The sequence below is a fragment of the Kitasatospora sp. NPDC041988 genome (assembly GCF_055588525.1).
This window is the reverse complement of record NZ_JBVJCO010000001.1, coordinates 622,504-680,174: the sequence shown is the minus strand read 5'-3', so window position 1 is coordinate 680,174 and position 57,671 is coordinate 622,504. Positions and strand designations below refer to the sequence as shown.

41 protein-coding genes and 3 pseudogenes (1 of these 44 running past the window's edge) are annotated in these 57,671 nt (G+C 73.5%); 14 read left to right on the top strand and 30 right to left on the bottom strand.

Features of this window, described 5'->3' with window-relative positions:
* Positions 1 to 1,162, bottom strand: the 5' portion of a protein-coding gene (locus ACZ6NC_RS02830; protein WP_465728243.1) for an FAD-dependent monooxygenase. Its footprint begins 335 nt before the window's first position; only the first 1,162 of its 1,497 coding nucleotides appear in the window; it begins with the start codon at positions 1,160 to 1,162; its stop codon lies beyond the left edge, outside the window.
* Positions 1,163 to 1,219: 57 nt separating this feature from the next.
* On the opposite strand from ACZ6NC_RS02830, the gene ACZ6NC_RS02825 reads away from it, so the two are divergent.
* Positions 1,220 to 1,900, top strand: coding sequence for a TetR/AcrR family transcriptional regulator C-terminal domain-containing protein (locus tag ACZ6NC_RS02825; RefSeq protein WP_465728241.1), 681 nt, complete (start codon positions 1,220 to 1,222; stop codon positions 1,898 to 1,900).
* A 211-nt stretch (positions 1,901 to 2,111) separates the two neighbouring features.
* Here the strand turns inward: ACZ6NC_RS02825 and ACZ6NC_RS02820 are convergent, their stop codons facing one another.
* Together ACZ6NC_RS02820 and ACZ6NC_RS02815 are read right to left on the bottom strand one after the other, a co-directional pair.
* Positions 2,112 to 3,152 carry an NAD(P)-dependent alcohol dehydrogenase gene (locus ACZ6NC_RS02820; RefSeq protein WP_465728239.1) on the bottom strand — a complete coding sequence of 347 codons (1,041 nt, stop codon included), beginning with the start codon at positions 3,150 to 3,152 and terminating at the stop codon, positions 2,112 to 2,114.
* Between the two features lie 257 nt (positions 3,153 to 3,409).
* Positions 3,410 to 3,802 carry a hypothetical protein gene (locus tag ACZ6NC_RS02815; protein ID WP_465728237.1) on the bottom strand — a complete coding sequence of 131 codons (393 nt, stop codon included), beginning with the start codon at positions 3,800 to 3,802 and terminating at the stop codon, positions 3,410 to 3,412.
* Positions 3,803 to 3,946: 144 nt separating this feature from the next.
* On the opposite strand from ACZ6NC_RS02815, the gene ACZ6NC_RS02810 reads away from it, so the two are divergent.
* On the top strand, positions 3,947 to 5,200 hold the full coding sequence (locus tag ACZ6NC_RS02810) for an MFS transporter (RefSeq protein ID WP_465728235.1): 1,254 nt from the start codon (positions 3,947 to 3,949) through the stop codon (positions 5,198 to 5,200).
* Positions 5,200 to 5,769: a MepB family protein gene (locus ACZ6NC_RS02805; protein WP_465728233.1), complete on the top strand. Its 570-nt coding sequence runs from the start codon at positions 5,200 to 5,202 to the stop codon at positions 5,767 to 5,769. The genes ACZ6NC_RS02810 and ACZ6NC_RS02805 overlap by 1 nt, the downstream gene beginning before the upstream one ends.
* A gap of 123 nt (positions 5,770 to 5,892) precedes the next feature.
* On the opposite strand, the gene ACZ6NC_RS02800 is transcribed toward ACZ6NC_RS02805, so the two are convergent.
* Positions 5,893 to 6,528 carry a TetR family transcriptional regulator gene (locus tag ACZ6NC_RS02800; RefSeq protein ID WP_465728231.1) on the bottom strand — a complete coding sequence of 212 codons (636 nt, stop codon included), beginning with the start codon at positions 6,526 to 6,528 and terminating at the stop codon, positions 5,893 to 5,895.
* 117 nt (positions 6,529 to 6,645) lie between these two features.
* On the opposite strand from ACZ6NC_RS02800, the gene ACZ6NC_RS02795 reads away from it, so the two are divergent.
* On the top strand, positions 6,646 to 8,130 hold the full coding sequence (locus ACZ6NC_RS02795; protein WP_465728229.1) for an FAD-dependent monooxygenase: 1,485 nt from the start codon (positions 6,646 to 6,648) through the stop codon (positions 8,128 to 8,130).
* Positions 8,131 to 8,211: 81 nt separating this feature from the next.
* On the opposite strand, the pseudogene ACZ6NC_RS02790 reads toward ACZ6NC_RS02795, so the two are convergent.
* Positions 8,212 to 8,346: pseudogene (locus tag ACZ6NC_RS02790) on the bottom strand (transposase); the annotation flags it as partial.
* A gap of 538 nt (positions 8,347 to 8,884) precedes the next feature.
* Here ACZ6NC_RS02790 and ACZ6NC_RS02785 point away from each other — a divergent pair.
* Complete coding sequence (locus ACZ6NC_RS02785) at positions 8,885 to 9,409, top strand: hypothetical protein (protein ID WP_465728227.1); 525 nt, start codon at positions 8,885 to 8,887, stop codon at positions 9,407 to 9,409.
* 316 nt (positions 9,410 to 9,725) lie between these two features.
* Here the strand turns inward: ACZ6NC_RS02785 and ACZ6NC_RS02780 are convergent, their stop codons facing one another.
* From ACZ6NC_RS02780 to ACZ6NC_RS02770, 3 genes are all read right to left on the bottom strand, one after another.
* A complete protein-coding gene (locus tag ACZ6NC_RS02780) occupies positions 9,726 to 9,959 on the bottom strand; it encodes a tautomerase family protein (RefSeq protein ID WP_465728225.1) in 234 nt (77 codons plus the stop codon).
* Positions 9,960 to 10,072: 113 nt separating this feature from the next.
* Entirely contained in the window at positions 10,073 to 13,933 is a 3,861-nt protein-coding gene (locus ACZ6NC_RS02775; protein WP_465728223.1) for an amino acid adenylation domain-containing protein, read from the bottom strand.
* 25 nt (positions 13,934 to 13,958) lie between these two features.
* On the bottom strand, positions 13,959 to 14,864 hold the full coding sequence (locus tag ACZ6NC_RS02770) for an EamA family transporter (RefSeq protein WP_465728221.1): 906 nt from the start codon (positions 14,862 to 14,864) through the stop codon (positions 13,959 to 13,961).
* 371 nt (positions 14,865 to 15,235) lie between these two features.
* Here ACZ6NC_RS02770 and ACZ6NC_RS02765 point away from each other — a divergent pair, with 371 nt between their 5' ends.
* Together ACZ6NC_RS02765 and ACZ6NC_RS02760 are read left to right on the top strand one after the other, a co-directional pair.
* Positions 15,236 to 15,685 (top strand): DoxX family protein, encoded by a 450-nt coding sequence (locus ACZ6NC_RS02765; protein WP_465728219.1) that lies wholly within the window; start codon positions 15,236 to 15,238, stop codon positions 15,683 to 15,685.
* A gap of 189 nt (positions 15,686 to 15,874) precedes the next feature.
* Positions 15,875 to 16,051, top strand: a complete 177-nt coding sequence (locus ACZ6NC_RS02760; protein WP_465728217.1) for a hypothetical protein — start codon at positions 15,875 to 15,877, stop codon at positions 16,049 to 16,051.
* A gap of 72 nt (positions 16,052 to 16,123) precedes the next feature.
* On the opposite strand, the gene ACZ6NC_RS02755 is transcribed toward ACZ6NC_RS02760, so the two are convergent.
* From ACZ6NC_RS02755 to ACZ6NC_RS02735, 5 genes are all read right to left on the bottom strand, one after another.
* Positions 16,124 to 16,822 (bottom strand): MFS transporter, encoded by a 699-nt coding sequence (locus ACZ6NC_RS02755; RefSeq protein WP_465728215.1) that lies wholly within the window; start codon positions 16,820 to 16,822, stop codon positions 16,124 to 16,126.
* Complete coding sequence (locus tag ACZ6NC_RS02750; RefSeq protein ID WP_465728213.1) at positions 16,822 to 17,499, bottom strand: MFS transporter; 678 nt, start codon at positions 17,497 to 17,499, stop codon at positions 16,822 to 16,824. Before ACZ6NC_RS02750 ends, ACZ6NC_RS02755 begins: the two co-directional genes overlap by 1 nt.
* A 427-nt stretch (positions 17,500 to 17,926) precedes the next feature.
* Positions 17,927 to 18,292: a hypothetical protein gene (locus ACZ6NC_RS02745; RefSeq protein WP_465728211.1), complete on the bottom strand. Its 366-nt coding sequence runs from the start codon at positions 18,290 to 18,292 to the stop codon at positions 17,927 to 17,929.
* 135 nt (positions 18,293 to 18,427) lie between these two features.
* A complete protein-coding gene (locus tag ACZ6NC_RS02740) occupies positions 18,428 to 18,625 on the bottom strand; it encodes a hypothetical protein (RefSeq protein ID WP_465728209.1) in 198 nt (65 codons plus the stop codon).
* Positions 18,626 to 18,709: 84 nt separating this feature from the next.
* Positions 18,710 to 20,032 carry a metallopeptidase domain-containing protein gene (locus ACZ6NC_RS02735; RefSeq protein ID WP_465728207.1) on the bottom strand — a complete coding sequence of 441 codons (1,323 nt, stop codon included), beginning with the start codon at positions 20,030 to 20,032 and terminating at the stop codon, positions 18,710 to 18,712.
* Positions 20,033 to 20,425: 393 nt separating this feature from the next.
* Between ACZ6NC_RS02735 and ACZ6NC_RS02730 the strand changes: the two genes are divergently transcribed.
* The 5 genes from ACZ6NC_RS02730 (at position 20,426) to ACZ6NC_RS02710 (ending at position 26,247) form a co-directional block, all read left to right on the top strand.
* A complete protein-coding gene (locus tag ACZ6NC_RS02730; protein WP_465728205.1) occupies positions 20,426 to 20,845 on the top strand; it encodes a YciI family protein in 420 nt (139 codons plus the stop codon).
* The gene (locus ACZ6NC_RS02725; RefSeq protein ID WP_465728203.1) at positions 20,818 to 22,149 is read left to right on the top strand and encodes an RNA polymerase sigma factor; all 1,332 of its coding nucleotides are present in this window, start codon (positions 20,818 to 20,820) and stop codon (positions 22,147 to 22,149) included. Before ACZ6NC_RS02730 ends, ACZ6NC_RS02725 begins: the two co-directional genes overlap by 28 nt.
* Positions 22,150 to 22,718: 569 nt before the next feature.
* A complete protein-coding gene (locus ACZ6NC_RS02720; protein WP_465728201.1) occupies positions 22,719 to 23,102 on the top strand; it encodes a transglycosylase family protein in 384 nt (127 codons plus the stop codon).
* A gap of 281 nt (positions 23,103 to 23,383) precedes the next feature.
* Complete coding sequence (locus ACZ6NC_RS02715) at positions 23,384 to 23,860, top strand: hypothetical protein (RefSeq protein ID WP_465728199.1); 477 nt, start codon at positions 23,384 to 23,386, stop codon at positions 23,858 to 23,860.
* Positions 23,861 to 23,961: 101 nt separating this feature from the next.
* On the top strand, positions 23,962 to 26,247 hold the full coding sequence (locus tag ACZ6NC_RS02710) for a tetratricopeptide repeat protein (protein ID WP_465728197.1): 2,286 nt from the start codon (positions 23,962 to 23,964) through the stop codon (positions 26,245 to 26,247).
* Positions 26,248 to 26,379: 132 nt separating this feature from the next.
* Here ACZ6NC_RS02710 and ACZ6NC_RS02705 read toward each other — a convergent pair.
* The 7 genes and pseudogenes from ACZ6NC_RS02705 to ACZ6NC_RS02675 all read right to left on the bottom strand — a co-directional run bounded on the left by ACZ6NC_RS02705 (position 26,380) and on the right by ACZ6NC_RS02675 (position 42,575).
* Positions 26,380 to 26,801: pseudogene (locus ACZ6NC_RS02705) on the bottom strand (hypothetical protein).
* Positions 26,802 to 26,906: 105 nt separating this feature from the next.
* Positions 26,907 to 28,001, bottom strand: a complete 1,095-nt coding sequence (locus ACZ6NC_RS02700) for a class I SAM-dependent methyltransferase (protein WP_465728195.1) — start codon at positions 27,999 to 28,001, stop codon at positions 26,907 to 26,909.
* On the bottom strand, positions 27,998 to 29,251 hold the full coding sequence (locus tag ACZ6NC_RS02695; RefSeq protein ID WP_465728193.1) for a glycosyltransferase: 1,254 nt from the start codon (positions 29,249 to 29,251) through the stop codon (positions 27,998 to 28,000). The genes ACZ6NC_RS02700 and ACZ6NC_RS02695 overlap by 4 nt, the downstream gene beginning before the upstream one ends.
* On the bottom strand, positions 29,248 to 30,120 hold the full coding sequence (locus ACZ6NC_RS02690) for an alpha/beta fold hydrolase (protein ID WP_465728191.1): 873 nt from the start codon (positions 30,118 to 30,120) through the stop codon (positions 29,248 to 29,250). Before ACZ6NC_RS02690 ends, ACZ6NC_RS02695 begins: the two co-directional genes overlap by 4 nt.
* 2 nt (positions 30,121 to 30,122) lie before the next feature.
* Positions 30,123 to 30,377 carry an acyl carrier protein gene (locus ACZ6NC_RS02685; RefSeq protein ID WP_465728319.1) on the bottom strand — a complete coding sequence of 85 codons (255 nt, stop codon included), beginning with the start codon at positions 30,375 to 30,377 and terminating at the stop codon, positions 30,123 to 30,125.
* 68 nt (positions 30,378 to 30,445) lie between these two features.
* Entirely contained in the window at positions 30,446 to 35,272 is a 4,827-nt protein-coding gene (locus ACZ6NC_RS02680; RefSeq protein WP_465728189.1) for a beta-ketoacyl synthase N-terminal-like domain-containing protein, read from the bottom strand.
* 4 nt (positions 35,273 to 35,276) lie between these two features.
* The gene (locus tag ACZ6NC_RS02675) at positions 35,277 to 42,575 is read right to left on the bottom strand and encodes an SDR family NAD(P)-dependent oxidoreductase (protein WP_465728187.1); all 7,299 of its coding nucleotides are present in this window, start codon (positions 42,573 to 42,575) and stop codon (positions 35,277 to 35,279) included.
* Positions 42,576 to 42,950: 375 nt separating this feature from the next.
* Between ACZ6NC_RS02675 and ACZ6NC_RS02670 the strand changes: the two genes are divergently transcribed.
* A complete protein-coding gene (locus ACZ6NC_RS02670; protein WP_465728185.1) occupies positions 42,951 to 43,679 on the top strand; it encodes a hypothetical protein in 729 nt (242 codons plus the stop codon).
* Positions 43,680 to 43,959: 280 nt separating this feature from the next.
* Positions 43,960 to 44,355 (top strand): hydroxyphenylacetyl-CoA thioesterase PaaI, encoded by a 396-nt coding sequence (gene paaI / locus ACZ6NC_RS02665; protein ID WP_465728183.1) that lies wholly within the window; start codon positions 43,960 to 43,962, stop codon positions 44,353 to 44,355.
* Between the two features lie 42 nt (positions 44,356 to 44,397).
* Here paaI and ACZ6NC_RS02660 read toward each other — a convergent pair whose 3' ends face one another.
* The 10 genes and pseudogenes from ACZ6NC_RS02660 to ACZ6NC_RS02615 all read right to left on the bottom strand — a co-directional run bounded on the left by ACZ6NC_RS02660 (position 44,398) and on the right by ACZ6NC_RS02615 (position 57,013).
* Complete coding sequence (locus ACZ6NC_RS02660; RefSeq protein WP_465728182.1) at positions 44,398 to 45,651, bottom strand: phenylacetate--CoA ligase family protein; 1,254 nt, start codon at positions 45,649 to 45,651, stop codon at positions 44,398 to 44,400.
* A 32-nt stretch (positions 45,652 to 45,683) separates the two neighbouring features.
* Entirely contained in the window at positions 45,684 to 46,547 is an 864-nt protein-coding gene (locus tag ACZ6NC_RS02655) for an SDR family NAD(P)-dependent oxidoreductase (protein WP_465728180.1), read from the bottom strand.
* Complete coding sequence (locus tag ACZ6NC_RS02650; protein ID WP_465728179.1) at positions 46,544 to 47,836, bottom strand: MFS transporter; 1,293 nt, start codon at positions 47,834 to 47,836, stop codon at positions 46,544 to 46,546. Before ACZ6NC_RS02650 ends, ACZ6NC_RS02655 begins: the two co-directional genes overlap by 4 nt.
* The gene (locus tag ACZ6NC_RS02645; protein WP_465728177.1) at positions 47,833 to 49,074 is read right to left on the bottom strand and encodes an AMP-binding protein; all 1,242 of its coding nucleotides are present in this window, start codon (positions 49,072 to 49,074) and stop codon (positions 47,833 to 47,835) included. The genes ACZ6NC_RS02650 and ACZ6NC_RS02645 overlap by 4 nt, the downstream gene beginning before the upstream one ends.
* On the bottom strand, positions 49,071 to 50,102 hold the full coding sequence (locus ACZ6NC_RS02640; protein WP_465728175.1) for an ATP-grasp domain-containing protein: 1,032 nt from the start codon (positions 50,100 to 50,102) through the stop codon (positions 49,071 to 49,073). Before ACZ6NC_RS02640 ends, ACZ6NC_RS02645 begins: the two co-directional genes overlap by 4 nt.
* Positions 50,099 to 51,628: a KamA family radical SAM protein gene (locus tag ACZ6NC_RS02635; RefSeq protein ID WP_465728173.1), complete on the bottom strand. Its 1,530-nt coding sequence runs from the start codon at positions 51,626 to 51,628 to the stop codon at positions 50,099 to 50,101. The genes ACZ6NC_RS02640 and ACZ6NC_RS02635 overlap by 4 nt, the downstream gene beginning before the upstream one ends.
* An 8-nt stretch (positions 51,629 to 51,636) precedes the next feature.
* Positions 51,637 to 53,358, bottom strand: a complete 1,722-nt coding sequence (locus tag ACZ6NC_RS02630; RefSeq protein ID WP_465728171.1) for a class I adenylate-forming enzyme family protein — start codon at positions 53,356 to 53,358, stop codon at positions 51,637 to 51,639.
* Between the two features lie 217 nt (positions 53,359 to 53,575).
* A pseudogene (locus tag ACZ6NC_RS02625) lies at positions 53,576 to 55,045 on the bottom strand (flavin monoamine oxidase family protein); the annotation flags it as partial.
* Complete coding sequence (locus ACZ6NC_RS02620; RefSeq protein ID WP_465728169.1) at positions 54,997 to 55,239, bottom strand: phosphopantetheine-binding protein; 243 nt, start codon at positions 55,237 to 55,239, stop codon at positions 54,997 to 54,999. The pseudogene ACZ6NC_RS02625 and the gene ACZ6NC_RS02620, both read right to left, overlap by 49 nt.
* 133 nt (positions 55,240 to 55,372) lie before the next feature.
* Positions 55,373 to 57,013 carry an amino acid adenylation domain-containing protein gene (locus ACZ6NC_RS02615; RefSeq protein WP_465728167.1) on the bottom strand — a complete coding sequence of 547 codons (1,641 nt, stop codon included), beginning with the start codon at positions 57,011 to 57,013 and terminating at the stop codon, positions 55,373 to 55,375.
* Between the last annotated feature and the right edge of the window lie 658 nt (positions 57,014 to 57,671).

The following is a 57,671-nucleotide window of genomic DNA, read 5'->3' as shown; positions in this document are numbered from 1 at the left end:
GGGCCCCGGCGGGATCGGCGGGCGGGTAGGTGACGGCGAGCCCGGCGGCCCTGACGGCCAGCGCCGCGGAGAACTCCCCGACCTCGGTGATGAGTTCGCCCATGAGCTCGCGCAGGGCCAGCGCCTCGGGCGTGTAGGTGGTCATCAGGCCGGTCTGTGCGCGGGTGCTGCGCAGCAGCTCGACGCCGACCGGGTGGCGCTCGGCGTGGTAGGTGTCGAGCAGGCCGGCCGGGGCGGTGCCGGCCAGCGTCTGGGCGAGCTTCCAGCCGAGGTTGGAGGCGTCGTGGAGTCCGACGTTGAGGCCCGGGCCGCCGGAGGGGAAGTGCATGTGGGCGGCGTCGCCGGCGAGCAGCACCCGGCCGCTGCGGTAGCGGTCGGCCTGGCGGGTGGCGTTGCCGAAGACCGAGGACCAGCGCGGGTCCCGCATGCCGAAGTCGGTGCCGGTGATCCGGAGCACCCGGGCGCGCAGTTCCCCGAGGGTGAGGGGCGTGGGTCGCCGGCGGACGCTCGTCGCGTCGTTGCCGACCACCCGGTGGATCCCGCCGGGCAGGGGGAAGACCATTACGGCGCCGTGCTCGTTGAAGGTCGAGGCACGGCTGGGCGGGTTGTCGAGGACGAGGTCCGCCATCCAGGCCCAGCAGGTCGCGTCCGTGCCGGGGTAGTCGATTCCGGCGGCCGTCCGCACGGTGCTGCGCGTGCCGTCGCAGCCGACCAGGTAGGCCGCCCGCACCTGCCGCGGGCCGTCCGGCGACTCGACCTCGACGGTCACCGCGTCGCCGTCCTGGATCAGGCCGGTCACCCGGTGTCGGCGCAGTAGGCGCACGCCGGCCGAGCGGGCGTGCGCGGCCAGCAGCGCTTCGGTGCGGGCCTGCGGGAGGACGAGGGTGAACGGGTACGGCGTGTCCAACCCGGTGAAGTCCATCCGGGAGGGCAGCCCGGCGAAGTGGCCGCTGGGTACCCGCAGTCCCTCGACGAGGAAGGGTTCCGCCAGGCCCCGGCAGGCCAGCAGTTCCAGGCTGCGCGGGTGGAGCGTCAGGGCCCGTGAGTGAGGGTCGGGTTCGGCCCGGCTCTCCAGCACCGTGACCTCGACCCCGTACAACCGCAGCTCGGCTGCGAGCCAGAGCCCGACCGGGCCGGCTCCGGCGATGACTACCTCGTGCATGACCACACCCCTCTCTTGGTCACTGACCAATTCAGTGAGCCCCAGTAGACTAGGTCAGTGACCAAGAATCAACCCCCGGCGTCCACGCGGACGCGGCTGGACCCGGACGCAGTGGTGCGGGCCGCCCTGGAGCTGCTCGACGAGAAGGGCGCCGACGCCGTGTCCCTGCGCGGCACCGCGGAACGCCTCGGCGTGCGCATGAACACCGTCCTCTGGCACGCCAAGACCAAGGCCCGCCTGCTGGAGCTGATGGCCGAGGCGATCGTCGGCGAACTCCCGCTGACGGACCTGCCCGAGCCGTGGGAGGAACGGGTACGCGAGCTGGCCCGCCGCTACCGGCGCTGCCTGCTCGGCCACCGCGACGGGGCGGCCATCGTGGCCGGCACCTACGCGGCGGAGCCCGCGACCCTCGCCTTCGCCGATGTCACCGTCGAAGCCCTCCTCGCCGGCGGCCTCGACGAACGCCAAGCGGTCTGGGCGTTGTGGACCATCCAGTACCTCGTCCTGGGCCTCACCCAGGAGGAACAGGCCCTCGCCGCGTCCGGCGGGGAACACACCCTCGGCCCGGCACTCGCCCCGGGTGCCTACCCCTCCCTCAGCCGGGTGGCCGGCCACCTGGAGGACACCGCGTTCGACGAGCGCTTCGAGTACGGGCTCTCGCTCGTCCTGCGCTCGCTCGGGACCGCACCCGACTCCCGGCCACCCGGCCACGCCGGCCCCGCCCACCCCGGCAGGTGAACACCGCCCACCCAAGCGCGGGGCCGGAGCCGACGGCAACGGCGGCGGCACCCGGTGCCGGCACCTGCGGTGGTGCGGGTGGCCTCGGGCCTCGCCACGCGCTCACCGCGCCGGTGGGCGGGCCGTCACCGCCGGGGTTGCCGGCGGCGGCCCGGTCCCCGGTCGCCGCCACCGGGGAGAGCAGGTCGGATCGTCACCGTGCAAGACGGAGTCAGATGGTGGCCGCGTCGATGACGAAGCGGTAGCGGACGTCGCTGACGAGGACCCGCTCGTAGGCGTCGTTGATCTCGTCCGCGCGGATCAGCTCGATCTCGGCGCCCACCTGGTGCTCGGCGCAGAAGTCCAGCATCTCCTGGGTCTCGGCGATGCCGCCGATGCCCGAGCTGCTCAGGCTGCGGCGATTGCCGGACATCTTCTGGAGCTCGATCTGCACCGGCTCCTCCGGGAGTCCGAGGTTCACCATGGTCCCGTCCGTGCGCAGCAACGACATGTAGGCGGCGAAGTCGAGCGGGGCGGAGACGGTGTTGAGGATGAGGTCGTACCTGCCTGCCGCGTCCTGGAAGGTCTTCGGGTCGCTGGTGGCGTAGTAGTGGTCGGCGCCCAGCCTCAGGCCGTCGTCCTTCTTGCGCAGGGACTGCGACAGGACGGTGACCTCGGCACCGAGCGCGTGGGCGATCTTCACGCCCACGTGGCCGAGACCGCCGAGACCGATGACGGCGACCCTCTTGCCGGGGCCAGCGTGCCAGTGCCGCAGCGGTGAGTAGGTGGTGATGCCGGCGCACATCAGCGGGGCGGCCACGTCCAGGGAGAGGCCCTCCGGGATGTGCACGACGTAGTTCTCGTCGACGACGACCTTCTGCGAGTAGCCGCCGAAGGTGGGCCGCCCGTCCCTGCCCACGGCGTTGTACGTCCAGACCGGGCCCTTGGCGCAGTACTGCTCCAGGCCCGCCTTGCAGTCGTCGCACTCGCGGCAGGTCTCGACCATGCAGCCGACGCCCACCCGGTCGCCGACCTCGAACTTCGTCACGCCGGGGCCGGTCCCGGAGACGACGCCCGCGATCTCGTGGCCGGGCACCATCGGGAAGATCGCCTTGCCCCATCCCTCGCGGGCCTGGTGGATGTCGGAGTGGCAGATGCCGACGAACTTGATGTCGATCAGTACGTCGCGCTCCCCGACCGCGCGACGCTCGATGGTCGTCCGTTCCAGCGGGGCCTTCGCGGCGGGCGCGGCGTAGGCGGCAACAGTGGTCATGGCAGGGGTTCTCCTGGAGGCAGGCGACGAACGCACTGAGTTGGGAGGCGCCGTGGTCGGGCTCCCTCCCGTGGCAAGGGGCGGCCGGTGCCGCCGGGGCCCGTGCGGGTGCAGCGGGGTATCAGGGGATGCGGGTGCCGGCTACGCAGCCGCGGCGCGGGGGGCCGTACTGCGCCGGCCGGAGGCCCGCACCGTCCGGGCGCCACGCACGGGCCGCCGCGGCGGGGCGCCGTCGCCCTGCCGCGGCGGCCCGGGTCTCAGCCCGTGATCGGACGCAGCGCGTCGGTGATCATCGCCGCCATGCCGGAGGCACCGTTGTAGGAGCCGACGGTGGCGTCGTTGCCGGCGTTGATGATGTCGTCCCCGCCGACCTGGTTGCGGTCGCCGACGATGATCGTGTCGTAGTTGCCGCCCGCGGCCTGGGCGGCATCCACGGCGCCGCCCGCCACGGTGCCCGAACCGTTGTGGGAACCGACGGTGGCGTCGTTGCCGGCGTTGATGAGGTCGTAGCCGGCGACCTGGTTGTCGTTGCCGACGATCACCGTCCCGTGGTTGCCGCCGGAGACGACGTCTGCGCTTGCGACGGTCGGCACGGCGACGATTCCGACGGCGGCGAGCAGGGCCGGCATCCACGTGGCGCGACACTTCATGGAGATTCTCCGCTTCTGTCAGTAAATATCCCTGGATGGGCGAGGGCGACAGTAGGCGCGCTCCCGGAGTGTCGGGCCGTGTTCCGCCGGTCGGCGGCGTGTCGGGCCGGCACAGCGCCGGCGCCGGGCGCCTACCGTGGGCGGATGACTGATCGTCGGGCCGGGCGGACCGCCGCCGGCCAGGCGGGCTACCTCGGGGCGGCCGCCGCCTTCGCCGTCTGCATGGCGGGCACCACCCTGCCCACTCCGCTGTACGGGCTCTACCAGGAGGAGCTCGGCTTCTCCGAACTCATGGTGACGGTCGTGTTCGCCGTCTACGCCTTCGGCGTCATCGGTGTCCTGCTGCTGGTCGGCAACGTCTCCGACTCCGTCGGACGCCGGCCCGTCCTGCTCTGCGGACTGGCACTGGCGGCCTGCAGCGCCGTCGCCTTCCTCGCCGAGGGGGGCCTGCCGCTGCTCTGCCTGGGCCGCCTGCTGTCCGGCCTGTCGGCAGGCCTGTTCACCGGCACCGCCACCGCGTACGTACTGGAGCTCGCCCCGCCCGCGCGCCGGGCCCGTGCCGGCTTCGTCGCGACCGCCGCCAACATGGGCGGCCTGGGCTGCGGACTGCTGCTGTCGGGACTGCTCGCCGAGTACGCGCCCGATCCCCTGGTCCTGCCGTTCGTCGTGCACCTGGTGCTGCTCGCCGCGTCGTTCACGGTCACCTGGTTCCTGCCGGAGACGGTCGCCGGGGCCCGCCCGCTGCGCACCGCCCGTCCGCAGCGGCCCTCCCTTCCGGCGGAGGTCCGCGGGGTGTTCGTCCCGGCGGGGATCGCCGCCTTCGCCGGCTTCTCCCTGCTCGGTGTGTTCACCTCGGTCAGCCCCGCCTTCCTCGCCGAGAGCCTGGACGTCCACAACCACGCAGTCGTCGGCCTCATCGTCTTCGCGGCCTTCTTCGCCTCCACCCTCGGCCAGCTCCTGGTGCCCCGGCTGGGCACCGCGCGGGCGATCCCGCTGGGCTGCCTGGTGCTCATCGCCGGCCTGGCCCTGCTGGCCGCCTCGCTCGCGTGGACCAGCCTGCCGCCGCTGGTGCTCAGCGCCCTGGTGGGCGGCGCGGGCCAGGGCATGGGCCTGCGCGGAGCGGTGGGCGAGGTAGCAGCCGCCGCTCCCGCCGAACACCGCGGCGGCGCCCTCTCGCTGCTCTTCGTGGTCGCCTACTTCGGCATCTCGATCCCGGTCATCGGGGTGGGCCTGCTCGGCGAGCCGCTCGGCCTGGCCGATGCCGGCCTGGTGTTCACGGCCTGCATGGCCGTCCTCGCCGCCGCCTCCGGGACCTACCTGCTGTACCGGGCCCGCACGGGAGCCACGCCCCGGGTGGAGGTCGACGACCGTCCGAGCAGCCGTGGCAGGGTGGACTGATGACGACGCACCGCGACCACTCACCTGACCCCCAAGCCGCCGGCCTCACCCCGTGGTCGGACACCACGGCGGCCCACAGCGACCTCCTCGCGGCGAAGACGCTCGTCTACGACCCCTGCGGCTTCATCTGCTCGCAGCCGGTTCCCGAAGCCGAGAGTGCCGCCTACGCCGCCCACGAGTTCACGCTCGACGGCCGCTCCGTCCGGTTCCGCGCGGCCAGGACGACCCCCACCAAGGTCGGACAGTTCGTCACCGTATGGAAGAGGTCGCCGGGTGGGCCCATCCAGCCCTTCGACACCACGGACCCCGTCGACCTCTTCGTCATCAGCACCCGCGACCGTCACCACTTCGGCCAGTTCGTCTTCCCCATGGACGCGCTCCGCCGGCACGGTGTCGTGTCGACGGACGGTGCCGGAGGGAAACGGGCCTTCCGCGTCTACCCGCCCTGGGTGACCACCACCAACCGCCAGGCCGGCAGCGCGCAGGCCTGGCAGCTGGACCACTTCCTACCCCTGCACGAGGGCGAGCCCGTCGACTCCGCCCGTGCCCACGGGCTCTACCACCCGTAGGACGGCGCCGGCACCACCACTGGACCGTCCGGCCCCGGGCCGTCCCGGTGCGGCCGGACCCCTGTCAGTCGTCGTACCGGGCCTGGGTCGGCCCCGGGCCGGGGCCGGACGGTGTCGGCCGGCTCAGAATCCGTGGCCGGCGGCGCCTCCGCGCAGCAGGGCGAACGCCTCGGCCGTCTCGGCGGCGGCCTTCCGCGCGACGTCGCCGATGTCCAGCCCCTCGGCGAGCCTGGTCCAGGTGGAGCGGGCGAGGACCTGGCGCACCGCCGAGTACTGGGCGGCGACCAGCCGGGCGGCCACGTTCCCGTCCGGGTCCAGCGCCTCGGTGAGCGCGCGGGTGTCGGCGTCGAGATAGTCGAGGAGGTGGGCGGAGAGGCTGGGGGTCTCGTAGACCAGCCGGAGGAAGGCCAGCACCTCGGGGTCGTCGGTCAGCCCGGTGCTGGGGTCGCGGGCCGCCAGACGATCCAGGTGGTGGCGTTCGAGGGCGTCAAGCGGGGTGACCCCGGGCTCGCGGGCGCGAACGACCCGCGCGGCCTCGCCGAGGTGGTCGGCGAAGCGGTGCAGGACCAGTTCCTCCTTGCTTCCGAAGTAGCGGAAGAGGGTGGGCTTGGAAACCTCGGCGGCGGCGGCGATCTCGGCCACCGAGACCTGGTCGAACCCCCGGTCGAGGAACAGGGCGATGGCCACGTCGGCGATGGTCTGCCGGGTGCGCTGCTTCTTGAGGGTCCGCAGACCCGTGTCTGGCTCGCTCGGACTCATGCCCTGATCATAACCCGGAGACATTTGTTACTCGGTTTCTTTTCTTACCTGGTTGCCATTCTTACTCGGTTGCTGTTCCATGGTGTGTACCGACAAGCCGGAAGGGCGGACACACACATGACGACCGTGGTGATCGTGGGGGCGGGGCCGACCGGACTGACCCTGGCGTGCGGACTGGCGCGGCAGGGCGTCGCGGTCCGTGTCATCGAGAGGGCAGCCGCATTCCACACCGGCTCGCGCGGCAAGACGCTCAACCCGCGCAGCCTGGAGGTCCTCGCCGACCTGGGCCTCGGCGAGCGGCTGGCGGCCGCGGGCCGCACCCACCTGCCGTTCCGCAAGTACTTCGCCGGCGAGTTCGTCAACGAGACCGAACCCTTCGCCGGCGCCCGCCCCAGCGCCGCCGTCCCGTACCCGGCGAGCCTGTGGCTGCCGCAGACGCGGGTGGAGCGCCTGCTGCGCGAGCGGCTCGCCGAGTACGGGGTGACGGTCGAACTCGCCACCGAACTCGTGGACTTCACCCAGAACGGCGACGGAGTGGAGGTGCGTCTCGCCGACGGCGGTCGGATCTCCGCCGAGTACCTGGTCGCCTGCGACGGCGGCCGCTCGACGGTGCGCAAGCTGCTGGGCATACCGTTCGTCGGGCACGGCGACCCGGAGCCGGTGATGGTCTGCGGCGACGTCGAGGTCGAGGGGCTGGATCCGGGCGCCTGGCACCAGTGGTTCGGGCCGCAGGGCGCGTTCATGCTCTGCCCGTTCGAGGGCACCCGCCGCTGGCAGCTGCAGGCAAGCCCGGAGACGGACGCCGACGGCCGGACGGTCGCCCCGTCACTGGAGAGCTTCCAGCGGCTGGCCGCACTGCACACCGGCCGCCAGGACCTCAGGCTCACCGATGCCACCTGGCTCTCCACCTGGCGGGTCAACGTCCGGATGGCCGAGCAGTACCGCCAGGGGCGGGTCTTCCTGGCCGGCGACTGCGCGCACGTCCACCCCACCGCGGGCGGGCTCGGCATGAACACCGGAATCCAGGACGCCTGGAACCTCGCGTGGAAACTCGGCTACGTGGTGCGCGGTCTCGCCGCACCCGCCCTGCTGGACACCTACCAGGAGGAACGCCTGCCGATCGCCGCCTGGACCCTCGACGTCACCACCGCCGGCATGGCCGCCGTCACCGAGGGCATCAGCACCCCCGGCATCGGCGTCGAAGCCGGCCGGGTCGGCGACCTCACCGGCCTCTCGCTCGGCTACCGGTGGAGCCGGCTCGCCACCGGACGCGCTGACGGCACGCTCCAGGCCGGCGACCGGGCACCGGACGCCCTCTGCCCCGGCCCCGGCCCCGACGGCGAGCCGGCCCGGCTCTTCGAGCACTTCTCCGGCGACCACTTCACGCTGCTCGGCTTCGGTCCGGGCGCCCGCCCCGCACTCACCGAACTGCCCGGCCACGTCCGGCCGGTAGCGCTCGACGACCCCGACGGCGAAGCCCGCCGGGCCTACGGAATCACCGGCGACGCCCTCGTCCTCGTCCGGCCGGACAACCACGTCGCCCTCGTCGCCCCGGCAGCCGCCCGCGAGGAGGTGCTCACGTACCTGGCAGCCCTGAAGTAGCCGTGGCGGACGGCTCAGGGCCGTCCCGCAATTGATCTTCGACGGCGGCAGGCGAGTCTCGCCCAGCGGTGGCAGACCGGACTACGCAGCCTGGAGGAGGTTGTGGACGTGGGCGATGCCGAGCATGGCGTGGTGGACGCCATCGCCCTTGAGGCGGCAGTCGCGCAGGATCTTCCAGGTCTTCATCCGGGCCAAGACGTGCTCGACGCGGGCGCGTTCGACCTGCTCGGTGACCTGCTCCATGAACCAGCGCATGATCTCGCAGGGGATGACGCGCTCGTCATGGCTGTGGATGTGGACGTTCGGCTCCAGAGTCGGATCCTCGTCGGGGACGAACGCCGCCAGGAAGGCAACTCCGGGCAGGTGACTCATGGCGATCGGGATCCCGGCCCACGCGGCCGGCACGGGTACGGCCTCGCTCAGTTCCACGGCCCAGGCGTTGTCGAACGACGGGCGGACATGAGGGCTCCCTGAGGGCGGGGGACGATCTTCGGCGGGCAGACACTAGGGCAAGGAAGCCTTACCTAACAACGTTTCGCGCCGTCAGATCTCGACTCCGCATCGAAGTGGCCACGCTTCGGGGTTCGCGGGCCGATTCGGGGCTTCCCGGATTGACCAAGGAATCAACAAGTAGGTAAGCCTTACCTGATTTTTACGTCACCCGTTTGGAGGCCCCGTGCCCGCTCTGCCCTCGGAGCCATCCGTTTCCGTTCTCACCACGCCCGCGTGGCCCAGTGGCGCCTCCGACCGACCGGTGAGCCTGCACGACGGGTGGTGGACGGTGGCCGCCGCGGCCCTGGCGGCCTGCGCCGGCCTGACGGCGTGCACGTGGATCGCGGCGCACATCAACGTCGACCCGGCTCTGCACACGGCGGCTCTCTTCGTCCACCTGGCCTCGCTCGTCCTCGGCTTCGGCGCGGTCCTCGTTGCCGACTACTACGGCCTGCTCTGGATGACCCGGCGGTGCAGCCTGCACGAGACCCTCGGTGCCACCGCGCGCCTTCACCTGCCGATCTGGGCCGGGCTCGGCGGGCTCATCGTCAGCGGCGTGATGCTGGAGCCCGACCTGTCCTCCCCCATCACCTGCGTCAAGCTCGCCCTGGTCCTCCTCCTCACCGTCAACGGCCTCCAGGCCGGGCTCCTGAACAGACGCATGGCCGAGCACGGACCCACCCCGCTCACCCCGCGCCTGCTGGCCTGGGGCGCCACCACCGCGCTCGTCTCCCAGATCTGCTGGTGGGGCGCCGTCGTGATCGGCTTCCTCAACAGCCAGCACTGACGGGGCGGCGCCGGCACGGCGGTGCCGGCCTCCGCTGGCCGGCCCACCCGGGATTGCGACCGGGATCCAGTCGTCATCGCCGCCGGTGTGTGAGTCCCGGCTCGCAGCCGGGCCCCGCGATCAGTTGATCGCGGTCAGCTCCGCAGTCAACTGCTCATTGAGGAACTCGACGACCTCCTGGTCACCTGCATGGCGTCCCTCTCCTCCTCCGGCTTGCAGGAACGGCCCGCCCTCCTTCCAGAAAACGGCCCGCACCGTGCCGGTGCAAACGCCGCGCGGCGCACCCGCACCCTGCCGACGAAGCGTGGACCGCCACTCACTCGCTGCGATAGTTCGGCACCTTGATCAGCAACTGCTGACGTCCCGCGATCTCCGGAACCTCGACCCTCGCGCTCCAGTCCGGCTCGGCCACCGGCTCCAGGGCGATCGAGACGGCGCCTTCGTAGACGTCGAAGTGGTCCATCACGACCGTGGTGATCACCTCTGCCAGCCTCCTCTTCTGCTCGTCGGTGAAGTCCCGGGGCAGGTGCTTGATGTTGACGTGCGGCACGGAGTGCTCCTTCGTTCGGTTGTGGCGGGAAGGGGGGCAGATCGGGTTGGCGTTCGCTCCACCACCCTGGCCGCGCACGTGCGGGCAAGGTCACGGCGGGTGCAGGTGCGGGTTCAGCTGCCGGGGCGGGTGTGGATCGCCGCCGCGAGTTCGGCGATGCCGTGCTCCCTCAGCACGCTGTAGTGGTCCCCGTGGAGTTCGACCACGGTCGGGGGTGCGGCGGAGTAGCCGGAGCTGCCCTCGATGAACGAGTAATCGTCCCCCGCGGCCTTGAAGATGGTCACCGGCGCGTCGAGCCGCCGCTCGGCCAGCTCGCGGAAGCTGTACTCGAACTCGTACGTCTCCCCCACGATCCGGGTGATCCGCCGGATCAACTCCTCGTCCAGTGAGGGGAGCAGGCCGTTCACGACGGCGACGAAGCCGTCCTCGTCCGCCACCGCCCGCAGGCACTGCTCCAGTTCGGGCCCGCTGATGGACCCGGTGAAGACGGAGAAGAGGATCGTCACGTACGCCGGGTTGCGGTACGACGCCTCCCGGCCGTGGCGCTCCCCGTCGGCCTGGCGGACCTTCGGGTTGCCGGGGCAGATCAGCAGCAGGTCCGCCACCGTCTCCCCGGCCTGCTCCAGTTGCCAGGCCGCCTCGAACGCGACCCGGGCGCCGAAGGAGTAGCCCCAGAGCGTGTACGGCCCCGTCGGCTGCACCCGCCGGATCTCGGCGACGTCGGCCGCGGCCATCTCCCGGATCGTCGGGTACGGCCGCTCGCCGGCGTTGATCCCGTGCGCCTGCACCCCGTAGAAGGGCTTGCCGGCGCCCGCCTCACGCCCCAGCAGGCGCAGGTTCATCGGATAACCGCCGAGCCCCGGCCAGCAGAACACCGGGCCGCCGGAGTCCGCGTTCCGGCCGGAGTCCGCGTGCTGGAGGGGCACCAGCCGGGAGGACGGCTTCCCGGTGTCCCGGCCGATCCGTGCCGCCAGATCGACCAGCTTCGGGCACTCGAAGACGACCTGGAGCGGCAGCCTGGTCCCGAACTCCCGGTTGATCCGGTTGACCAGGGCGACGGCGGTCAGCGAGTTCCCGCCGGACGCGAAGAACTCGTCCTCGACCGACACCTCGTCGTACTTCAGCGCCTTGCCCCAAGCCTCGGCCAGCCACCGCTCGTGCCGCGTCACGGGGGCGACGAACGGGCCGCCGGTGTCCGCGGACCGCACCTGCTCCGAGGCGGCGAGGGCCTTGCCGTCGACCTTGCCGTTCGCGGTCAGTGGCAGCTCGTCCAGGACGAGCACCCGGTTCGGGATCATGTAGTCGGGCAGCAGGGCGGCCAGCTCGTCCTTGACGATCTCGGCCGGGCCCTTCATGTGGACCGTGTCCTCGTACATGCCCTCGCTGCGGATCTGCTCCTCGCTGACCCTGCCGCCGAGGCAGAAGTACGACGCGCCCGATCCGATCCCGCACGCGGCCAGGACGGCGTCGATGCGCCGCGCCGCCGGCAGCGGGTGGCCGGTCTTCGAGCTGTAGCCCGAGGACATGAACCCCAGGCCGAGGCCGTTGCGCTGCAGGTGGTGCAGGGTCGCCCCCAGGCTGATGTACTCCAGCCACGGCTCGACCGCCCGGCTGACGGCGGTGATGCCGAAACTCGCCCGCTCGTACACCTTCTGGTTGATGGCGATGACGTCCTTGCGCAGCACCAGCTCGTCCGAGATCCGCTCCAACTCGCCGTCCACGTAGCGGTACTGACCGGCGGGGAGGCCGGTCACCCGCCCCGGGTGCGCCTGGACGTAGATCTCGGTGGAGGCGGCTCGCGGCGTGCCGTCGCCCGGGTGGATCCCGAAGGTCCCCAGGTAGTGGTCCTCGTCGGCGACGTCCAGGCTGTTCCGGACGGACCGGAGGTGGGCCAGGGGGCGGATGCCGAGCCCGTACTCGGGCAGCACCTCCTCGAACAGGCCCACCATGTGGCCGGCTTCGAACTCCAGGACCTCCTGGATGTTGTTGGCGTACACCGGCTCGATCGCCCGCCGCTTGCCGACGAAGTGCACCGACAGGTGCGCGCCGACGTGCAACCCGGCCGGGCCGGTACGCACCAGGGTGTGATCGGCGGGGTGGTAGTAGTACACGCCCGCGGCCAGGCCGGCCACGCCGGCGGTCTCCAGGTACAGCTGCGTCGCGTACAGCGCGCCGGGCGAGGCGTACGCGTACTTCGGCAGCAGCCGCTCGTCGCTGTGGTACTGGCCGAACCACCGCAGGATCTCGCCGAGTTCGGCGAACGTCAGGTCGTCGAGGGCGCGGGAGAGTCCGCCAGCCGGGCGCGGGGCGAGCAGCTCGACGATGTCGTCCCGGCCGACCTCCCCGCCCTCGTAGAAGCGGTAGGTCTTGCGGGCGAAGGTCTCCCGCCGCTGGCGCTGCGTCTCCTCCCGGCCGGGCAGCTCCACCACCGGCCGGCCGTCGAGCTCCTCGGGGTCGCGCAGGCCCGGGTTGGAGAGCTGCGCCTTCACCTGGAGCTTGCTCGCCTTGGACTGGTGGTGTCCGCCGTGGTTGCCCTGGTCCATCAGGGCCGCTTCCTTCGGGTTCAGCTCGATGCACGCCACCAGGTTCTGGAAGCCGGTCCGCTGGTCGTCGGTGACGATCGCCGCGGCCCGCCTGACCCAGGCGTGCTCCTCGATCGCGAGGGCGATCTCGTCCAGCTCGACCCGGTAGCCGCGCAGCTTCACCTGGTTGTCCGTCCGGCCGGAGAACTGGATCGTCCCGTCCGGGTTCCAGTACGCCAAGTCCCCTGTCCGGTACAGCCGTTCCGTCGGGACGAACGGCGAGGGGACGAACCGCTCCCGGGTCTGGTCGGGCCGGTGGAGGTAGCCGCGGGCCAACTGAACGCCGCCGATGTACAGTTCGCCGGTTTCCCCGATGTCCACCGGCGCCAGGTCGGCGTCGAGGATGTAGCACTGGGTGTTGTCGACGGGCACTCCGATCGGGATCGAACCGGCGCCCTCCCCGATCTCCTCCGGGTCGACCAGGTACGCGGTCGCGTTGATGGTGCACTCGGTCGGCCCGTACAGGTTGACCAGCGACGCCCACGGGAGCTCGTCGCAGAAGGACCGGGCGAGCTGTCGCGAGAGCGCCTCTCCCCCGGAGAACACCCGCGCGAGGCTGGTGCAGCGGTGCAGGTCCTCCGTGTCCAGCAGCGCCTGGAGCAGTGTGGGCACGCACTGGAGCGTGCTCACCCCGTGCTCGACGATGGTGGCGATCAGCGCCTCGGGATCCCGGTAGACGCCCGGCGCGCCCATCACGACCCTGGCCCCCACGGCCGGGGCCAGGATCTCCCACTGCGCGGCGTCGAAGCTCATCGGCGTCTTCTGCAGCACCGTGGTGCCCTTGCCCAGGTGCCCGCAGGCGTGCATCCAGCGCAGCTGGGAGACGACGCTGCGGTGCTCGATCATCACGCCTTTCGGCCGGCCGGTGCTGCCCGAGGTGTAGATGACGTAGGCGAGACCGTCCGGGCGCAGCGCAGTCGGACCCGTCGGGCCCTCGTCGGGCATGGACTCCGCGTCCGCCGGGGTGATGACCGTCGTCCCTCGCGGCGCCAGCCGGGAGAGGCGTTCCCGCAGGTGGGGCTGGGTGACGATGATGCAGGTACGGCTGTCGTCGATCATGTAGCGCAGCCGGTCGTCGGGGTACTCCGGGGAAAGCGGCAGATAGGCCGCACCGGCGTAGAGGACTCCCCAGACCCCCGTCACCAGCTCCACGGAGGGCTCGATGTACAGGCCCACGCAGTCGTCCGCACCCACGCCCAGGTGGCGCAGGTAGCGGGCCAGTTCACCGCTGCGCCGGTCGAGTTCGCGGTAGCTGAGGCGCTGGTCGCCGCTGACGACCGCGACGGCCTCGGGCCGGGCCTCCGCCTGCTCCGCCAGCAGGTCGGGCAGGCAGCCGCCCAGCTGAGTGCCGTGTCTGCGACTGCCCGTCCGAATGGTCTGGGTGGTTTTCATGGTTCCCCCTGGTGTTGCTGTATGACTAAAGCGCTTGTACGACAGGGTCTTCGGCCGGTGCCTGGATCTCCGGCTTCCGCCTGGGCTGGGCCAGGACGACCGCGGCGACGACGGCCACGGCTCCGGCTAGCTGCGGTGCTGACAGGGCCTGGCCCAGGACGGCGTAGCCGAGGATCGTGGCGGCCAGCGGGCTGCCGAAGCCCAGGATCGACACCCCGAGCGCCGGCAGCCGCTCGATGCCGCGGAACCAGAGCGCGTAGGCGATCAGGGCTCCGATGACGCTCAGGTAGGTGAACCCGGCGATGTTGGTGCCGGTGATCGCGGCGGGAAGGCCTTCGGCGATCAGCGTGGCCGGCAGCAGGACGAGGCCACCGACGGTCAACTGCCAGCCGGTGAAGGTCAGTACGCTCACGCCCGCCGGACGGCCCCAGCGCTTGGTGAGCACGATGCCGGACGCCATGCAGACCGCGCCGCCCAGTCCGGCCAGGACACCGACGGTGTCGAGCCCCGCCTGCGGTCGCAGGACCAGGAGCGCCACGCCCAGCACGCCGAGCACGCAGGCCGCGACCTGCACCGGCTGGATCCGGTCCTTCAGCAGCATCGCCGCCAGCAGCAGGACCAGCATCGGCTGGACCGCCACCACCAGTGCCGCCACACCGCCGGGCAGGTGGTAGGCGGCGACGAACAGGAGGTAGAAGAAAGCGCCGATGTTCAGCACACCCAGCACCAGGGCGCGCCACCACCACACCCCGCGCGGCATGACCCGGCCGATCGCGAGCAGCACCAGCCCGGCAGGCAGCGCCCGCACCGTGGAGGCCAGGAGCGGCCGGTCGGGAGGCAGCAGTTCGGTGGTCACCAGGTAGGTGCTGCCCCAGACCGCCGGGGCCAGCGCGGTCAGTCCCGAGTCGAGGATCAGCCGGTTGCCCTTCACCTGACGACCGGGTCCAGGACCGGTATGCGAGCCGTGACGGGCGGGACGAGAGCAGCGGTAACGGATTGCCTGGGTCTGGGCACAGTGAGTTCTCCCATGAGGGCATGGTTATGCGAGGAAGCCAGGCGACCCCCGGCCCAGCAGACCATAGGTCAGGAAAGGCTCACCTAACAAGACGTGTCCGAACCCGGGGTCTCGAAGGGGATGCCGATCGCACCCAACTCCTGATGCTCACTCACAAGATGGGCCTGGCCTGGCCGTTTGGTCGGCCCGCGACCGGTTCTGCTGCGAACCACAAACCCTTGCCAGCCAGGGGAGCCTTCCCTAACGTATGGCTCCGCCGCTTCCCCCGCCATCAAAGGAGTCTGTACATGCCAGCCATCGACGAGTACCTTGATCACGCGAAGCCCTACGCACTGGGCCTCTTCCGGATCGTCATCGGCCTGCTCTTCGCCTGCCACGGCGCCGCCTCCCTGTTCGGCGTCTTCGGGGGCGCGCCGGGCGGTGGTTCCGTGGACGCCGGCGTCTGGCCCTACTGGTACGCAGCCGTGATCCAGCTTGTGTGCGGCGTCCTGGCCCTCACCGGCCTGTTCACCCGCTTCGCCGCGCTGATCGCCTCCGGCTCCATGGCGTACGCGTACTTCGTCGAGCACCAGGCCGACGCCCTGCTGCCGCTGCAGAACCACGGCGAGCTCTCGGCGATCTACGCCTGGGCCTTCGTGCTTCTGGTCTTCACCGGCCCCGGCGCGCTGGCACTCGACCAGCTCCTGGGCGCCCGCCGTAGAATCCAGCCGACCGCCGAGGTCGCCACGTCCGCCTGACCCTGTGACGCGAACCGCCACCGTCGGCGCCGAGTAGCGCATGCCGCCGACGGTGGCGGCCAGGACCGCTGCATTCGGCAGCGGACCGACCCCGGTTCCGTGATCACGGCCTCCCGTGCCACCTCCGGGGGAAGGGGGGACGGCAGGTGCCGACCCAGGTGAAGCAGGTCAATCGCGGGCGGCAAGGCCATGCTGTCGTGGCCCGACGCGCTCTGCGAGTCGCTCGCGCGCGGCGGACGTCACGTCGTGCGCTACGACCTGCGCGACTCCGGCGCGTCGACAACCGTCGGCCCCGAGGCGCCCGCGTACACGCTCCGGGATCTCGCCGCCGACGCGGCCGCGGTCCATTTGCCAGCAGTCGCCTGAGCCGGGCGGCGGGCGCCGTGGAGGCACGGCCGGGCCGGCCGTGCCTCCACGGGCTTCGCGGAGCGCCCGGTGTCAGCTCACCGGCTCGGGCGTGCGCCGGGCAGGAGCGGTCGACGGGGAGTCGGCGGCCGCCGCCGCGCCCAGGGCGGTGCCGCGCGTCTCCTCGGCCCACAGGACGCACACGAGGAGGCCGACGGCCGTGGTGCCGGCCGCGATCAGCATGGTCGGCCCGGTGCCGAGCCCGCTGAGCGACAGGGGCAGCAGATACGTGCCGACGGCCGCGCCGATCCGGCTCACCGACGTCGCGACACCGACCGCCGTCGCCCGGATCTCGGTCGGGAAGAGCTCGTTCGGGTAGGTCCAGTCGAGCACGTTGGGCCCACCGCACAGGAACGCGTAGGCGCACAGCGCGGTGACGGCGACCGCGGCGGGGGCGGCGGGCCAGACGCCCAGCAGGGCCAGCGGAACGATCATCAGGGCGAACGACCAGATGATCACCGGCCGACGGCCCCAGGTGTCGATCAGCCGGAGGGCCGGGAAGCAGCCCAGGAGGAAGACCAGGCTCACCAGACCGGTACCCAGCGTGTCCAGCACGGTGCCGCCGGGCATGCCGAAGGACGAGAGGATCTGCGGACCGAACGTCAGCATCGCGAAGAGCGGGCCGACCTGGCAGAGGAAGAACAGGCCGCAGAACAGCGTGCGGCGCCGGTAGGGCTGGGTCATCAGCAGACGCAGACCGCCGGGGCGGCCGGCCTCGGACGGATCGGGCATCAGCTCCAGCCGTCCACCCGGACACCGAGATGCTTCTCGACCACGCGCACCGCGTCACCGACCCGCCCGTGAGCGGCGAGCCAGCGCGGCGACTCGGGCGAGCCGCGCCGGATCACCAGGAACACCACGCACAGGACGGCGGAGCTGGCCAGCATCCAGCGCCAGCTGCCCGGCCCGCCGATCCGCAGGAACAGGTAGCCCGTCAGGTAGGCGAGGACGGAACCGGCGTACCAGGCGACGATCTGCTGACCGAGCAGCCGGCCGCGGTGGCGGGCCGGCAGCCACTCGGCGAGAAGCGAGGTCGCGATCGGGTAGTCGGCGGCCACCGCCATGCCGAGCACGAAGCGCAACACGGCGATCGCCCACACCGTGTCGACCCAGAAGGAGAGCACGGAGCAGACGACCATCACCAACAGGTCCGCGGTGTACATCACCTCCCGGCCGATCTTGTCGGTCAGCACGCCGAAGAGCGCGCCCCCGACGAACATGCCCACCAGGGCGGCGGCGCCGATCAGGCTGACTTCGGCGGTGGAGAGGCCGAGCTCGGGGCGCATCCCGATCAGGGCCACGCCGACGATGCTCAGAATGTAGCCGTCCAGCAACGGCCCACCGGAGCAGGCCAGGGCCAGCCTCCGATGGAAGGCGGCATACGGGGCGTTGTCGATGCTCTGGGACATGGAATTCGGGTCCTCCGGAGCGTACGGCGGTGCTCTCGCACGCCGTACGCCTGGTAGACGGCAGAAGTCGGGGGCGCCCGGGTGGGCGGCCCCGTCACCCGGGCTCACCGGGCGACCGTCCACGGTTGCCCGCTCCGGAGCCGTCCCCACGGGGACGAAGGTCGGCCGCGTTCGGGCCCTTGGTCCCGAACCGGACGGGCCCTCGTACCCGTGCGGCGGCGGCTGAAGCCTGCCGGGCCGGGGCCAGGCCCGGGCGACCTCGCCCTGCCCGAGGTGGCCAGGTGGAACGGGTGACACTTCTCACCCGGACATGTCCGAACATCCCATTTGTCCGAAATGTGGTGATAGCAGGTCAGAGTACGGCCCCGTCGGGGCCGTCGTCATGTGAAGGCGCGCACGCCCACGAGGGGCCGGCCGAGCCGGACGCTCAGCGGGGGTCGACGATCTCCGGCGCGAAGACCGTCCCCAGTGGCTCGGGGCCGACGTACCGTTGGCAGTTGCACTGCCGGGGCTCGAACCGCAGTGGCTTGCGCTCGGCGTCCCAGGCCGTGGGCGCCTCGACCACCTCATGGCACTTGCCCTGCTTGTCGTGCGTCGCCAGGTGGTGGGTGCATCCGCAGACGGGCTCCGGGGGACGCTTCGCCGCGTCGAGTGCGAGCTGCCGCCGTTCAGCGGCCTCCTGCAGCTCCATCTTCCGCTCGTGGCGCGTCTTCAGCGCACCCCGGACGTTGTCGCCGATCCAGCCCCCGCCGATCATCACGGCAGGTATCAGCGCCCAGATCCAGCCACCCATTGCCGCCACTCCCCCTCGTCGACCGGGCCCACAGCTTACGACCTGTCCGCAACAACCCGACCACGTCGTGCGCCTCTCCTGCGAGGGGCGGGAGTCGATGCTCCGCAGGAGTGGCTCGCCCGGGCGGAGGGGGGCTCAGGACAGGCGCCCCCAGGCGGTGATCAGGCCGGGCGAGAGGTCGGCGGCGGTCCCCGAGGCCAGTGACTCGCAGGCCTCGTCGAGGCGTTCGGCATCGATGAGCCCGGTGGCGAGCATGGCCTCGCGGGTGCGGTCCCAGGTGTCCAGCCAGAACGCGGTGATCGGGGCGTCCGCGAGCAGGGCGGGGACGAACACTCACCGCACCGGCGACGTGGCCGGCGGGCACCGCCCGGCCCCCGGCCCCCACACACGGGGCGCCGGGGGCCGGTCCTCGGCGGATCAGGGATGCAGGACGCGCGACGGCGTCGCCGCATTGTCGGCAGCCGCCTGGGAGCGAACGCCGGGAGTCACACAGACGTCGTCACCCGGCCAGGCCTCCCGCCAGACGTATCCGGAGACGCAGGTGTGCGGTCCGTAGGGGCCGGACACCCACCGGCTGTAGCGGGCCGCGTTGTCGGCGGTGGTCTGGCTGCGGGTCGCCGGGGTCACGCAGGCGTAGTCGCGGTAGTCGCCGTCGCGCCAGACGTACCCCGGGGTGCAGGTGTTCGGCCCGTAGATCGCGACCGAGGTGGCCGAGTAGACGGTGACGCTCGCGGTGCCGCCGCTGACCGAGGTCGCGATCGAGTCCCCGTTGGCGTTCAGCGAGGTGACGGGGAGCCGGGCGCCGCCGTCCAGGGTGCGCTGCAGGTACGGCGTCCCGTTGACGATCTCGTGGATCAGCACCACGTCGTTCGGGATGCCCCCGGAGTAGCCGAGCTTCCGGGTGAACTCCACCGTGTAGTAGTGGAACGGGTCCGATCCGATCGGCACCCGGAGCAACTGCGGGTGGTAGCCGTCGTCGCTCTGGAACGAGGTGAGGGTGTAGCTGCTCCAGCCGGCCGGCGCGACGGCCACCCGGCTGTGGTCCACCCAGCCGAGCTTGTCGAGCTGGAAACCGGCCAGGCCGACCGGTTGCGCGTTGCCGTAGGTGCCGCCGGTGCCCGAGCCGTAGACGTTGGCGGCGCTCATCTCGTCCCACGGGTCGTCGTACTCCCCCGGCGCGGACCACGGGGCGTTGCGGTAGCTGGTGTCGTTGGAGAAGGAGTGCCCGAGCCCGTAGCCGTGCAGCATCTCGTGGGCGACCGAGACCGAGCCGAGGCCGGTGCCGTCCAGGTAGATCGCACCGCCGGCACCCCACCAGTCGATGCCGACGTTGGTGACGACGATCGTGCGGTGCCCGGCGGGGACGGTGTACCCGCCGGCGCTCGCGGCGTTGACGCAGTCCTGGAAGCGGGTCCACCTGTCCCGGCCCTGCTCCTGGGCGAGGGTGTAGGGCATCGTGTACCAGCCGGCGGCGTTGGAGTTGCGGATCTGCACCGCGCCGGCCGAGACGCTGTTGAAGTAGTCGTACATGCCGCCGGTGCCGGCACCAGAGTCGGTGAAGAAGTTCCTCAGCCAGGCGGCGCTGTGCGGTTCGGACGCGTTGTCCGACACCTTGCACATGAGGATCGACCAGCCCGTGTAGCCCCGGACGGGCACGGCCTGGGCCCCCTGCGGAACCCCCCAGAGCACCATGACGACGGCGGCCAGGAGCACCGCCGCCCTGGCGCGGAGCCGGCGCATTCGCCGCATTCGGTTCCCACGCATTCGGTTCCCGCGCATACGGGAGACCTCCCCTTCCCCAATGCTTCCGGGGCCTGTCCCCGGACGGGCGACGGCACCCGTACCCACGGATCGATGAGCGGTAAACCCCGTAAAGAGAAGGACAGTTGAGTGAGGGTCAGGAATTCGCCGCGCCGACCCGGACTCCCCCGGCCCCAGGGCTGCGACCTCGTCCTCGACCTCGCACGCCGGCGCCCCGCCGCCCTGCCGCACCCTCCCGCCCACCACCGGGGGCGCCGGGGACGGAAAGAAAGGTGATTCGGTTTTCTCCGTCGTGTCGATCCGCGACGGCCCCGTTCGACCTGAGATAGAGAGAGGGTCGGACAGCGGCCCCCGGCACGAAGGAGACCAGCCATGGCGAAGTACATGTTGATCATGCGAGGCAGCGACGAGTCGGTCGCGAAGATGATGGAGACGCCCTTCGACGAGATGCTCGCGACGATGGGCCGCTACAACGAGGAGCTGATCCGGGCGGGCGTGCTCGTCGCGGCCGAGGGCCTGGACGACGCCTCGCAGGGCGTGGTGGTCGATCTCAGCGGGGAGACCCCCGTTGTCACCGACGGCCCGTACGGTGAGACCAAGGAACTGTTCGGCGGCTACTACATCCTCGACGTGGCCTCGAAGGAGGAGGCCGTCGAATGGGCCAAGCGCCTCCCGGCGTTCCCGGGCACGAAGGTGGAGATCCGCCGGGTGCCGGGGATCGACGAGTTCCCGCAGGACAACGAGTGGATCGTCAAGGAGCGGGCATGGCGCGAGCGGACCGGCCAGCTCTGACACCCGCACGCTCCGACGGCCCGCCGGACACCGAATCGGCCCGGCGGGCCGTCGAGGCCCTCTGGCGCATCGAGTCCGCGCGGATCATCGGCGCACTCACCCGCTACACCGGGGACTTCGACCTCGCCGAGGACGTCGCCCAGGAGGCCCTGGCCCAGGCACTCGTCGTCTGGGCGCGCGACGGCGAGCCGGCCAGCCCCGTGGGCTGGCTGCTCGCCACCGCCCGGCGGCGCGCCATCGACCAGTTCCGCCGCCGCTCCGCCCTCGACGACCGGTACGCCGCGCTCGCGGCCCGGCTCGGCGAGGGCGAGGCGAGCTCCGGGGCGGAGCCCGCTGCGGACCGGTCGGACGACCCGCCCTGGGACCCGGACCGCATCGAGGACGACGTCCTCGCGCTGATGTTCGTCGCCTGTCACCCCGTGCTTTCGCCGGAGGCCCGTACGGCGCTGACCCTGCGTGTGGTCGCCGGCCTGTCCAGCGAGGAGGTCGCCCGCGCGTTCCTCGTGCCCGTGCCGACCGTCCAGGCACGGATCACCCGGGCGAAGAAGACGATCGCCGCGGCCGCGGTGCCGTTCGAGCTCCCGCCGCCCGCGGAGCGGCGCGAACGGCTCGGCGGCGTCCTGAGCGTGCTGTACGTGATCTTCACCGAGGGCTCGACGGCGACGACCGGCGACGACCTGCTGCGCCCCGGTCTCGCCTTCGAGGCGATCCGGCTGGCCCGGACGCTGGCCGCGCTGCTGCCCGACGAAGGGGAGGTATTCGGGCTGCTCGCGCTGTTCGAGCTCACCGCCGCACGGTTCCCCGCGCGCACCGGGCCCGACGGCGAGCCCGTCCTGCTGGAGGACCAGGACCGCCGCCGGTGGGACCACTCCGCCGTCCGCCGCGGCCTGGCCGCGCTCGACCGGGCGACGGCCATCGGACGCGGCCTGGGGCCCTACGGCCTGCAGGCGGCGATCGCCGCCTGCCATGCCAAGGCCCCGTCCGTCCCGGAGACCGACTGGGAGCGGGTCGTGCTCCTCTACGAGGCGCTCGGCCGGGTCGCGCCCTCTCCCGTCGTGGAACTCAACCGGGCGGTGGCCGTGGCCATGGCGACGGGGCCGCAGGAGGCGCTGGCGCTCGTCGACGAGCTCGTCGCCTCCGGTCGCCTGTCCGGCTCCCACCTGCTCCCGAGCGTGCGCGGCGAGCTGCTCTCGCGGCTCGGCCGCACCGACGAGGCGCGGGCGGAGCTGGAGCTCGCCGCACGCCTGTGCCGCAACAGCCGCGAACGGTCCGTGCTGCTGCGCAAGGCGGCTGCGCTCGCCTGACACCGGCCGTCCCGCCTCCACCCCGGTCCCCGCCGGGGCGGAGGCGTCGTACGTGTGAGGCCGCGGATCGCCGCCGTCGGGCACCGCGCCGGGCCGCGATTCGTCACGGAGTGTGGACGGCTGGCGGGCCGGGCGTGAGGACTGTGGTGCGGGCCACCCCCGACCCGGCCACCACCCCACCACTTCGGCACGCGCGGCCGAGGGCCCGTCACCCACCGTCGACGATGTGCGCGGCCTCACACCACCACCCGTGTGGCCCGGGCCACTTCCACCCCCCATTCGATCTTGAAAAATGGGGCATTTGGCTTCAAATCAGCCCATTTCCTTGATTCCTACCCGCGGTAACAACCCCCTGACGTGCCTAAACCTGCGAATCCTTGAAACCCCCACCACCACCCCCGTAACTTCGAACCCGTTGCACCGAGCACACCGCCCCCCGAGGCCCCCGCCCCGGAGCACCACGGCGCACAACCCACGCGAGCGACACCCCCCGAAACCAACAGCCCCCAGGGCCTGGTTCCGCACGCCCGCACACCCCTCACGCCTCACGCCTCACGCAAAGGAACCACATGACCCTCCGCAACGAGACCACCACCGCCACCACCAAGCGCCGCAACCGCGTCCGCATGGCACTCATGGCCGGCGCCCTCACCGCCCTGCCGGTGGCCGGCCTCGTCGCGGCCAACACCGCCTCCGCCGCACCCGCCTCCGTCTGGGACAAGGTCGCGGCCTGCGAGGCCACCGGCAACTGGGCCATCAACTCCGGCAACGGCTTCTACGGCGGCCTCCAGTTCACCTCCAGCACCTGGGCCGCCTTCGGCGGCACCGCCTACGCCCCCCAGGCCCACCAGGCCACCAAGGCCCAGCAGATCACCATCGGCGAGAAGGTCCTCGCCGCCCAGGGCCCCGGCGCCTGGCCCGTCTGCTCCGTCAAGGCCGGCCTCACCAAGTAACACCCCGCCGACACCTGGCCACCAGGCCAGCCCGCCGCCCCGACGTCACCCCCACGACAACGCCGCTGCACCCGACCGAACACCCACGGTCCGGGACAGCGGCGTCGCGGCGTTCCAAGCACCTACTGACTTCGGCGCCTCAGGGCGACGATTTGGCAGGTAGTGCTGACGGCTAGTCACTTATCCTTGCTCGCCTGCGTATCTGCGTGAATATCCGCCTGGGCACGGCACCCGGCTCGCGGTACGGTCGGGGTCACGGTTGTCGACAGGGGGGATTGCGCATGCTGTCCGAGGCACTGACCGCGCTGGCCATGTCCGGTGGGACGGCGGTGATGACCGCGGCGGGGACCGAGGCATGGGAGGGGTTCCGAGGCCGGGTGGCCGCCTGGTTCGGGCGGGGGAACACCCAGCGTGAGAGTGCCGAGCTGGAGCGGCTGGGTCGCACTGCCGCCGAGCTCGCGGCAGCTGAGGGCGGGCAGCTGGAGCGGCTCCGGATCCGCCAGGAGGCCTCCTGGCAGGCCCGGTTCGAGGCGTTCCTGGAGGACCTGCCGGAGGACGAGCGCGAGCGCGCCAGCGAGGCGCTGCGCGAGCTGCTGACTGAGAGCGCGGCCCAGGCCCAGGTGTCGGCCGGGGACGGCGGGATGGCGGTCGGCGGAAACGTGCACATCAGCGCCCAGGAAGGCTCGGTCGCCGCCGGTGTGATCCATGGGGGCGTGCAGATCGGCCACCCTCAGGTGCCGGATCCGTTCCAGGGCTGAATGGACCGGCCACGCCAAGCCCGTCACAAACCTCGCCACCGCCGCCGCTCACAGGGGTACAGGCGAGCAACCACAGCTTCGCCGTCGGCCACGCCGACCAGGTGGCCTACTACGCCGGCCGACATGCCCCGGCCGCCTGGCCGCACCAGGTCGGGGCGGTCCCAAACACCGCGCACTGCTTCCAGCGCCGGGCCGTTCTCGATACTCCCGACGCCCCTGCGCGCTGCCGGCTACTGGTCGGCGCCGCCGGGGCCGGCAAGACCCAGCTGGCCGCGAACGAGGCCCGCACTGCCTGGCAGGCCGGGCAACTCGACCTGCTGGTCTGGGTCGCCGCCGGCAGCCGCGCGGCGATCCAGACCGCCTACGCCCAGGCCATCGCCGAGATCACCGGTAGTGACCCGGCCGATCCGGAGCAGGGCGCGCGGGAGTTCCTGGCCTGGCTCCGGCCGGGCGGGGCCGGGGAGACGGTTCGCCGGCTGATCGTCCTGGACGGTCTGGTCGACCCCGACGACCTGCGCGGACTCTGGCCGCCGGACCAGCCCGTGGGGCGGACCCTGGTCACCACCTGGCGCCGGGACCTGGCCCGCGAGGGGCTTGGCCGACAGGTGGTTACCGTGCCGTCGTTCAGCTCCGCCGAGGCCTTCGGCTACCTCACGGCGGTGCTCGCCGCGTCCGGCCGGGTCGAGCCGCCTGAGCAACTGGAGGCGCTCGCCCGCGAGCTGGGACACCTGCCGCTCGCGCTCGCGCAGGCGGCCACCTACCTGGGCAGCACCGGTCTGAGTTGCGCCGACTACCTGCGCCTGCTCGGCGACGACGGTCGGCGGCTGGCCGACCTCGTGCCGGACCCGGGCGGACTGCCGGACGAGCAGAGCCTGCCGCTGCCATACGCCTGGGACCTCGCGCTGGAGCGCGCCGACGCCCTGGCGCCGGTCGGGACGGCGCGGATGCTGCTGGAACTGGCGGCGCCGCTGGCTTCCGACGGCATCCCGGCTGCCGTGCTGATCGCTGCGGTCAGGTACCTCGACCGGCAGCGGACCGACCGCCCGGCAGAGGACGCGGAGCCGGACGAGCGCGCCGACGAGACGCTCGCGCTGCTGCACCGGTGGAGCCTGCTCGACTACGACCCGGCGGACCAGGACCGGTCGGTGCGGGTCCACCCGATGGTGCAGCGAGCCGTCCGCGAGGGCGTGCCCGCGAGCCGGGCCGCAGAGCTGGCCGACGTGGCCGCCAACCTGCTCTTCGTCGCGTCCCGGACGTCGGCGGACCAGGCGAACTCGATGACGTTCTTCCTGGTTCCCCCGAGGGATCGGGCTCCGCACCTGCGTTCGCGCGCCCTCGATTTCCCTCCGGACGTGCTGCGCTCCAACGTCGAGGCGCTGACCCGCAATGCCCCGGCCATGATGCTGGGCTCCGGCGAGCCCGAGCTTCGGTACGGGTGGAGTACCGGTCAGGAGCTGCACGACCTCGTACTCCGGGTGGGCGACACGCTGGCGGACGAAGGCCGGCCACAGGCCGCACTGGACTACTTCGTAGCGCTGCTCCCGACGACGGCCGACCGGCTGGGAGCCCGGCACGAGTCCGTGACGAAGCTGCGCGGCCGGATCGCGCGGCTGCGGGCGGAATCCGGCGACCTCACCGCCGCGATCACCGAGTACCGTCGGATGATCGACGATCAACTGGCCCTGCTGGCCCCGGAGTACGAGCTGTACCCCTCCCAGCGGATCCGCCTGGTCGAGGAGGTCACCGAGCTGCGCTACCGCCTGGCCTACTGGCTCGAACAGGCCGGCGACCTGCCGGGCGTCGCACGCGTCTATCGCGACCTGCTCGCCGATGACGGCTACATCGCGGCCGTCGACGGACGGGCGGGCCCGCCCGACTTCACTCTGCGCCGCGACGCCGCCGAGTGGCAGGGGAAGGCGGGAGACGCGGCCGGGGCAGTGGTCGTGTACCGCCAGCTCGTCAACGAGCAGTTCTGCACGCGCGGGCCGGAGAACTCGGGCACCTTCGACACCCGTTTCAGCTTCGGCCACTGGCTGGGCGAGTCGGGCGACGCACGAGGGGCCGTGACCGTCCTGACCGACCTGCTCAACGACCAACTCCGCCTGGAGTCGCGCGAGATCGCCCAGGGCACTCGGGACACGTGGTCCAACCCGTACGCGGTAGCCACCAACACCGACCGGTCCGCAATCTTCCGCACCCGCGCCGCCCTCGCCCGCTGGCGCGGCCAGTCCGGCGACCCTCGCGGCGCAGTGACCCTCCTCTCCGACCTGCTGAACGAGCAACTGCGTGTCCTCCGCCCAGACCATCCCGACCTCGCGACCACCCAGCAGGCACTCACGTACTGGCAGGAACAATCCCGGGGCAGGAGGTGGCTACGAGGGAGGTAGCCCTTGCAGGCCGCTTACCCCGGTGGCGGCTGGCGTGGGCAGCCGGACCGGCAGTCAGAGTCAGTGAGCTCTTTCAGCCCTGCGGCTCCGAGCTGTGACGGCTTTGGCGGCCAGCGTTACTGACCTCGGCGCTCAAGGTGATCGCGGTGGGAGGTCGAGGGTGAGTCCAGTTCCGGCGAGGAAGCCATCGAGGACGTCAGCGCGATACTGCAGTCGCTTGAGCCGGTTGCGGACGAGGGCTTCGAGTCGGTCGCGGGCGACGCTGGAGAGGTTCGCGAGACTGCGCTTGACGTGGGCCCACAGGCCAGCTTCTCCTGGCACCGCACGGACAGCTTGCACCGCTGCCCATGCGGCCCGCGCGAACCCAACGCCGCCGTACCGCCCTGCTTCCAGACCTGGTGCCACTGGTAGGCCGACCTGCAGCTCACCCACAGCTGCCGGGCGACCTCCGGAGGCTTGCATCCTTCGCCGAACAGCGCGGCAGCCTCCAGGTGCACAGCCTCGCGGCGCTGACGTCCCTTCGCTGTCAGCCCGCCCCCATCCGCATATCGCATGCCAGACGGTCTACCGCGACTGATGACCATCCGTCAGCGACACGGCAGACCCATCACCTCAAAGAGCTGATGTCAGTATCCAACCCGCCGACGTGCGGCGCCCGGTCAGGGCGCCTCGCCGCCGAAGTCCTTCCGGGCCAGCAGGCGGTAGGCGTTGGAGAGACCCGCCGGGCCCGCGACGCGGGCGAGGAGGCGGTCGGCCAGGGCGGCGACGAGCAGGGCGGGCGCGCCGGCGACGAACACTCCGGCGCGCAGCGCCCGCCGTAGCCGGCCCGGGGGGCGTCCTGCGCGCCACGGCGCGTCCTCGCGCGGGGCGAGGGCATCGAGCAGGAGCCAGCAGGCGGCCAGCAGGTCGACGGGGTCGTGCGGTTCGGCGTGCTGTTCGAGCAGCACGGTGAAGCCGAGTTCGTCGAGGCGGTGGCGCAGGTTCGCCGCCGGGGCCAGGTTGAGGTGCTGCGGCTGGAGCCAGGGCAGCCACCACCGGCCGAGCAGGCGGGCGTAGCGGCTCTGCGGGTCGGGGACCTCGATCAGCAGCAGCCCTCCCGGGCGCAGGACCTGCCGGGCCGCGGCCAGTTCCCGGTGCGGTTCGGTGCTGTGTTCGAGGTAGTGGAACATGCTCACCACGTCGTACTGCCCGGGCAGCCGGCCGGCCTGTTCGGGGAAGGTTCCGCGCAGGCCGCGGGCGACGCGGCCGTGGCGTTCGGCGAGTTCGACGCCCTCGCTGAGGTCGAGACCGTCGAAGGCCGTGGCGGGGAACACCTCGCGTGCGGTCTCGCAGAAGTGGCCGTGACCGGTGCCGACGTCCAGCCAGCGGCCGGGCGCGGCGGTGAACGGGAGCACCGACCGGGCGCGGCCGCGGTACGTACTCCTGCGGGTGCCGAGGGTGGCGCCGAGCCGTTGTTCGCCGAGGCCGTCGTAGAAGTCCCGGTAGTAGAAGGCGAGGCCCGCCTCGGTCAGCCGGGGGTTCTGGAAGATGTGGCCGCAGGTCTCGCACTCGTCGAGGGCGAACGTCCCGGGTTTGTGCTGCAGCAGGTCGGAGGTGCGCAGCCGGAGCCGGAGGAGGCGGGCGCCGCACCAGGGGCAGTCACTGCGGCGTGGTTCGAAGAACCGGTCGGTGCCCTCGACGAGTTCGCCCTGATAGGCGGGGCGCAGGTCGGCGACGGCGGCCTGCCGGGAGCGGGCTGCCGGTTGCGTGGTCATCGGGGCTCCTTCCGTTCGGCTGTCGGCGCGGTGGGCCGGACGGGGCCGGGTGGGGGGACGGCCGGTGTGCCCGGGGCCGGCAGGTGGCGGGCGGCGGCCAGCGCTTCGAGCCGGACGGCGGCTGCGGCGGCGCCGCCCGCGACCCGGAAGGAGGCTCCGATCCGGCGGGCGGCGGCCCGGTGGGCGGGGTCGCCGAGCACCGTGTCGACGGCCTGGCCGAGGTGGGTCGGGTCGGTGCGGCCGAACCTGATCCGCACCCCGGCGCCGGCCTCGGCGACCTGACGGGCGATCACCGGTTGGTCGTCGCGGATCGGGGCCACCACGAGGGGGACGCCGTGCCAGAGTGCCTCGCAGACGGTGTTGTGGCCGGCGTGGCAGACCACCGCGGCGGTGTGCGGCAGCAGGTCCAGCTGCGGTACGGCTGGCAGGGAGAGCAGGTCGGGGTCGGGCGGCAGGTCGGAGAGCACGCCGGCCGGGTCGACGATCACGGCCTGCAGGCCGGCGGTGCGGGCCCGGAGCGCCTGCCGGCAGACCGTGAGGAAGGCGGCGCCCGTGTCGGCGTTGGCCGTGCCGAGGGTGACCAGCACGGTGGCGCGGTCCGGGTCCAGCCACTGCCACGGGAAGTCCGGGGTCGTCGGCCGGGGGGCGATCGAGGGGCCGACGAAATGGACCGGGCCGCTGCCGGCGGTCACGGGCCCGGTGAGGTCCGGGGTGGTGAAGGCGAGCACCAGGTGCGGGGAGAACCGCGGGTCCGTCGCGGACGCGGGGATGCCGATCCGTCCGCGCAGGCCGGTGAGCAGGTCGCGGACCCAGGCCGCCACCAGCGGCAGGTCGTCGAGCGCGCCGGTCAGCTCGGCGGAGGTGGTCGCGGAGGTCGCCCAGGGCAGGCCGAGTCGTTCGGCGACGAGTGCGCCGGCCAGGGCCTGCTGGTCGGCGACGACGACATCGGGGCGAAATCGCCGGCACGCCCGGGTGACGTCCGGCGCCATCGCCTCGGCGAGCGGGATCAGGAAGTCCTGCCACAGGAACTTCAGCGCGCCCGGCCCGCGCAGGTCGGGTGCCCGCTCCGGGGTGCGGGGCGGGATGGCGCACGGGTGGATCTCGGTGTCCGGTCCGGCCAGGTGTGTGATCAGGGCGGGTGCTCCGGCCCAGGCCACGGTGTGCCCGCGCCCCGCCAGCTCGGCGGCGACGCCGACGGCCGGGTTCACATGGCCGACGAGGGGTGGGACGACGAAGAGGAAGCGGCTCACGGGCGGGTCCGTCCCGGTGAGAGCACGGTGCGGTCGCCGCCGCGTGCTCCGGCGGGTACGGTGGCCGGCTCTCCGCGCAGCTCCACGCCCTGCTCGCGCAGCCAGTCCAGCGCCAGCTCGCCCACCACGACGGGGTTCTCCACCAGGACCGAGTGGTCGTGCCCCGGTACGAAGGCGCTGCGGCAGTCCGGCAGCAGTTCGTCGAGCCGGGCCGCCTGCTCGGCCAGGTCCGATTCCGTCCCGTACACGGCCAGGACGGGGCAGCGGATCGTGCGCAGGTCCGCCTCGCCCGGCAGCCGGCTCGCCGGGATGTCCCGGGCGAGTGAGGTCGCGGCGAGCAGCCGGCCGGCCGAGCGGGCCAGCCGGGCGGTGTGCGGGCCGCGTCGGTCGGCGACCCAGGCCAGGGTGGCCTCGTCGAGAAGTTCCGTCCCGGCCCGGCGCAGGATCCCGTCCAGCTTCACGGACCAGGCCCGGGAGGCCGGTTCGGACTCGATGGCCAGGATGCTCGCCACCGCTGCGGGCCTGCGGACGGCCAGGCCGAACGCCACGGTGCCGCCGAAGGAGTTGCCGAGCAGGTGCACCGGCCGGGTGACGGCCGACCGGTCGAGCAGCCGCGCGAGGTCGTCCACGAAGTTCTCCAGCCGGTAGCCGGTGGGCGGCCGTCCGGAGCGGCCGTGGCCGCGCTGGTCGTACATCAGCACGTCCAGCCCGGCCGCGGCGAGTGTGGGGGCGATGGTGAAGTAGTGGCTGGCCATGCTGTCGGTCAGCAGGCCGTGCACCAGGACGGCGGTGGCGGCGGGCGGGCGGCCGTCGGACGGGGTGAGCCGCTGGACGTGGCAGCGCAGCCCTTCGAGGTCGAGGAAGGGCATGGTCAGCCCCGCTCGGCCGGGCTCAGGCGCTCCACCACGTACTCGACCAGCCGGCCCACGGTCAGCTCGATGATCTCGTCCAGCTCCATGCCGGCGACGAACTCGGCGAAGTTGATGCGGTCGCCCCAGCGGGCCTGGAGCTGCGAGGCGAGGGTCACCAGGTCGATGCTCTCCAGTTCGAGGTCCGCGGTGAACCGGGTGGCCATCGTGACCTCGGCCTCGTCGAGGCCGTACTCGTCGAGCAGCGCGGCCAGCATGGCGGTGATCTCGCCGAGCACCTGCTGGGCGGTCGGCGGGGTGTGGTCCACGGTCTGCTCGCTGACAGTCACGGGGCTGTGGTCCCTTCGGAGTCGCGGTCGGTGTGTCCGGTCTGCTCGTGGGGCCCGGGCCGGGGGCCGTCGTCCGGTCCGGCGGTCCAGGCCACCACGTAGCGCCGCCCGGGCAGGCCGGGCGGGCTGGTGACGGTGGTGCAGTGCACGCGGTGGCGGCGGGACCCGGTGGGTCCGGCGGTCTCGACCAGCAGGGTGGACGGTTCGGCCGCCACCACCGCGAAGTCCCGTGGACGGCCGCGCAGTCCGGTGCCCTCGGCTTTGGCGACGGCCTCCTTGGCCGTCCAGAACCGGGTGAACCAGAGTGCCTCGGTGTCGGACTCGTCCGGGTCTGCGCCGTCGCTGTCGCTGTCTCTGCCGCTGTCTCTGCCGCTGCCGCTGTCTCTGTCGCGGGCCCGGCAGACGGCGAGGAGCTCCGACTCGGCGTGGCCGAGGGCGACTTGGAGGGTCTCGCCCGGGCGGTCGACGACCTCCTCGATGTCGATGCCGACACCGCCGCGGGCGGGGCGGACCAGGGCGACCGCGGCCTCGGCGCGGTGCGCGAGCGAGACGTCGAGCTCCGGCAGCGTACGGCCGTGGACGCCCGCCACCACCGGCCGGCCGGCCGCGTCGTTGCGCACCTCGATCTCGGCCGGGAAGACCGGGCCGTCGCCCTGCTCCCACAGCCACCGCCGCACCGCGTCCTTGACCGCGATCCGGCCGAGCAGCCAGGCCCGGCGGCCGCGCGGCGGCTGCCGCGCGTACTGGTCCCGTTCGGCGGCGCCGAGGTGGTTGCGCATGATCAGGTCGCGGGAGGCGAGGTCCGGCCAGCGTTCGTGCAGCAGGACCCAGCCGGCCGGCTGCGGCCGGGACAGCGTGTTGCGGTCGACGAAGCGTTCGACCGGGCGGGTGTCGGGGTGGCTGTCGAAGCGCCGGTCCTGCCAGCCGTGCAGCTCCGCCCAGACCGGGCCACCGGCCGGGCGCAGCTGCACGTCGGCCTCGAGCACCTGGTCGGTGAGGGCGGTGATCCGGATGTGGCAGTGCAGTTCGGTGCCGGCGCGGGGCGTCGGGCCGTGGCTGCGCAGCCGCCGGATGCCGACCGGGAACACCACGGTGCGCTCGGTGCGGGTGGCCATGATCCAGTAGCCGAGCAGCTGGCCGACGTTGTCCAGCAGCGCACCCGGCGCGGCGGGCGCGGTGATGATGCCGCGGATGTGCGACGCACCGATCGCGGTCAGCTCGGTCAGGCCCTGGAACGCGGGTCCGTGGAACATCCACCGCTCCCGGTAGAGACCGGCGGCGGTCAGCTCGGGCACCCGCTCGTCGGCCACCGGGACCGGCCACGGCGCGGGCGGGGGTGCGTAGTGGTCCGCCACTTCGACGGCGCCCTGGGCGAAGTGGCCGAACTCGGCGGCGTACAGACCCGGTTCGTTCTCCTGAAGGGTGATGGCCAGGTCGAGCGGTTCGGCGGCCGGCACCCATTGGCCGAACCGCAGGTCGCGCCCGCCGGTGGCGATCCGGCCCGGGGCGATCCGCTCGGCCGCCTCCTGCAGGTGGTGGACGATGGTGGTGGCCGGGACGACCGGCCAGCGGTCCGTGGGATCGGGCCAGCCCTGGCGTTGCCGGAAGAAGCAGTGGTCGTACAGGTAGGGCATGGCGTCGAGCGAGACGTGCAACGGGAGGACGTGCCGCCCGGGGCTGGGTGCGGGGCTCGGTTCGGCGGTCGGCGGGGTGACGGGGCGCGGGCCGGCGGCGTCCGGGGTGACGAGTCGCAGGGCGGCGGGGCCCGGGGCGGCGGAGCGGGTGGTGGCGTACGGGCGCGCCGCCGGGGTGGGGTGCGGCATCCGGGCCGCCGCGCCGAACAGCTCGGCCGCGGTGCGCTCGGTCTCGCGCAGGAGCGCGTCCAGGCCGGCGGCCAGCGGAAAGCGCCGGCCGAGGTCGCCGAGCGGATCCGCCGGCCGGCCCCCGGGCCTCAGCTCGGCGCGCAGTCCGTCGAGCGTGGCGCGGTCCAGCGAGACCAGGGCGCTGCCGAGATCCAGGGGTACCGCCGGGTGCTCCCGCTCTGTGACCCGATTCCCCGTCCCCGTCCGGGCGGGCAGCAGGGCGGCCTGGTCCGGTTCGGCGCCGTCCGCCCACATCGCCGCCGCCACCCGGCGCAGCTGCGCCAGGCCGTCGCGCTGGGCCGAGTTGGCCGCGACCGCCAGGTGCTCCCGGTCCTGGAGGATGTCGCCGACCAGCGAGCCCAGCTGTCCGGTGCCGACCTGGACGAAGGCCCGGAAGCCGGCCGCGTACAGTGCCTCGACCAGCGGCCGGAACCGTACCGGCTCCAGCAGGTGTCGCAGGAACAGCTCCCGCACCTCGGCCTCCGTCGCCGGGAACGGCGCGGCCGTGGTCCCCGACCACACCGGCACGGTCGGCCGGTGCAGGTCGAACCGCTCGGCCGCCGCCCGGATCGGCGCCAGATACGGTTCCAGCATCGGCGTGTGGAAGCCGGACCGGAACGGCAGGACTTGCCCGAGCACCCCGCGCCCCTGGAACCACCGCACCAGTTCCGCGACCGGCTGCTGCGGACCGCAGACGATCGCCTGCTGCGGTGCGTTGTCGTGCGACAGGACGACCTCGGCCATGCCGGGCAGCATCGCCAGCGTGTCGAGGACCTGGTCCGCCGGGACGCCGAGCGCGGCGAAGGCCAGGCCCGGGACGTGCAGCGCGTCCGGGTCGAAGGACTCCAGGAAGGCGTCCACCGAGGTGCCCGAGTACAGGCCCGCGGTGATCATCGCGGTCCACTCGCCGACGCTGTGCCCGGCCACCGCGTCGGGCCGCAGAGCGATCCGGCGCAGGGCGAGGTCGAGCAGGCGGCCGACCGTGACCACGCCCGCGCCGTGCCGGCCGATGTCGCCGACCCGGGCGGCGGCGCCCACGGCCGGCCGGGGCAGCCCGAAGTGGTCGGCGACATCGTCCACCCGCGGCGTGAACTCGCCTTCCAGGCCCGGGAAGAGGAATGCGAGCCGCCCGCCGCCCGGCCCGAGCAGCGGCCGCGGCACGTACCAGATGTCACCGCGCCCGCGCCAGGCTCGGCCACGGGCCACCGCGCGGCGGGCCAGGGCCAGGCTCTTCGGCGTCGGACCGACGACGGCCAGGCGGCAGGACGGTGCCGACGGACCGGGCTCGGGCGCGCCGGCGGCCGCCGGGCCGGTGAGGTCGTCGCCGATGAGGGCCGCGAGCTGCTCGGGTGTGTCGGCGGCCAGGCGCAGGACCCGCTCGGGCTCCATGACCCTCGCGGAGGCGGTGCCCGGTGCGGGCCGGGCCGTCCGCGCGATGCCTGCCGGACTCGGCGGGACGGGGCGGGAGGCGGCGACTGGACCCGACAGCGCGGCACTGGCACTGGCACCGGCACCGGCACCGGCACCGGCACCGGGGGCCTGTTCCAGTACGACATGCGCGTTGATGCCGCCGAAGCCGAAGGCGTTCACCGCCGCACGGCGCGGTCCGCCGGTGCCCTCCCAGGGCCGTGCCGTACCGATGGTGCCGAAGCGCGTGGCCGCCAGGGCCGGGTGCGGTTCCTCGCAGTGCAGGGTGGGCAGCAGCACCCCGTGGTGGACCGCGAGGGCGGCCTTGACCAGGCCGGCGATCCCGGCCGCGGGCATGGTGTGGCCGATCATCGACTTGACCGAGCCGAGGACCGCGCGCCGCTCCCGGGCCGCGTGGGGCCCGAACACCTCTGCCAGCGTCCGGAGTTCGGCCAGGTCGCCGGCCGGAGTCGCGGTGCCGTGCGCCTCCAGCAGGCCCACCGCACCGGGTGCGGTCGGGTCCAGCCCGGCGGAGCGCCAGGCCGCCCGCACCGCGCGGCCCTGACCGCCCGGATCGGGGTTGGCCAGGGCGGAGGTGCGCCCGTCGCCGGCGACCCCTGTGCCGCGGATCACCGCGTACACCCGGTCGCCGTCCCGGTCGGCGTCGGCGAGGCGTTTCAGGACGACCACGCCGGTGCCCTCGCCGATCAGGAGGCCGTCGGCGCCGCGGTGGAAGGGGCGGATCCGCTGGCTGGGGGACAGCGCCCCCAGCTGGGTGAAGACGCTCCACAGCGTCACGTCGTGACAGTGGTGCACGCCGCCCGCCAGCACCACGTCGCACCGGCCGGTCACCAGCTCGCCGACCGCCTGGTCCACCGCGATCAGGGAGGAGGCGCACGCGGCGTCCACGGTGTACGCGGGCCCGCGCAGGTCGAGCCGGTTGGCGACCCGGGAGGCGGCCAGGTTCGGCACCAGGCCGATCGCGGCCTCCGGCCGGTCCGGGCCCAGCCGCTCGGTGAACGCCGTCCGCACCCGGTCGAGCTGGCCGTCGGTCAGCTCCGGCAGCAGCTCGCGGAGCGTGCGGGCCAGCTGGTGCGCGCCGCGCACCCGCTGGTCGAGGCGGGCGATCCCGGGCGTCAGATAGCCGCCGCGCCCCAGCACCACACCGACCCGGTCACGGTCCGGCAGCCGGTCCGGGCCGCCGGCGTCCTCGACGGCCGCGGCCGCGACCTGGAGGGCGATGAGCTGGTCCGGCTCGGTACCGGCGACGGAGTTCGGCACCAGCCCGAAACGGGTCGGCTGAACCCGGGCCAGCCCGTCCACGAAGCCGCCGCGCCGGCAGTACACCCGGTCCGGTGCGCCCGCGCCGGAGCGGCCCCGCGCCTCGGCCGCCCCCGGGTCGTAGTACTCGGCGTCCCAGCGCCCGGCCGGGACGTCGGTGATCGCGTCGACGCCGTCCACCAGGTTCCGCCAGTAGGCGGCGAGGTCCGGCGCGCCGGGCAGGAGGACGGCCATGCCGACCACGGCCACCGGCGGTGGCTGACGGTCCGTCACCGCGTCACCAGCCCGAGGCCGTGTAGACGACCGAGCGCAGGCCGGGCTCGCCCCAGGCTAGCTCGCGCAGCAGCGCGAGCGAGCCCGCGTCCGGTGCGATCAGCTTGACGCCACGGTCGGCGTAGCTGTGCGCGAGCTCCGGGGAGACCATGCCGCCGTGCCCGCCGGACGGCGCCCACGGCCCCCAGTGCACGGTGAGCGCGCGGTGTCCGGTCCGTTCCGCCCAGTGCGCGCCCAGGCCTTCCAGCGCGTCGTTGGCCGCCGCGTAGTCGGCCTGCCCGCGGTTGCCGAGCACCGCCGAGATGCTGCCGAACAGCACGGTGAACCGCGGGCCGGCCGGCAGTTCGTCCAGCGCCTCCAGCAGGGCGCGGGCACCGTCGGCCTTGGTGGCGAAGACCCGCCGGAACGAGGCCGGGCTCTTCTCGGCGAACACCTTGTCCTCGATCACGCCCGCGGCGAACACCACGCCGTCCAGGCGGCCGTGTTCGGCGTGGACCTCCTTGACGGCCTGGCGCAGCGCCGCCCCGTCGGCCGCGTCCACGGTCCGGTAGGCGGCCCGGGCGCCGAGCGCGTCCAGCTCGGCGAGGGTGGCGGCGACCTCGCGGCCGGCGAGCAGCCCGGACGCCGCGGCGTCCACCTCCGGCAGCGGCATGCCACGGCGGGCGAGCACCGCGCGCAGGGCGGCGCGGTCGCGGGCCGCGGCGGTGACCGGGTCCTCCGGGCCCTCCGGCGGTGCGGTACGGCCGAGCAGCTCCAGTCGGCAGCGGCTCGCGGCCGCCAGGGTGGCGGCGAACCGCGCCGTGATCCCCCGGGCACCGCCGACCAGCAGGACGACGGCGTCACGGTCGAGGCCCAGCGCTTCGGCCTCCGCCACACCGTCACCGGCCGGGCCGGCGCCGGTGCTGCCGAGCACGCCGAGGCCCGACTCGCGCAGGGTGAGGCCGTGCCGTCCGGCGGCGGTGCGCAGCACCACCGGCTCGCGGTCGGTGGCCCGCAGCTCAGCGGCGAGCAGCTCGGCGGCCGTGTCCGGGTCGTCGGTCCGGTCGAGCTCGACCAGGCGGGCGGAGAGGTGCGGGTACTCGACGGCCAGCGTGCGGAACAGGCCGCGCAGGCCGTCGGCGCGCCCGGTCCCGGGTGTCGTCCCGTGGGCCGGCGTCCCGGCGGGTGTGGCGGCCGTCCCCCGGCGGCCCGGCGCGGGGTGGCCGGGCGCGGGGTGGCCGGGCGCGGGGTGGCCCGGCGCCGTGCCGTGGGCCGCTCGGGCGGCGAGCAGCCAGCGCGGTGCCCGGGCCAGCGCCGCCTGCAGGGCGGGGACGGCCGCGGGCAGCACGGGCGCGCCCTCGGGCGAGAGCGGGTCGAGCAGCACGACGCCGTCCACGGGGCCGTCCGCAGTGGACAGTTCGTACGCCGCGTCGTGGGAGGCCACTTCGGCACCGAGGGCGTTCAGGCGGGCGGTGAGGGCGGCGGCGATGCCGTGCGTGTCGTCGCCGAGGAGGTGGAAGCGCCGGCCGGCGAGGGTGCGGCCGGGTGTGGCGGGCTCCGCGAGCGGGACCGGCTCGACGCACAGCCGAAGCGGCTCGTGGCCCTCGGGCGTCGGCCGGAGGTCCGGGCCGGCCGGGCCGGACGCGGGCACCCGGTCGGCGGCGTCCCGACCTCTTCTGCCGGCGGCCACGGTCACCGCGTCGTGCCGGGCCGGGTGCGGCTCGCCGGCAGCCTGCGGGCCGACCGCGACGGGCTCGGGCGCCTCGTGTGCTGCCCGTCCGTCGGCCGGCGTACCGTCGACGGCCTCGCCCGTGGCGTCCGGGGGTGGGGAACCCGCCGGCGGCTCCGCCTGCCCGAGGCGCTCGGCGAGCCAGTCGGCGACGGCCGCCGCCGTCCGGGCCCGGGCGAGGTGCTCGACCTCCTCGTCGCCCAGTGCCATCCGGTCGGTGTCGGGCCGGCCGAGGTCGGACGGGCCGGCCAGGCGGCGGACCAGCCTGCCGATGATCTCGGTGCGCTTGATGGAGTCGATGCTGAGGTCGGCCTCAAGGTCGAGATCGGGCTCGATCATGTCGGCCGGGTAGCCGGTGCGTTCGCCGATCACCTCGATCACCATGGCCAGCAGGTCCGTTGCCGTCGGGGCGGCAGCGGCGCCGACGGCCGGTGGTTCCGCCGGCCCACGGCCCGGAGCGGGCGCACCGGCGGGAACGGGCACCGACGGCTCCGACGGCTGTGGGCCCGTGGGCTGAACCGCCGGTCCCTGCACCGACGGCGGCCACGCGGCCGGGGCCTGGAGCGCCGGCGCCTGCAGTACCGGCGCCTGCCCTGCCGGGGCCGTGAGCGTCGGGGCCGTGAGCGCAGGCGCCTGGGCCGCGCCCGCCGCACCGAAGTACGTGAGCAGCACGTCCCGTTGCGCCGCGATCAGTTCCCGGCTGCTGCTCAGGAAGTCCGCGATCAGCGTCTGCGGGTCGTCGCGCCGTGGTTCGTGCGTGGTCACCCATGCCTCCGGTACGAGTCGGGCCGGTGCCAGCGCACCGGGCGGTGTCTCTCCTGCGGCCGTGCGGACCAGTTGCCCGTCGACCGTCCAGCCCGGACGGCGCGGCGCCTCGGCTCGCCCTGCGTCCACCGCGTCGCGTCCGCGGAACAGCCGGTCGGTGTGGACCGGCACACCGGCGACGGCCAGCTCGGCCAGGGCGTCGAGGTAGCCCGGCAGACCGGTGCGCCGCCGTTCGAGCGGGACGGCCCGGTGGGGCCGGTCGCCGAGCACCTCGGAGACCAGCCGGGTCAGCACCGTCCCCGGCCCGGCCTCGACGAAGACCCGGGCGCCCGCCTCGTACATCGCCTCGATCTGCGCCGCGAAGCGCACCGGCGCGCCGATCTGTGCCGCGAGTTCGGCGCGGATCGCGGCGGGCTCCGCCGGGTAGGTGCCCGCCGTGCGGTTCGACCAGACGGGGAACTCCGGCGCCCGCACCGTCCGCCCGGCCAGCGCGGCCGTGAAGCGCTCGCCCGCGCCGGCGACCATCGGGCTGTGGAAGGCGCACGCCACCGGCAGCCGCTTCACCCCGAACCCGGCCGCCCGGAGCAGGCCGACGGCCTCCTCGATCTCCGCGGTCGGCCCGGACACCACCGTCTGCCGCGGCGCGTTGTGGTTCGCCACCACCACCCGGCCGGCCGTGCCCGCCTCCCGCAGGACCCGCTCGACGTCCGCGGCCCCGGCCGCGACGGCCGCCATCGTTCCCGGGTCCGTGCCCGTAGCGGCGGCGTCCCCGGGAGCGGCGGCCACCCCGACCGCCGCCAGGATCGACCGCGCCCGCGCCGCGCTGAGCTCCGGCAGGTCCTCGGCCGCCAGCGCCCCCGCCGCGCAGAGCGCGACCAGTTCGCCGTAGCTGTGCCCGGCCGCCAACTGCGGATGCACTCCGGCGAGCGCGAGCGCCTCGTACGCGGCGAGGCCGGTCATGCCCAGCACCGGCTGCGCCACCCGGGTGTCGGTCAGCTCGGCCCGCTGTCGTTCACGGGCCTCGGCCGTGAAAGCGGCGGGCGGGTGCAGCAGATCGGCGTGCTCCCGACCCAGCCTCAGGTGCCGCTGGAGTGCCGGGAACGCCGTGAACAGCTCGGCGAACATGCCAGGCCGCTGACTGCCCTGGCCCGGGAAGAGGAACGCCACCTCGCCGACCGACCCGCCGTCCGGGGCCGACGCCGAGCCCGGCTCCGGGGCCGGGGCCGCCTGGTGCAGCCCGTGCTGCGGTGCGTTCTCCCCGGCCAGCGCCCGGTTCAGCAACCCGACCAGCTCCGCGACGTCCGCGGCCACCACCGCGAGCTGCACCCGTCCGTGCCCGCCCGCCGCCCGCCTGGCGGCGGCCAACGCCAGGTCGCGCAGCCGCCACGGTGCGCCGGGGGCCTCGGCCAGCCGCAGGATCGCGCCGGCTCCGCGCAACGCCCGCTCCCGGTCCGGCCCGCGGAACAGGAACAGCTCGGCCGGCCACCACTGCAGACCGTGCACCGGCGCCGGCCCGTCGTAACCCTGCAGCACCGCATGGAAGTTGGTGCCGCCGAAGCCGAACGCACTCACTCCCGCGACGCGTTCGGCCGGCGCCGTGGCCCACGGCCGGGCCTCGGTACCGAACACGAACGGGCTCCGGCCCTCCTGCCAGGCCGGGTTCGGCCGGGCCAGGTGCAGCGTCGGCGGCAGCACGCCGGTGTGCAGCGCCAGCGACGCCTTGATCAGACCGGCCAGCCCCGCGGCACACTTGGTGTGCCCGATCTGCGACTTCACCGACCCGAGCGCGCAGCCGCCGGGCGCCGCACCGGCTTCGGTGAAGACCTCGGTCAGCGTGGTCAGCTCGGTCCGGTCGCCGACCACCGTCCCGGTGCCGTGCGCCTCCACCAGGCCGACCTCGGACGGCGCGAGGCCGGCACCGTGGTACGCCCGCTCCAGGGCGGAGCGCTGCCCCTCGGGCCGTGGTGCGGTCAGCCCCAGCGAGCGGCCGTCGCTCGCGCTGCCGATGCCCCGCACCACCGCGTACACGCGGTCGCCGTCCCGTTCGGCGTCCACCAGCCGCTTCAGCACCAGGCAGGCCACCCCCTCGCCGAGCGCGATGCCGTCCGCGGCGGCGTCGAACGGGCGCGACCGCCCGGTCGGGGAGAGCGCGTGCACCGAGGCGAAGAGCAGGAAGTCGTTGATCCCGTTGTGCAGGTCGGCTCCCCCGCACACCATCAGGTCCGCCGTGCCCGCCGTGAGTTCCTTGCAGGCCACGTCGAGCGCGGCGAGCGAGGACGCGCACGCGGCGTCGACGGTGAAGTTGGCGCCGCCCAGGTCCAGCCGGTTCGCGATCCGCCCGGAGATGACGTTGGCCAGCATGCCGGGGAACGAGTCCTCGGTGAGCCCCGGCAGCTGCGCCGCGAGGGCCTCCGGCACCCGGCCCAGGTAGGACGGCAGCACCGAGCCGAGTATGCCCGCGTTCGACAGGTCGCTGCCCGCCTCGGCGCCGAACACCACACCGGCGCGCGAACGGTCGAAGCCGCGGCCGCCGTCGCCCGCGCCGCTGTCGTAGCCCGCGTCCACCAGGGCGCGCCGGGCCGCCTCCAGCGCCAGCAGCTGTACCGGCTCGATGCTGCCGAGCGCGGCCGGCGGGAGGCCGTATCTCAGCGGGTCGAACGGGATCCGGGGCAGGAAGCCGCCCCATTTGGACGGTGTACGGCCCGCACCGCCGTCGGCCTCGTAGTACACCGCCGGGTCCCAGCGCTCCGGTGGCACCTCGGTGACCGCGTCCACCCCGGCCAGCACATTGGCCCAGAACGCGGGCAGGTCGGGTGCCTGCGGGAACATGCCCGCCATGCCGACCACCGCGATCTCCAGCGGTTTCGGCCGCGCGGCCGGGGCGTCGTCCTCGCCGAGCCGGCCGGCCAGTTCGGCGGCCCGCCGCGTGAGGAAGGCGGCCGCCCCCGCCGTCACCGCGCCGTGCAGCTCGGCCAGCGTGGTGGTGGCCGCGCGCAGCACCGCGACCTGTCCGGCCATGAACATGCCCCGCCGCAGCTGCCCCTGCTCGTCCACCGGCGCCAACTCGCCCGCCACGCGTTCCAGCCCCTTGCTGGCGACGCGCAGCCGGCCGACGTTCAACTGCTCCAGTTTCTCCCAGGCTTCGCGGTCCGGCACGCCCTGCTCCCGCATCCGCTCCCGGGCCTGCCGGAACTCCGCGGTGAACGGGCTGGGCACACAGCGGGTCGCGTGGCCGGGAGCGGACAGCAGCAGCTCGGTGCCACGGGCCGCGATCACCTGGCGCTGGAACTGCGGCCGCACCGCGCCCAGTGCCACCGCCTCCTCGGTGAACAGGTACGCCGTGCCCATCAGCACGCCCGTCCGGACGCCGCGCTCCGCGACCGGTGCGGCGAGGGCCGCCACCATCGCGGCCGAGCGCTCGTCGTGCACGCCGCCCGCGAACAGCACCTCGATCGCCGGCTCGCCGGCCCGGCCGTGCGCCTCGTCGAGGAAGTCATCGAGGACCGCCAACTGGGCCTCCCAGAGCGGGAAGCTGTGCAGCGGCCCGACGTGGCCGCCGCACTCCGAGCCCTCGAAGACGAACCGGCGCGCGCCGTCCGCCAGGAACTGCCGCAGCAGCCCGGGCGAGGGAACGTGCAGGAAGGTCCGGATCCCGACCTCCTCCAGGGCCCGCGCCTGCGCCGGCCGTCCGCCCGCGATCACCGCATGGCTCGGCCTGGCGGCCAGGACCTCGGCCAGCTGCGCGACCCGCACCTTCTCCGGGGCAAACCCCAGGACACCGACGCCCCAAGGGAGTTCGCCCAGCTCGGCGGCGGTCCGGGAGAGCAGCTCGCGGCTCTGCGGCCCGTCCGCCAGGGCCAGGGCGACGAACGGCAGCGCGCCGGCACCGGCCACCGCGGCGGCGAAGCCAGGCTGGTCGCTGACCCGGGTCATCGGGCCCTGTGCGACCGGGAGCGCGGTGCCGAGCGCGCCACTGAGCGGCGACCCGGTGCCGAGCAGTGCGGCGCCGGCGCCTGCCGCCACGCTGCGCACCGCCTCCCGCACGGCGTGGACGCTGCGCGCCACGGTCTCCCAACGATCGGCGAACCGGGCTGCCAGGAATGAATCCTGACCTGCCGTCAGTTCGGATCTTCCGCCGGCCGGTCCGCCCCACCGCAACACTCGTCGCCCGTCGACGACCGCGGTCTCGGAGCCGTCCGCCGAACGCAGCACCGCCGCGGCCTGCTCGGACGCGCCGGACTCGGCCAGCAGCGCCAGCTGGGTGTCCAGCACGACGCCCGCGGCGCCGCCGGCCACGGCCGCCGCCGCGGTGTGCAGGCCGATGCCACCGGCCGCCCAGACCGGCACCCCGATCCCGGGTGCGCCCAGGAGCTGCTGCAGCAGGACGAAGGTGCTCAGCTCACCCACCGGCCCGCCGCTCTCGCTGCCGCGGGCGATCAGGCCGTCCGCACCGCGGCGGACGGCGGTGAGCGCCTGCCGCAGGTCGGTCACCTCGACCAGCAGGCGGTAGCCAGCGAGCCCGCCCCGGTCGGGGCTGTCGCCGGCCTCCGGCGCGCCGGAGGCGAGCACCAGGGTGTGCGGGCCGCTGCCGTCAGGTCTGCGCAGCTCGGCGGCCGAAAGGCCGCAGCCCGGGCCCAGTCTGACCCCGAACCGCCCGGGAACACGCTCACGGAGCCGGTCGAGCTCCTCGCGGGCCCGACGGCCGCCGGCCCCGAGGTCGAGCACGCCCAGCGCACCCGCCCGGCACAGGGCCTCGGCGAGGCCGGCGTCCGGCTCCTGGAACGGCGTGATCCCGACGACGAGGTCGGAAAGCGGAAAACTGGGCGTCATCGGCACTCCGGTATGCATCGTGGTGCACCTGAGGGAATGGAGAACTCCCGTACAGCACCCGCAAGGCCGTGGGGTGAGTTGGAGCGCCTCGCGCGGTTCCGCTGTTCCGCTGTCCGGGTCTACGCTGATGCTACCGATCGGTAGCGGGTCACAGGTTAAGCCGTGATGACGCGCACGTGTCAAGAACCGGGGGCCGATGACTCCTTTGCGACCAGCCGTCATCCCGCGCGAAACACCCGCTCCGGAACCCGCTCCGGAACCCGGTCCGCCCGCCGAATCCGGATACGCTGATCAAGGAGGCTCCGGGCCCGCGGCGGGGGGTGTGCGACCCGCTCCCGGTACCTGCGCAGCACGGCTGACGGGACGGGAGACATCGTGCGGCACGCGGAAGTCGAGACCAACGTGGTCATCACCGTCCCCAACCAGGGCATCGGTCTCTGGATGCTCGGCGCGTTCATCCTGACCTTCGGGGGCACCCGGGCGGTCACCCGGCTGATCCGGGCGGGCCGTGGGCCGTTCCGCAACGTCGAGGTCGGCGGCACCCACGTGCACCACCAGGTGTACGGCATCCTCGCGATGCTGGTGGCGGGCGCGATCGAGTTCTCGTACCGGCCGGGCAGCCCCGGGGCGCAGATCCTGGCCGTGCTGTTCGGCGCGGGTGCCGCCCTGACCGTGGACGAGTACGCGCTCTGGCTGCACCTGGAGGACGTCTACTGGGCACAGGAGGGCCGCAAGTCGGTCGATGCGGCGTTCCTGGCGGCGGCGGTCGGCCTGCTGCTGGTCGCCGGGTTCAACCCGTTCTCCGACGTCGGCGCGGGCACGGCCAACCACCTCCTCTTCGCCGGGGGGCTACTCATCAACCTGGCCCTGTGCGTCGGCACGATCCTCAAGGGCAAGACGGCGCTCGGCGTGATCGGCCTGCTGATCCCCCTGGTCGGGCTGGTCGGCGTCCTGCGACTGGCCAAACCGACCTCCCCCTGGGCACGTTGGCGCTACCGCCCGAACTCGCGCAAGGCCGCACGCGCCCTGCGCCGCTACCCGCCCGACCGCCGGACCCGCCTCGACGCCCTCAAGGACTTCGTCGGCGGCGTACCGCACCGCTGACACCCCGGCTCCCTCCCCGCCGCCGGGGCGCGGTCACGGTACCCCGGCCCGAGCCCGGCGGTGCCTCGTCCCACCCGGCCCGCGGCGGCCCCACGCGGCTGCGGCGGCGGGGATTCCGTTCACCCGGTGGACCGTTGACAGCCCGTCGCGGGGCTCGGTGTAATGCGGGTGCCATACGGAGGCAGCTCACACCGGCCGTTTCGGGCCGTTCCCGGGGGAAGCAGGAATCATGGGCGTGGACACCACGGAACCAGTGGAATTCGCCGGACCGAATGCGCGAATGGCGGCGCTGTACGAGCGCGACGAAACCTGCCGGGAGCTCGGCATCGCGCTCGACGAGGTGTCCTCCGGGCGGGCGCGGATGCGCATGACGGTGGCTCCGACCATGGTGAACGGCCACGGCATCGCGCACGGCGGCTACCTCTTCCTGCTCGCCGACGCGGCGTTCTCCTACGCCTGCAACAGCTACGGCCCGGTGACGGTCGCCCAGGCCGCGCAGGTCACCTTCCTGGCTCCGGCGGCGGTCGGGGACGAACTGACCGCCGAGGCGGTGGAACGCGTCCGGTCCGGGCGGAGCGGCATATACGACGTGACGGTGCGCAACTCCGCGGAACAGGTGGTCGCGGAGTTCCGCGGGCAGAGCGTGATGCTCGCCGGGAAGCCGCACGCCGGCTGACCGGGCGGGGGCCCACCCCCGCCCGGCCGCCGCTGCGCCGGATCAGGCCGGCGGACGCTCGTCCACGACCTGCTGGAGCTTGCCGGTGCGCGGGTTGGTGGTCAGCCCGGAGCGCGGCACCCACTCGACGGTGAGGTGGTGGATCGCGCCGGCCTCGACCTCCTCGGGGTACAGCGGCCGGGCCCGGTACACCGCCTCGACCAGCCGCTCGGCCAGGCCCGGCGGGGGCTCCTCGGTCCGGCCGAGCCGCAGGATCAGGCCGTCCTTGCCGTCCCAGCGCCGCTGGACCAGCTGCATGCCGGAGACGACCTGATCCGGGTCGTTGGCGACCAGGACGGCGCGGATCTCCTCGGTCGGCATCGCCACCGTGCCGACCCGGGCGCCCTCGGCCGACCGCCCGACCAGCCGGAACCGCCCGCGTTCGACGTCGACCCACTCGGCGCGGTCGCCGGTCGGGTAGCGGAGGATCGGCATCAGGGTGCGGAACAGGTTGGTGACCACCACCCGGCCGGGCACCCCGGCGGTGGTGACGGGCTCGCCGGTCACATCGTCGACCAGCTCCACCACGGTGCGGTTCGGGAACGCCTCGTGCACCCGGACGTCGTCACCCGGTACCGGCGCACCGACCAGCCCGGCGTCCACCGAGGCGTAGCCGATCGAGGCGACGGCCGCCTTCGGGAAGGCCCGGGAGAGGATCGGGCGCAGGTCGGCGAAGAGCAGGTCCCCGCCGAAGAGCAGCAGTTCGATCCGCTCGGCGGCCTTCCCGTGCCTGACCAGGTACTCGGCGACCGAGCTGAGCTTCATCGGCTCGCCGGCCAGCACGTCGACGCCGAAGTCCTCGATCAGGGCGGCCACGTAGGCGTCGGGGGCGGCGCCGACCGGCAGCCGGACGTTGTCCACCGGTGCGTGGTGCAGGGCGTTCTCGATGTACAGGAAGCCGCCGTACAGCTCGCCGGCGCAGAACAGGTTCGCCACCCGGTGCCCGGGCCTCAGGCCGGCCTGCACCAGGCCCGCGCCGAAGGCGGTCACCGAGTCGGCGTGCTCGGTGCGCGTCCAGGGGGAGAACTTCGGGACGCCGGTGGTGCCGCCGGTCTTGTAGACGCCGGCGTCCAGCAGCGGCCCGGTGAGCAGCCGGTTGTCCGGCCAGGAGTTGGCGGCCCAGAAGGCGGTCTGCTCGATGACGGGGAGCTCGCCGAGGTGCTCGACGCGGGCCGGCAGGCCCTGGTAGAGCTCGGCGTAGAAGGGAGAGTGGCGCCGGGCGAAGTCGATCAGCTCCGGCAGCGGTTTGGCGGGCACGGGCTCTCCTGACGTGGGGTCAGCCTGGGGCTTCAGCTGGACTCGGGGCGGCCGATCCAGGTTCGGGCGAGGGTCTGGACGGCGGCGCCGTCCGGGTCGGCGAGCTTCTGCTCCAGGTAGGCGGCGGCCCAGGCGTTGGTGGGCACCCGGAAGGCGGGCCGTTCGGCACGCAGGGTCCGGACGACCACCTCGGCGACCTCCCGGGCCGGCTGCCCGGCCGCCTCCCACCCCTGGCCGCCGACCCAGGCCAGGTAGTCGGCGAAGGTGGGCGCGTAGGGGCCGGAGGCGGCCTCGATGGTCGTGCGGTCGATGTCGGGGAAGACGCCGAATTCGGTGTCCGGCACGAAGCCGGGGACGACGACGCAGACCCGCACGCCGTGCGCCCCGGCCACCGGGGCGAGGCTCTCCATGAACCCCTCGACGGCGAACTTGGCCGCGCAGTAGGCCTCGTTGAAGGGCTGGCCGACCACGCCGTGCACACTGCCGACGGTCACCAGCCGGCCGGCCGAGGCGCGCAGCAGCGGCAGCGCGGCGCGGCTGACCGCGATGACGCCGAAGAAGTTCACCTCCAGGTTGGCCCGGAGCGCCGCCATCGTGGACATCTCCAGCGTCGGGTCGCAGTTGGAGACGCCGGCGTTGTTGACCACCGCGTCCAGCCGTCCGTACGTCTCGGCCACGCCGTCCACGCAGGCGGTCACGGAGTCGGCGTCGGTGACGTCGAGCCGGCGGACGTCCAGGGTCACGCCGGCCCGCTCGGCCGCCTCGGTGAGCGCCTGGGCACGGGCCGGTTCGCGCAGCGTGGCCACCGTGGTGAACCCGGCCCGCGCGGCCGCGACGGCGGTGGCCAGGCCGATCCCGGAGGAGGTGCCGGTGATCAGGACGACGCGCCCGCTCATCGCGCCGTCTCCGTCAACTCGGGCTCCGCGTCGGAGGGTTCCTTCCGCTCGCGGGCGGCGGCGTCGAGCCGGGCCTGGATGCCGAGCGCGGGCAGGAAGGAGCAGGCCGCCAGCAGGGTGCCGCCGGCCATGGTCCAGCGCGCCGCGTCCCGGATGCCCAGGGGTTCGGTGAGCAGCGAGACGGCGAGACCACCGGCCAGCGCGGCCAGCGGGATCACGCCCCAGGTGACGGTGCGGAACGCCGCGTGCATCACGCCCTGGTGCTCGGCGGACATCCGGGACTGCCGGGTGGGCGCGCTGCACACGTTGATGCAGGACATGAAGAAGCCGTAGCAGCCCATGGTCACGGCGATCACCGGCCCGGCCGGCAGCGCGGGCGCGGCCAGCACGCCGAGCCCGACCAGGCAGTGCAGCAGCAGCGACCAGGCCAGGGTGCGTCCCAGGCCGAACCGTTCGCTGATCCGCGGGGCGACCACGGCGCCGGCCAGTGCGCCCACCGCGCCCACCGACATGGCCGCGCCGAGGACGCCGACCGAGACGTCCAGGCCGCGGTAGGCGAGGACCGGCAGGACGGTGACGAAGACCGGTCCGCCGGAGTTGAGGGTGACGGCCGCCAGCACCACCCGGCGCAGCACCGGGTCGGCCCAGTTCATCCGGAAGCCGGCGGTCAGCCGCTCCCAGACCGTGCCCTCGACCACGGTGCGCTCGCCCCACGGCTTCATGGACCGGAAGCAGGCGGCGGAGACGAGGTAGCTGGCCGCGTCCACCAGCAGCGCGGCCACGCCGAGCGCGCTGTACAGGCCCGCCGCGATCGAGGGGCCGGCCACCTCGGAGACCGAGCCGCTGCCCTCCAGCCGGGAGTAGGCGCGGACCATCTGGTCCTCCTTCACCACGGCCGGGACGGCGATCAGATAGCCGACGTTGAAGAAGATGGTCGCGCCGCTGATCACCGCGACGCAGCCGAACAGCAGCGGGGTGGAGAGGAAGTCCAGCCAGTAGGCCAGCGGGATCACCGCGACGGCGACCAGCCGGACCAGGTCGCAGACGAGCATCGTCCAACGCTTGTTCCAGCGGTCGACCAGCACGCCGGCCACCGGCCCGAGCAGCGGGATGCCCAGGTACTGGGCCATCGCCACCACGCCGACCTGGAGCGCGGAGGCGTGCAGGACGAAGATCATCAGAGTGGGGACGACGAAGACGGTGATCCGGTCGCCGACCACGCTGACCGTCTGGCCGGCCCAGAACAGGTTGAAGCCGCGCCCCAGGTCGGCCGGGCGCCGGGCCTTCACGAGGCCTCCTCGTCGGCCGTGCGGACCACGAAGCCGGCCGTCTTGCCGGTGCGGTCGTTGCTGACCAGCTCGTCGACCGCGCGGACCCGGAAGTTCTCCGGGTCGTGCTGGAAGGCGGTGCTCAGTGTGAAGGTCGCCGAGAACAGCTCCGCGCGCAGCCGGTCGGCGTCCGGGGCGGCGCCCCGGCCGGTGAGCAGCAGGACGTCGACGCCGGTGGCCCGGCCGCCGTTCTCGGTGATCACGACCTGCGCCCGGGAGACGCCCGGCTCACGCTCCGACCGGGCGACCAGCTCGTCCACGTGCAGGCCGAGGCCGCGCACCTGGACCACGCTGTCCCGCCGGCCCAGCACCCGCATCGCCCGGCCCGGCCTCCCGCACGGGCAGGCCGTCAGCTCGCCCGCGTCGCCGGTGCGGTAGCGCAGCACCGGGTTGAGCATCTCGGGGTTGAGGGTGGTGAAGTCCAGCAGGCCGTCCCGGCCCACGTGCACCAGCTGCTCGGGCAGCGGGTGGAAGGTGTCGGCCGGGCAGTCCGGGGTGTTGGTGGCGACCACCCACGTCTCGGTGGAGCCGAACATGCCCCAGCGGCGGGCCTGCGGCGCGACGGCCGCGAGGTCCTCCGCCAGCTGCGGCTGCCAGGCCTCGCCGAGCCAGAGCACCTTGCGCAGGGCCGGGAGCTTGAGCCCGGCCTCGCGGGCGTGTGCGAACCAGAGCCGCAGCACGCTGGGCGTCCCGCCGATCGCGGTGACCTGCCGGTCGGCGAGGAAGCCCAGCCAGTCCCCGTACTCCTCCCGGGTGACCGAACCGAGCGCGATCACCCGGCAGCCGGCCAGGTCGGCCAGCGCGGCGGCGAGGAAGTGCGCGCCCCACATCCGGCCGGCGCCCCAGGCGTTGACGAAGGTGTCGTCGCGGTCGAGCGGCTGCCAGTGCGCGTGCACCCCGGCCATGTAGAAGCCGGTGGGCGCGTAGCCGACCTTGGGGGCACCGGTGGAGCCGCCGCTCTGGAACAGCCAGGTGGCGCCCGTCCCGGCGCGCGGCTCCAGGTGGGCCAGGGCGACGTTCAGGTCGTCCTTGCCCAGCGGCGGGAGGGCGGCCAGCTCGTCGAGGGTGCCGATGGTGCCCGGCCGGCCGGCGTAGCGCGGGGCCAGCTCGGGTACGGTCCGCAGCCGCTCCAGTGCCCTGGCGGCGACGGGCAGGTGCGGCTCGGCGGCCCCGGGTGGCAGGGAGAACGTGTCGGTCATCGGGGGTCCGTCCGTGGGGTGGTGGGGGTGCGGTTGGCGAGCCACTTGGCGTGGGCGTCCCGGTAGGCGGTGAACCGGGCGCGGGTGATGGCCCGCTGGAGGGTCCGGTCCGGGTCGGACCAGTCCGGGGCGATCACCCCGTCCGGCTCCAGCTCCGAGAACCAGTACCGCTCGCCGTCGTACAGGAAGTCGACGCAGAAGAACGGGATCGCCAGCTTCTCGGCGAAGTAGGCGGTGGCCTCGGCCAGTTCGGGGGGCACGGGCGGGAACTCCATCGTGCCGCCCCGGCTGGCGTTGGCCACCGGCGAGCCGGGCTCCGGGATCCGCTTCATCACCGCGTACGGCTCGCCGTCGACCACGTAGACCCGGTAGTCGACGGTGCCGTCGCCGAGGTAGGGCTGGGCGACGAGCGTGGTGTCGCCGCCCTGGGCGAGGCTGGCCAGGCCCCGGATGTCCTCCGGACCGCGGGCCAGGTTGATCCCCCCGCCGCCGCACCAGCCGGCCGGTTTGACGATGGCCGGGTAGGTGAGGTTGCCGAGGGCGACCTCGTACTGGTGCTTGCTGATGTCCCGGCCGGTGCCGATCCGGACCGACGGGATCGGCGGCACCGGGGAGTCGGCGAGGTGCAGCACGGTGGCGAGCTTGTCGTTGCCGATCAGCGACACCTGCGGCGGGAACGGCAGGTAGAACCCGGCCTGTTCGAGCACGGCGTAGAGCGCGTACTGGTTGAAGATGTCCATCGACTGGTACGGCAGCGAGTAGAGCGCGGTGACGAAGAGGGTGTCCTGCGGGGTCACCGGCTCCTCGTCCACGTAGACCAGCGGCCGGGCCGGGTCGGTGGCGTCCACGGTGACCGCGTCCGGCGCGTGCCGGCACCAGGTGAGGCCCAGCTCCTCGGCGGTCTCGGCGTAGAGGTCCCAGAAGAAGTGGTGCCAGGTCGCCGTCATCCGGGTGGACTCGCGGTCGGGGAAGATCCAGCACATCCGGCGCAGCGGGCCGGGGTCGTTCGCGAGGCCGGTGGGGTTCACCGTGCTCCTTCCGGGGTGGTCCGTGGGGTCGTCGGGTGTGCGGCGGGCACGGTGAGGGCAGCGGGTCCGGTGGGGCCAGTGGGGCCAGTGGGGCCAGTGGGGCCGCGGGGCGCGGCCCGGTCGGCCTGGTCGGCCTGGTCGGCCTGGTCGGCCCACCAGCGGCGGCCGGCCTCCGGGAGGGTGTCCACCGGGTCGTAGTACGGGTGGCGGCGCTCGAACGGGTCCTCGCCGGTGGGCTCGCGGACCTCCGGCTCGGTGCGGTAGTTCTTGGTCCAGTACGAGATGCCGCGCTCGCGGTCGTACCCGACCGTCTGGTGCACCCAGCGCTTGCCGAGGTTCGGCACGTCGCAGACCAGCCGCGGCGTGGCGTAGCCGGGCAGGTAGCCCATGATCGCCTCCTGGAGCCGCTGCGCCTCGTGCACGCTGGTGCGCCAGTGTTCGGCGTTGGGGATCATGTCGCAGAGGTAGAAGTAGTAGGGCAGGATGTTCGCCTCCCCCTGGAGGGCGAAGCAGAGGTCGAGCAGGTCCTCGGGGGTGGCGTTGACGCCGCGCATCAGCACGCCCTGGTTGCGGACGTCCCGCACGCCGGCATCCAGCAGCGCCCGGGCCGCCTCGGCGACCAGCGGGGTCACCGACCGGACGTGGTTGGCGTGGGTGTGCACGGCGAGGTTGACGGCGCGCCGGGCGGCCAGCCCGGCCACCCGGTGGACGCCGTCGAGGACCTGCGGCTGCAGCCAGTGCTGCGGCAGGCCGACGACCGCCTTGCTGGCCAGCCGGATGTCCCGGACCGACTCCAGCTCCAGCAGCCGCAGCAGGAACGACTCCAGTTGCGGCCAGGGCACATTGGCGAGGTCGCCGCCGGAGACCACCACGTCGCGCACGGCCGGGGTGCGCTTGAGGTAGTCGAGCATCTGCTCCTGACGGTGGGCCGGCCGGAGCACCAGCTTGGCCTTGGTGACCTGGGGCGTGGAGGTGCCGACCAGGTCCATCCGGGTGCAGTGGCCGCAGTACTGCGGGCAGGTGGAGACCAGCTCGGCCAGCACCTTGGTGGGGTAGCGGCGGGTCAGGCCCTCCACCACCCACATCTGCGCCTCGTGCAGCGAGTCGCGTTCGGCCTTCGGGTGGCTGGACCACCGCGGGTGCCGGTCAGCGTGCACCGGCAGCATGTAGCGGCGGACCGGGTCGGCCAGGAAGGCCTCCGTGAAGCCGTGCGGCTCGGTCGGGGCGTGCGCCGCCATGGTGTTCAGCATCTGCGGCGGCAGCAGTATCGGCATGGTCGCGAACTCGGCCTGGTCGGCGGCGAGTTGCTCGTAGAAGGCGTCGGTGAGCAGCTCGCCGGCGACGGCCCGCAGCTGCCGGGCGTTCTTGACGCAGTGCGCCCGCTGCCACTGGGCGTCGCGCCACTGGGCCTCGGTCACGTCGCGCCAGCCCGGCAGCCGGCGCCAGTCCGGCTCGGCCGGCGTGGTCCGGACGTACTGGTACGGCTGCTGCGGCGGGGTGCGCACCGGGGGTTCGGGGCGGTCCATCCGGGCGGCTACTGGCCGGTGAAGAGGGTGGAGAAGCGGGTGCGCAGCTCGCGCTTGAGCACCTTGCCGGTGGGCCCGAGCGGGAACTCCTCCGCGGTGCGGGCGATCCGGACGGCGGCGAGCGCGGCCAGCCCGGCCCCGGCCAGCGCCTTGTTGGCGGCCTCCAGGACGCCCTCGGCGCCCGTACCCTCGGCCTGCGCCTGCAACTGGACGACCGCGACGGGCCGTTGGCCCTCGCCGGCCGGGCCCGGTACACCGATCACGGAGCAGTCCCGTACCAGCTCGGCGCAGTCGGCGAGCAGCACCTCCTCGATCGGCAGGCTGTAGACCGGCCCGGCCGCGGTGTCGATGACGTCCACCGTGCGGTCGAGGTGGTAGAACCGGCCCTCGGCGTCGCGCCGGGCGACGTCCCCGGTCAGCCAGTAGCCGGCCAGCTCGAAGCTGCCGGTGAGGCGGGCGTTGTTCCAGTAGCCCGGCGTGCGGGACGGCGTGTCCACCGCGAGCAGCCCGACCGCGCCGTCCGGGACCTCCTCGCCGTCCTGGTCCAGCACGGCGGCCCGGCGGACCACCTCCAGCGGCTTGCCGACACAGCGGTCGTCGCGCACGCTCTCCGGCGTGGTCACCTGGCCGAACAGCGCCATGCCCATCTCGGAGGAGCCCAGCCCGTCGACGAACTGCGAGCCGGGGAGGGCCGGTTGCTCGGCCTTCTCGCTCGGCAGCAGCCACGGCCGGATCAGCCCGGCCGGGCGCTCGCCGAGCCGGACCAGCCGGCGGATGTGCCCGTAGTGCGCGCTGTCACCGGTGTTGAACCAGGAGTGCACCTTGGCCGCGCCCTTCACCGGCAGCTCCCCCGTGGCGAGTTCGACGAAGGTGCGCGGGAACGACGCCACCATCGTCGGCCGGAACGCCTCCATCACCGGCTCGACGACCGAGCGCCGCCAGTCGGCCATGACCACCGTCGGCAGGCCGAGCAGCGTCGCGGTGAGGAAGTAGCTCAGGCCGCCCGCGTGGGTGTGCGGCATCAGCGACATCAGCCGGTCGTACGGCTCGGCCGGGAACCGCACCATGCGCGGCTGCTTGCCGTCCCAGAACTGCCGATGCGCCAGCATCGTCGACTTGGGCGTGCCGGTGGTGCCGGAGGAGTGGATCAGCGCCACCACGTCGTCCGCCGCGTGCCGGTACGGGTACACCGCGGGGAGCCCGCCGGCGGCGTCCGCGTCGAAGGCCTGCACCTCGGCGGCGAGCGCGAGGAAGCGGGGCCGGCACTGCGGGTCCTGACGGTAGGCGGCGGCCAGCCGGGTGGTGTCGTCCGCGACCACGCCGACCACGCCCACGTGGTTGAGGTAGCGCACCATCACGTCGTGCCGCATCGCGTCGTTGACCAGGGCCGGGACGGCGCCCAGCGCGGTCAGCGCGAGGAAGTGCAGCAGCGGCTCCAGCCCCTCTCCGATCACCACGGCCACCGGCTCGCCGGGGCGCACGCCGTTGGCGTGGTACCAGGCGGCGTACCGGTCGCGCAGGGCGGCGAGGTCGAGCAGGCTGTGGCCGCGCAGTACGACGGCGCCGCGGTGGTCGGTGTGGTGGCTGTAGGCGAACGGGAGGGCGCGATGGGGGTTCACCGCGATGGCGTGGTCGAGGAAGTTGCCGGCGCCGAGGTCTGGCTCGGTCATCAGCCGCTCGCGGGCGGCGAGGGGTGCGACGGGACTCTGGTGGGAACTCTGGTCGCTCATGGCGGTCTCCTGGGGGGTGGCCCGCGGCCGGTTCTTGTGGAACGGACGGGCGGGCTGGGTGGTGTGGGAGCTCTGGTGCTCGGCGGAGGTCCGTGCGTGCGGCGGTGTTGCCGAGCCGCTTTCTCCGCTGCCTTGCCGGGGACGTACGGTGGTGCGGCGCTGAGCGGTCACGTGTGGCGGTGACCAGGCCGGGCGACGCTCAGGCCGAGAGGTGCTCTCAGGCCGGGCGGTCGAGGATCTCCGCGACCACGCGGTGCCCGGAGCGGACCGCACCCTCCAACAGCCCGAAGTACTCGGTGCTGGTCTCGGTACCGGCCCAGTGCACCCGGCCGTGCGGGGCGGTCAGCGTCGGCCCGAGCCGCAGCCAGTCGCCGGGGCCGAGGAGAGCCGCGTAACAGCCTTTGCTGTACGGCTCGTTGACCCAGTCGGTGACGTGGAAGCCGATCGGCTCCGGGAGCATCGGGAAGAGCCGGGCGGCCTGCGCGACCGCCGCGGCGCGTTGCCCCGCCCGGTCCAGGGCGGCGAACCGGTGCGCCTCGACGCCGGTGACGAAGCCGGTCAGTACGCCGGTCAGTACGCCGGCCGGTGCGCCGGCCGGCGAGTCGTCGACCGTCGAGAGCAGCGGGCCCTCGGCGTTGACCGACCAGCCGGAGAGCCCGTGCTCGCGCCAGAGCGGCGTCGGGTAGACCAGGTGGACTTTCACCGCACAGCCGCGTCCGGTCCGTGCGCCCGAGCGGGGCGCGGCCGGCGCGGGGTGCTGTTCGAGCGCGTCGGCGAGCAGCGGCGGCAGCGCGACCACCGCGACATCCGCCCGGTACTCGGCCCGCGCCGTGCGGACGGCGACCCCGTCGTCGTCCTGGCGGACCGCCAGGGCCGGCTCGCCGAGCCGCAGCCGCCCGCGGGGCGAGGCGGCCAGCCGGGCGGCCAGCCGTTCGCAGAGCAGGTGCGCGCCACCGGCCACCCGGTCCTGCTGGGCGCCGCCCTCGAAGGCGTTGAGATACCGCAGACCGCCGCCCGAGCGGAGGTAGAACGCCATGTGCAGGACGGAGACGTCGGCCGGGTCGGCGGCCATCATCTCGCCCAGGAAGAGCGGGAAGAACAGCCGGGCGTCCGGGTGGGACAGCTCCTGCTCGGCCCAGTCGAAGGCCGTCAGGGTGTCCAGCCGCTCGGCGTCCGGGGTGAGCCACGGCGCGTCCGGCCGTACGGCGGCGGTGAGTTCGGCGAGCCGGTCGAAGAGGTCGCCGAGCGCCACGGCGTTGAGCGGCGGGAAGCGGCCGTCCCGGGTGGCGTGCCCGCCGCCGTCCGCGCCGGCGCCGTTTTCGCCGCCGTTGTGGCCGCTCCCGGTGCCGCCGAGTGCGAAGCGGCTGGCGCCGAGCATCGTGGTCGGTGTGGTGCCGAGGTCCAGTTCCTTGAGGAGGGCGAGGAGTTCGGTGTGCCGGTCGCCGAGGTAGGCGGCCCCGGCGTCCACCCAGGCTCCGGGGGAAACCTCGATCCCGTGTGTCCGGCCGCCGACCCGGTCCCGCGCCTCCAGCACGGTGACGTCGACCCCGCGGGCCGCGAGTCCGGCCGCGGCGGTCAGCCCGGCCGGCCCGGCACCGACGACGACGGCGGAGGCGACGCTGGCGCGTCTCCGGCCGCTCATCCGGCGGTCGCGATCAGCTCGGCGAGACCGGCCGGGGTCGGCGCGAGCACGAAGTCCTCGAAGGACAGCTCGACCCCGTACGTACGGGCAACGGCGCTCAGCACCCGGGTGGCGATGAGGGAGTCGCCGCCGAGGAGGAAGAAGTCCGAGTCCGCCGTGACGTCGGCGCTCTCCAGGACGCGGCGGAAGATCACCGCCACGCCCTCCGCGTCGGCGGACGTGGTGTCAACGCTGGTCATCAGTGCTCTCCTTGACCTATGGGTGCGCCTGTGGGGCACCTGGTGGTGGCCTGGTGAGAAGCCCGGTCGGGCTGTGCGGGGGCGTGTTTCGCCCGTGGCCGGCCCGGGACCCCGCGGCCGTCCCGGGGCGTTCCTACTGCTGCGACCGGACCTGGGCGGTTGCGGGGGTCTGCCCGGCGCCCGGACCGTGCGTCGAGTGGCGGCGGTGCGAGCCGGCGCGGTCGACCTTGCCGCTCGCGGTGAGCACCAGTTCGGGGACGACGGTGATCCGGCTGGGCACGAGATGGCCGGGCACCCGGCCACGCAGGTAGGCGCGGACGTCGGCGTCGAGCGTGCCGGCGGTGCAGCCTGGACGCGGCACCACATACGCGACCAGCGCCGTCCGGCCGGCCACCGTCGCCCCGGTCACGGCGACGGCGGTGACGCCCGGGTGGCCGGCGATCTCCGCCTCCACCTCGGCCGGGTCGACCCGGATGCCGCGGACCTTCAACTCGCCGTCCAGTCTCCCCCGGTGGGTCAGCACGCCGTCCGGCGCGCGGCTCACCCGGTCACCGGTGCGGAACCAGCGGACCCCGTCGGCGACGGCGAACCGCGCCTCGGTGGCCTCCGGCAGCCCGTGGTAGCCGAGCGCCACCGCGGGCCCGCCGATGAGCAACTCGTCCTGCTCGCCGATCCGTTCCAGCACGTGCGGCAGCGCCCGGCCGATCGGCACCCGGTCACCGGCCGCCCACGGCCGCGCCCGCTCGGAAGCCCGCGGCCCGTGCAGGTCGACGGCATGGGTGATCAGCGTGGTCTCGGTGGACCCGTAGGTGTTGAGCAGCCGGATCCGGCCGGTGTCCAGGGCGGCCCAGTCGGCGAGCCGGGCCGGGGCGGCCGCCTCGCCGCCGATCACCACCAGCCGGACGGAGCCGGGGAGCGTCCGCCGCTCCTCGGTGAGGTGGAGCACCAGCTCGTTCCAGAACGCGGTCGGCAGGTCCAGGACGGTGATCCGCTCCCGCTCGACCATGCGCAGGAACCGGGGGAACGAGCCGGAGTGCGCCTCGGCGTCGAGGACGAGGGCGGCGCCCGCGGTAAGGGTCGGGAGGATCTCCTCGAAGCAGGTGTCCCAGTTCAGCGAGGCGAACTGCAGCACCCGGTCGTCCGGCGTCAGCTCGAACAGCTCGCGTAGGGACGCCACGGTCACGGAGATCGCCCGGCGGGGCGTCACGACGGGTTTCGGCTGCCCGGTCGAACCCGACGTGAACAGGAGATAGGCCGGCTGCTCCGGATCGGCCCGGTGCGGCTCGCCCGCCCGCTGCTCCGCCACTGGCTCCGCGGTGTCGGGACCGGCTAATCGCGGCAGGCCGACCAGGTTCAGCCCGTCCCGACCCAGCTCATCCCGACCCAGCTCGTCCAGGAGCGGCCCGTCCGGGCCGGACCGGTCGTCCGGGCCGGCGGCGGCGGCCAGGCCGGTGCCGCACCCCACCGCCGTCAGCATCGCCTGCCGGCGCTGCGCCGGGTAGGCCGGATCGACCGGGCAGTACACGCCGCCGGCCGCCAGCACACCGAGCAGCCCGACCACCGTCTCCGGCGTGTAGACCGCCGGCACGGCGACCACGCCCGGAGCGGCACCGAGCCGCTCGGCCAACATACGGGCCAACATGTCGAGTTGGCGATAGCTCAGGGCGTGTCCGCGGTGGACTACCGCCGGCCGGGCAGAAAATCGGCTCACGGTTTCCGTGAACGCGTCAATCAGGTCGGAAGTGGCTCCGTTGATGTTGCGGTTATTTGTCATGCCCGCCCCAAAGAATGCCGTACGAGCCCTTGTCGGTGCTCGGCGAGCCGGGACTCTACCTTCGAACATGCGTAGCCACAATGGATGTTGAGGATGGAACTTCAAGGATGTGTGGTTGACATGTGAACGAGGCGGGGTCCGTCAGGGCGGACTGCCGTGACTCCAGCGACTTCGCCGAGCAATCGACCGACCACGAGGAGTATTGCCCCTCGGGGGCCAATCCCTTCGTCGTGCGCATGCAATCGGTGTGGCCCGGCATTTCCCGGAATGCGAACGGCGCCCACCGCTGCCACGCCACCCCGGAGATACTGCGCACCGGAACGGCGCCGGAGTTCCCGCCGATCGCGACCGGAGGAGCAGACCGCCGACGCCCACCGGGCGGGAATTCGGCGAACCCCCGCACTGAATCCGGCAGTCGGGCCGGGCACCGACGGATACCCGAGAAGAGCGACCGACGGATTGAACCGATTTCCGCGCCGCCCCGCCGACCGGCCACCTACGGCGCGGCGGGCCCCAACGCGGATGATGCGCCCCGGCCCACCCCCCGCCGCACACCCGGCACCGGCACACCCCCCGCCACACCCCCGGCACCGGCACACCCCTCGCCGCCCGCCGGCACCGGCCGCCCCAACTCCACTGCGGTCACAGCTTGGTAACG

Coding starts and splice junctions, on each gene's coding strand:
- ACZ6NC_RS02820 (WP_465728239.1), bottom strand. CDS start 3,152: ATGACCACTGTTGCCGCCTACGCCGCGCCCGCCGCGAAGGCCCCGCTG.
- ACZ6NC_RS02815 (WP_465728237.1), bottom strand. CDS start 3,802: ATGAAGTGTCGCGCCACGTGGATGCCGGCCCTGCTCGCCGCCGTCGGA.
- ACZ6NC_RS02810 (WP_465728235.1), top strand. CDS start 3,947: ATGACTGATCGTCGGGCCGGGCGGACCGCCGCCGGCCAGGCGGGCTAC.
- ACZ6NC_RS02805 (WP_465728233.1), top strand. CDS start 5,200: ATGACGACGCACCGCGACCACTCACCTGACCCCCAAGCCGCCGGCCTC.
- ACZ6NC_RS02800 (WP_465728231.1), bottom strand. CDS start 6,528: ATGAGTCCGAGCGAGCCAGACACGGGTCTGCGGACCCTCAAGAAGCAG.
- ACZ6NC_RS02795 (WP_465728229.1), top strand. CDS start 6,646: ATGACGACCGTGGTGATCGTGGGGGCGGGGCCGACCGGACTGACCCTG.
- ACZ6NC_RS02775 (WP_465728223.1), bottom strand. CDS start 13,933: ATGAAAACCACCCAGACCATTCGGACGGGCAGTCGCAGACACGGCACT.
- ACZ6NC_RS02765 (WP_465728219.1), top strand. CDS start 15,236: ATGCCAGCCATCGACGAGTACCTTGATCACGCGAAGCCCTACGCACTG.
- ACZ6NC_RS02760 (WP_465728217.1), top strand. CDS start 15,875: ATGCTGTCGTGGCCCGACGCGCTCTGCGAGTCGCTCGCGCGCGGCGGA.
- ACZ6NC_RS02755 (WP_465728215.1), bottom strand. CDS start 16,822: ATGCCCGATCCGTCCGAGGCCGGCCGCCCCGGCGGTCTGCGTCTGCTG.
- ACZ6NC_RS02750 (WP_465728213.1), bottom strand. CDS start 17,499: ATGTCCCAGAGCATCGACAACGCCCCGTATGCCGCCTTCCATCGGAGG.
- ACZ6NC_RS02745 (WP_465728211.1), bottom strand. CDS start 18,292: ATGGGTGGCTGGATCTGGGCGCTGATACCTGCCGTGATGATCGGCGGG.
- ACZ6NC_RS02735 (WP_465728207.1), bottom strand. CDS start 20,032: ATGCGCCGGCTCCGCGCCAGGGCGGCGGTGCTCCTGGCCGCCGTCGTC.
- ACZ6NC_RS02730 (WP_465728205.1), top strand. CDS start 20,426: ATGGCGAAGTACATGTTGATCATGCGAGGCAGCGACGAGTCGGTCGCG.
- ACZ6NC_RS02725 (WP_465728203.1), top strand. CDS start 20,818: ATGGCGCGAGCGGACCGGCCAGCTCTGACACCCGCACGCTCCGACGGC.
- ACZ6NC_RS02720 (WP_465728201.1), top strand. CDS start 22,719: ATGACCCTCCGCAACGAGACCACCACCGCCACCACCAAGCGCCGCAAC.
- ACZ6NC_RS02715 (WP_465728199.1), top strand. CDS start 23,384: ATGCTGTCCGAGGCACTGACCGCGCTGGCCATGTCCGGTGGGACGGCG.
- ACZ6NC_RS02700 (WP_465728195.1), bottom strand. CDS start 28,001: ATGACCACGCAACCGGCAGCCCGCTCCCGGCAGGCCGCCGTCGCCGAC.
- ACZ6NC_RS02690 (WP_465728191.1), bottom strand. CDS start 30,120: ATGCCCTTCCTCGACCTCGAAGGGCTGCGCTGCCACGTCCAGCGGCTC.
- ACZ6NC_RS02685 (WP_465728319.1), bottom strand. CDS start 30,377: ATGCTGGCCGCGCTGCTCGACGAGTACGGCCTCGACGAGGCCGAGGTC.
- ACZ6NC_RS02675 (WP_465728187.1), bottom strand. CDS start 42,575: ATGACGCCCAGTTTTCCGCTTTCCGACCTCGTCGTCGGGATCACGCCG.
- paaI (WP_465728183.1), top strand. CDS start 43,960: ATGGCGGCGCTGTACGAGCGCGACGAAACCTGCCGGGAGCTCGGCATC.
- ACZ6NC_RS02655 (WP_465728180.1), bottom strand. CDS start 46,547: ATGAGCGGGCGCGTCGTCCTGATCACCGGCACCTCCTCCGGGATCGGC.
- ACZ6NC_RS02645 (WP_465728177.1), bottom strand. CDS start 49,074: ATGACCGACACGTTCTCCCTGCCACCCGGGGCCGCCGAGCCGCACCTG.
- ACZ6NC_RS02635 (WP_465728173.1), bottom strand. CDS start 51,628: ATGGACCGCCCCGAACCCCCGGTGCGCACCCCGCCGCAGCAGCCGTAC.
- ACZ6NC_RS02630 (WP_465728171.1), bottom strand. CDS start 53,358: ATGAGCGACCAGAGTTCCCACCAGAGTCCCGTCGCACCCCTCGCCGCC.
- ACZ6NC_RS02620 (WP_465728169.1), bottom strand. CDS start 55,239: ATGACCAGCGTTGACACCACGTCCGCCGACGCGGAGGGCGTGGCGGTG.
- ACZ6NC_RS02615 (WP_465728167.1), bottom strand. CDS start 57,013: ATGACAAATAACCGCAACATCAACGGAGCCACTTCCGACCTGATTGAC.